We start from the raw sequence: 57,671 nt of genomic DNA, 5'->3' as shown, positions 1-57,671 counted from the left end.
AAACCACCGCGCCACGGTTGGGTCGCAGCAGCACCACGCCTTCATGGGCCAGACGCGACAGGGCACGACGGATGATGGTCCGACTGACTCCGAAAATCTCCCCCAGCGCCTCTTCGCTCAATTTGGTACCGGGCGCCAGGCGCTGCTCGAGGATGGCCTCAAAGATGTGCGCGTAGACAATATCGTCCTGGGTTCCGCTGCGACCGGCTTTGCCTGCTCGCGGTTGTTTCTTGAGAGGTTGCAACTGTTCGTTCATGGGCACTCGGGTCGGAAGGACTGCGGCGATTTCGGCGTGACTTTAATACGCCACGGTGGGTCGCTGGCAAGTATCGCGTTAAAACAGGGGCACATTGTACACAACCCATGGGGATCGCTAGCAAAAAGTGTTACGGACCCACCGCTTGCTCGGCGACTGTACGGCTATTTGTAGTCACGGCTGTATTGCAATGCAAAGTTACTTTTAAGTTTAGGCTTGAACCTTGAACCCCATGACTGGCCCATTGCTCGAAAGCGCTTCGATCAATGCGCCCGGGATGTGGTTTTTTGCGCACTTCAAGAACAAGGAACAGCAGTAATGTCCGACGCCACTCCCGCGCAGCTGCGCCCTCTGGCCGATACTTCACCGTCAGCCATAGTGGCCGGCTTCATCGCCATGATGACTGGCTACACCAGCTCCCTGGTGCTGATGTTCCAGGCCGGACAAGCCGCCGGCCTGACCAGCGGTCAGATTTCCTCGTGGATCTGGGCCATCTCCATCGGCATGGCGGTGTGCAGCATCGGCCTGTCGTTGCGCTATCGCACCCCCATTACCATCGCCTGGTCGACCCCCGGCGCTGCCTTGCTGATCACCAGCCTCTCCGGAGTCACCTACGGCGAAGCCATCGGCGCCTACATCACCTGTGCCGTGCTGGTCACCCTGTGCGGGCTGACCGGCAGCTTCGAGCGCCTGGTGAAAAAGATCCCCGCGTCCCTGGCAGCGGCCCTGCTGGCGGGGATCCTGTTCAAGATCGGCAGTGAAATCTTCGTCGCCGCCCAGCATCGCACCGGCCTGGTACTGGGCATGTTCTTCACCTACCTGGTGGTCAAGCGCCTGTCGCCGCGCTACGCGGTACTGGCCGCGCTGCTGATTGGCACGGCCCTGTCGGGCGCCATGGGCCTGCTGGACTTCAGCGGCTTTCACCTGGAAGTGGCGACACCGGTCTGGACCACGCCGCACTTCTCCCTGGCGGCCACCATCAGCATCGGCATTCCCCTGTTCGTGGTGGCCATGACTTCGCAGAACATGCCCGGGGTCGCCGTGCTGCGCGCCGATGGCTACAACGTTCCAGCCTCGCCGCTGATCACCGCCACCGGTTTTGCCTCGCTGCTGCTGGCGCCGTTCGGTTCCCACGGCATCAACCTCGCGGCCATCAGCGCCGCCATCTGCACCGGCCCGCACGCCCACGAAGATCACAGCAAGCGCTACACCGCGGCGGTGTGGTGCGGGATTTTCTACGGCATTGCCGGGGTCTTCGGCGCCACCCTGGCGGCGCTGTTCGCTGCCCTGCCCAAGGAACTGGTGCTGTCGATTGCCGCCCTGGCACTGTTCGGCTCGATCATCAACGGCCTGAGCATTGCCATGAGTGAAGTGAAGGAGCGTGAGGCCGCGTTGATCACCTTCATGGTCACGGCGTCGGGGCTGACGCTGTTTTCCATCGGCTCGGCGTTCTGGGGAATCGTCGCGGGGGTGGTGACCTTGATGATCCTGAACTGGCGCAATGCCTGAGGCGCTTCACTGGCAAGCCAGCGCCTTCGAATATCAGCGCCCACGACAGAACCCGGGGCGGGCCCGTGGCAGGTGCAAGGAGACAAGGGAAAGATCGAGACGTTGCCCTGGGGCAACAACGCATGAGCGGCCCGGACGGGCCGCTCATGCATGACATCACGCGACTGGGTTGATCGCGTTGTCCGGGTACCAGACGTCCAGCAGCGGGCTGACTTCAACGGTGGTCAGCTCGGTGCGCGCCTTGAGCCAGGCTTCAACGGTGGCACGTTGCTCTTCGCTGACGGAACCGCGCTTGCTCAGGCATACCAGACCGAAGTCGTCGCCGCCTACATAGCCCAGGCCGTTGGCTTCCATCGCTTCTTTGAGGAATGCGTCGAGGAAAGCATCGATAGCTTCGTCAGCCAGATCTTCTTTGAAATCCAGGTTCAGCTCAAAACCCAGCTCCTGAAATTCATCCACGCAGAGTTTTTTGCGCAGACGGCGGGAACGGTTAGTGGCCATGGAACAATCCTCATAAGTAATAACGGGCGGCACTTTACCAGTTTAGGCAAGCGATTGCCTGACTCTATGAGGACGCGGCCCTGCCATTGGTAAAAAAAATACCACCCCGGCAGCCCGTGGCACGGCACAAGCCGCTATACCTTGGGGCATAATGCCGACACTTTCATGACTACTGAGGGATTTTATCTGCATGCCCTCGCCTTTTTTCCCCCTCGACTGCAGGGTTCCATTTCATATGATCAAATCGTTGCGTCCTCTGTTGCTTGCCAGTGTTTTTCTACCCCTGGCATTCCCCGTTTCCGCGGCCCCGGTCAACACCACCCTGACCCCCAAGGTCCAGCAAGCCCTCAAAGCCAGCAAACTTCCGGATAACGCGCTGTCGCTGGTGATGATCCCCCTGAACGGCCCGGGCACCCCGACCATTTTCAACGCCGATGTATCGGTCAATCCGGCGTCCACCATGAAGCTGGTGACCACTTATGCAGCCCTGGAAATGCTCGGCCCAACCCACCAGTGGAAAACCGAGTTCTATACCGACGGCACCCTCAGCGGCGGCATCCTCAACGGCAACCTGTACCTCAAGGGCGGCGGCGACCCCAAGCTGAACATGGAGAAGCTCTGGCTGCTGATGCGCGACTTGCGGGCCAATGGCGTGCAGCAAGTCACCGGCGACCTGGTGCTGGATCGCAACTACTTCGTGCAACCGCAACTGCCGGAATTCAATGACGACGGCAACGACGAGAACAAGCCGTTCCTGGTCAAGCCCGACGCCCTGATGGTCAACCTCAAGGCCCTGCGCTTTGTTGCCCGCAATGATTCCGGGCGGGTGCTGGTGTCGGTGGAACCGCCGATCGCCAAGATTCGCATCGACAACCAGGTCAAGGCGGTCAACACCAAGCAGTGCACCGGTGACGTGCGCTACAACCCGGTCACCCAGGCCGATGGCAGCGTAATCGTCACCGTCGGCGGCCAGTTGGGCGATGGCTGCAGCTCCCAGACCTACCTGTCGCTGCTGGACCACGCCACCTATACCGCCGGCGCGGTGCGGGCGATCTGGAGCGAACTGGGCGGCAGCATCCAGGGCCAGGATCGCCTGGCGGTGGTGCCCAAGGATGCCAAGGTGCTGGCCCGGGCCTTCTCCCCGGACCTCGCGGAAATCATCCGCGACATCAACAAATACAGTAACAACACCATGGCCCAGCAGTTGTTCCTGAGCCTGGGCGCCAAGTACCGCAACGAGGCCGATGGCGATGACGCCAAGGCCGCCCAGCGCGTGGTGCGCCAATGGCTGGCGAAGAAGGGCATTACCTCGCCGCACCTGGTGATGGAGAACGGCTCCGGCCTGTCCCGTGCCGAGCGGGTCAGCGCCCGGGAAATGGCCGGCCTGCTGCAAGCCGCGTGGAAGAGCCCCTATGCGGCCGAGTTCATCAGCTCGATGCCGATCGCCGGCATGGACGGCACCATGCGCAAGCGCCTCAAGCGCACCGCCATGTCGGGTGAGGCGCACATCAAGACTGGCACCCTGAACACCGTCCGCGCCATCGCCGGCTACAGCCGCGATGACAACGGCAATACCTGGGCAGTGGTGGCGATCCTCAACGATCCACGGCCGTTCGGCGCCTCCTCGGTGCTGGATCAGGTGCTGCTGGACCTGTATCGCCAGCCGAAGCTGGCCACCAGCGCGTCGGTGCTGTAACCGACGACACGGGCGGCGCGCCTGGTGCGCCGCCCGCCTTCATGGCAACTCCGTCTGGACCCGATCCCGCCCCGCCTGCTTGGCGGCATAGACCCCGGAGTCGGCCCGAAGCAGCAACCCGTCCGCGCCCTCGCCTTCGCGCCAACTGGCGATACCGAAACTGGCCGTCACGACAGCCACTGGCCCGATCGGCGAACTGCGCACCCCGTGCCACAGTTCCTGCGCCAGAATCAGCGCCTGCTGGCCGGTGGTGTCCGGGCACAGGACGATGAACTCCTCGCCCCCCAGACGACAGAAGACGTCGACACGCCGCAGCCGCCGACCGATGCGTTCGCACAACCCGCGCAGCACCTGATCCCCTACGCCATGCCCATACTGGTCGTTGATCCGCTTGAAATGATCGACATCCAGCATGATCACCGCCATCTCGCCGCCGCCACGCTTGAGCCGATGCATTTCCGCCTGGAGCCGCTCCTGGAAGAAGCGCCGGTTGTGGATGCCGGTCAGCGAATCGGTGATCGACAGTGCCCGCAACTCTTCCTCGACCCGCTTGAGGTCGGAGATATCCGATATATAGCCGTGCCATAGCACACCGCCGCCACGCAGGCTTTCAGGTGTCGCCGCACCGCGCATCCAGCGCAAGCCGCGTTGCGGCAGGCGGACCCGGTATTCCTCGCGCCAGGGGCTGAGCTGCTGCGCCGAGACCCGGATCGACTCACGCACCCGCTCCAGGTCCTCGGGATGGATGCGCTCGAACACCGGCTCGGCATCCTGCTGCAGCAACTGCGGCTCTATTTCGTAAATCTCGCGGATACCGTCGCTGGCGTAGGTGAAACTCGCATGCCCGTCGGCGTCCAGCTTGAACTGATAGATCCCGCCTGGCACATGGGCGCTGAGCCGCTGCAACAAACGATCACGGGCGGCCAGGGCCTCATGCACGCGCTTGCGCTCGGTAATGTCGATGCAGATCGCCAGATGGCCAATCCACAACCCCTGGTCGTCGAGCACCGGGGTGGCCAGCATATTCACCTGCAAATGACTGCCGTCACGCCGAACCAGGGTCCACTCCCGAGTCTCATGCCCACCAGCCATGCCCTCTTCCACCAACATCGCCTGGGACACCGGGATGGCCTTGCCATAGCGCTGGCTGAGGCTTTGCGCCCAGCTTTCCAGTTCTTCGGGCAGGTGCAGGCTTTCCAGGGTCAGGTGCCCCACGGCCTCGGCGCTGCGGTAACCAAGCATCTGCTCGGCCCCGGCATTGAAGGTGCTGATCACCCCGCGCAGGTCCGTGGCGATGATCGCCACCTGCGTGGCGGCATTGAGCACGCAACGCAACTGGCTATGGGTGCCGCGCAGCTCCTGCTCACGGCTGCGCAGCTCTGCGGTGCGCTGCTCCACCAGCGCCAGGGCCCGTTGGCGCTGGCTCACCAGCACATAGAGCAAGGCACTGAGCAGCAGGCTGAGCATGCCGCCAAGAATGACCAGGCTGCTCAGGGAGGAATGGTTAGCGTGCAGGAAGGCCGCGCTGGGGCGGATGTCCACCTGGTAATCCCGATCCGCCAGGCGCAGCAGGCGGCTGGCGGTCAGATTGCTGGTGACAGGCGGGTTGTTCGACTCATAGAGCACCTCGTGCTGGCCCTCGGTGGACAGATCGAGAATCCGCACCGACAGGTTATCGCTGGCAGAAACCGGCAAGCCGTCCGCCACCAACTGCCGCAGACTGATGATCGCCAGCACAAAACCGTAGGGCCGGGCCTGAGGGCCGCTGCCCTCCTGCGCGCGCCTGACCGGAGCGGCCAGCAGCACCCCACGCGCATAAGCCGGGTCCACCGCCACCAGGTGCAAAGGCGGCGAGACCGCCAGGCCATTGAGCTCCCGAGCCCGCTCCAGGGTGGCCCGGCGCAGGGGCTGGGCCAACAGGTCGTACCCCAGGGGCGAGCCCAGCGGGCTCTGGGTCTGGCTGTACAACACCGGTGCATAGTCGTCGTGATCGCCGGCCGGCTCCATCTGGCCGCTGGCATTCAATTGCAGAATGGAAAACCCCGGCTGCCCCTGGTCCCGTACCGAGCGCTCGAACTCCGCGCGCTGGGCACGGCTCACCAAAGGCGCCCAGGCATAGGCCTGGGTCCGACGCAACAACGGTTTGGCGTAGCCTTCGAAATCCTGGCGGGTCACCAGGTCGGAGTTGACAAAGAATCGCCGCAAGCTGTCCAGGCGTTGTTCCTGGTCTTGAAAGCGCTCTTCGATGCGGCTGTAGCGTTCGCTGACGAGCAACTGGAAACGCTGTCGCAGCTGCTGCTTGTTCAGGCTGTAGGTGGACCAGGCGAGAAGCCCGGTGAGAATACCGCCGGCAAGCAATACCAACAGGGCCACCAGCCAGGCAGAAACCTCTTCACTTATGAAACCCAGGATTTTCGGGCGTACCACATGCAACGGCATAAGTAGAACTCATCACGCCAACGAATTTGGGTGTCATCCGGACTAGGTGTGAGTTATAGCTATTAGCCATTAATTTGACCAGCGCTAAACAGCCGCCGAAGCCTGAAAAAACAGGCCCCGGTGGCTTGTCCGGCCATCAGCGAGCGGTGATTTTCCAGGCTCTGTGGATTTTGCCGTTACGGGCGAAATCCGGATCGATGGTCTTCGCCGTGATCTCCTCGACCTGATACCGCGCGGCGAGGTTCTCATCCAGCTGGAACTTGCGGAAGTTGTTGGAGAAGTACAGCACGCCGCCCGGCGCCAGACGCGCCATGGCCAGGTCCAGCAACTGCACCTGGTCACGTTGCACGTCGAACACCCCTTCCATGCGCTTGGAGTTGGAGAAGGTTGGCGGGTCGATGAAGATCAGGTCGAACTCGTCACGGCAGCTGTCCAGCCAGGCCATCACGTCGCCCTGCTCCAGACGGTTCTTGTCAGAGAATCCGTTGAGCGAGAAGTTGCGACGCGCCCAATCCAGGTAGGTTTTCGACAAGTCGACGCTGGTAGTGCTGCGCGCACCGCCCTTGGCCGCGTGCACACTGGCGGTGGCGGTGTAGCAGAACAGGTTGAGGAAGCGCTTGCCGGCCGCCTCCTGCTGAATGCGCATGCGCATTGGCCGGTGATCGAGGAACAACCCGGTATCCAGGTAATCGGTCAGGTTCACCAGCAGCTTGATCCCGCCTTCGCGGACTTCGGTGAACTGGCCCTGGGCACTCTGGCGCTCGTATTGCTTGGTGCCGCTCTGACGCTCGCGGCGCTTGATCACCACCCGGCTCTTGTCGACGTTCAGCGCCTGGGGAATCGCCGCCAGCGCATCGAACAGACGGGCCTGGGCCTTCTCCGGGTCAACCGACTTGGGCGCGGCGTATTCCTGCACGTGCACCCAATCCTGGTACAGGTCGATGGCCAGGGAGTATTCCGGCATGTCGGCATCGTAGACGCGGTAGCACTCGATGCCCTCGCGCTTGGCCCACTTGCCCAGTTGCTTGAGGTTCTTCTGCAGGCGGTTGGCGAACATCTGCCCGCCTTCGCTCAAGCGTGCCTGCTCGACCACAGGCGCCGGAGCCGGCGCCGGCTTGATCGGGTTGCCATTCTTGTTGTACTGGCGCACAGGGGCTTCGTCTGCGGCGGCCTGGGCCTGCTCGCGCTCCACCTGACGCTGTTCGGCGGTACGCCGCTCGCCGGTGACGAACTGGTCCGGCAGCACCTTGATCAGCAACAGCTTGCAGGGCAAGGCGCCGTTCCAGAACGAGTACTGCTTATGGCTGCGGATGCCCATGCGCTTGCCCAGGTCCGGGGCGCCGGTGAACACCGCCGCCTCCCAGTTCAGGCAGGCCTGGCGCAGGCGCTCGCCGAGGTTCTGGTAGAGGTACAGCAGGCTGGCTTCGTCACCCAAGCGCTCGCCGTAAGGCGGGTTGCAGATCACCAGGCCTTTCTGGTTCTGGTCTGGGCGCGGTTCGAAGGTGCCCACTTCGCCCTGGTAGATCTTGATCCAATCGCTCAGGCCGGCGCGCTCGACGTTGTTGCGACCCGGCTGGATCAGCCGTGGATCGGCCTCGTAGCCGCGGATCCACAGTGGCGGCTTGGCCAAGCCGGCCTGGGCCCGGGCCAGCGCCTCGTCATGCAGCTTGCGCCACAGCGCCGGCACGTGGCCGAGCCAGGCGGTGAAGCCCCACTGCTCGCGCTTGAGGTTGGGCGCGATGTCGGCGGCGATCATCGCCGCTTCCACCAGGAAGGTCCCGACACCGCACATCGGGTCGGCCAGGGCGCCGCCTTCAGCGGCGATGCGTGGCCAGCCGGAACGGATCAGGATCGCTGCCGCCAGGTTTTCCTTGAGTGGCGCAGCGCCTTGCTGCAGGCGGTAGCCGCGCTGGTGCAGGCTGTGGCCGGAAAGGTCCAGGGAGAGGATCGCTTCGCCGCGGTCCAGGCGCAGGTGAATGCGCAGGTCCGGGTTGAGCTTGTCCACCGAAGGACGCTCGCCGGTCGGGGTGCGCAGTTTGTCGACGATGGCGTCCTTGACCTTCAAGGCGCCGAAGTGGGTGTTGTCGATGCCCGAGCCGTGGCCGCTGAACTCCACCGCCAGGGTACCGTCGGCCAGCATGTGGTCCTGCCAGTCGACATCCAGCACACCGTGGTAGAGGTCCTCGGCATCCTTCATCGGGAAGCGCTTGAGCACCAGCAGCACCCGGTTGGCCAGGCGCGACCACAGGCACAGGCGATAGGCCGTCTCCATGTCGGCCATGCCGCGCACGGCAGAAGTGTGCTCACGCGCTTGCTCAAGGCCAAGCCCGACGGCTTCCTCGATCAGCAGGCCTTCAAGGCCTTTGGGGCAGGTGAGGAAGATTTCGTAACGATCCGACATGGGAATACCAGGGCCTTTAGCAATAAGTGAACGGGCAACGCATCGCCCGCTCGGTTTTCAATCAAGCGCTTTTCTTCAAGAGCGCTCGTGTGGCGCGAAACTGCGCCGTGCCACCCCGGCTGGGCGGCTGTTTTGCAGGGCAAAAGAGCTTAGAGGCCGGGACAGATAAAAAGTCAGGGCAACAAAATGACATAAGTCGACCCTTCGTCGAATAGTAGTTGAGTGCAACCGTTCGACATTCTCACTAAAGCATTAACCTCATCATCTAGCGAGAGGCTCACCACAGCGGGCTTTGCGTGACAGGCACGATACAAAACCGCTCGCCGCTTATGGCCTGGACAGCATTATCGTTACGTCCTTATGACAAAACGATCATTCACTTGCTGTGACCTATTGGTTAGAACTCAACACAGGTTGGCGCCGCAACGGCGTCAACATCAAGGCTCGCGACGTCGGCAGCGAGCACCAACGGCAGAGACCCTCTGCCCGACCTCAACGAAGGTCGACGGGACATAAAGCAGTCAACAAGTGAGGGAAACACCCTATGAGAAGACTAAAGCGTGATCCGTTGGAAAGAGCGTTTTTACGCGGATATCAGTATGGCGTTAATGGCAAGTCCCGTGAGCTTTGCCCATTTACTCTACCGTCGGTACGCCAAGCCTGGATTAACGGCTGGCGCGAAGGACGCGGCGACAACTGGGACGGTATGACAGGCACTGCGGGCATCCACAGACTCAACGAACTTCGCGCTGTCGGCTGATCAGGGCACATTCCGACACCTAAAACTTGAATAGATAACGACTTAACCACGCACGCCCCATCCGGGCGGCGGGCTTCGGCCCAGGGGCTCCTTCGAGGAGCCCTTTTTTATCCGCGCGTTTTCTCCTGCCCCTCTCAGCCCATGGCCGCAATGGCATCCACCGACTCGCGAATCAGCGCCGGGCCCTTGTAGATGAAGCCCGAATACAGCTGCACCAGGCTGGCGCCCGCTGCGATCTTCTCTGCCGCGTGCTTGCCCTCGGTGATGCCGCCCACGGCAATGATCGGCAAACGGCCAGCCAGTTCAGCGGCCAGCACCTTGACCGTGTGGGTGCTCTTTTCCCGTACCGGCGCGCCGGACAGGCCGCCCGCCTCGGCACCGTGCTCCAGGCCCTCGACGCCTTCACGGCTCAAGGTGGTGTTGGTGGCGATCACCGCGTCCATGCCGGTTTCCAGCAAGGCACGGGCCACTTCCACGGTTTCCTCGTCGCTCATGTCCGGGGCGATCTTGATCGCCAGCGGCACGCGCTTGCCATGGATAGCGGTGAGTTCCTGCTGGCGCTGGCTCAAGGCCGACAGCAGCTGCTTGAGCGACTCGCCAAATTGCAGGCTACGCAGGCCCGGGGTATTGGGCGAACTGACGTTGACCGTGACATAGCTGGCATGGGCATAGACCTTGTCCAGGCAGATCAGGTAGTCGTCCACCGCCCGCTCCACCGGCGTGTCAAAGTTCTTGCCGATATTGATCCCCAGCACGCCCTTGTATTGCGCGGCCGCGACCCGCGCCAGCAGGTTGTCGACCCCCAGGTTGTTGAAACCCATGCGGTTGATGATGGCCTCGGCCTGGGGCAGGCGGAAAATCCGTGGCTTGGGATTGCCCGGTTGCGGGCGCGGGGTGACGGTGCCGATCTCGACGAAGCCGAACCCCAACTGGGCGAAGCCGTCGATGGCCGCGCCGTTCTTGTCCAGGCCGGCAGCCAGGCCCACCGGGTTCGGGAACTCCAGGCCCATGACCTTGACCGGCCTCTGCGCCGGCGCCTTGCACAACAGCCCGTTAAGGCCCAAACGCCCACCCGCGCCGATCAGGTCCAGGGACAGATCATGGGAGGTTTCCGGGGAGAGTTTGAACAACAGCTGGCGGGCCAGGGTATACATGGGCGGGATGAACTCGGTTGGCGGCGAAATAGGGCGCCGATTATAGCCGGGCCAGGGGCGTGCAGGCGAGGCGCAGAGTGAAATCCCCGGCCGGCTGGCATATGCCTTGCACCCTCTTGCACATGCAGACCTCGGCCAACGGCGGCCCGGGTCGAAGGACAATGGCGTCGTCACCCGCCCCGGCCCTCCCCGGCCAGCGGGAACGACGCTTTTTTATGCAAGGTGCCAAGCCATGACTGAACGCCCCAATACCCCGCTGGCCTGGGTCAACGGCAGCGACGCCCCGGAAAAGTCCGCGATCAACCTGGGCTTCATGGCCCTGACCGATTGTGCTTCGGTGGTGGTCGCCGCCACCCAGGGCTTTGCCCAGCCCTACGGCTTGACCCTGAACCTCAGGCGCCAGAGCTCGTGGGCCAACCTGCGCGACAAGCTGGTGAGCGGCGAACTGGATGCCGCCCACAGCCTCTATGGCCTGATCTACGCGGTGCACCTGGGCATCGGCGGGACCAGCCCCTGCGAGATGGCGGTGCTCATGGGCCTGAACCAGAACGGCCAGAGCATCAACCTGTCCCGCGAGCTGCAAGCCCTCAAGGTGACCAGCCCTGAAGCACTCGACCGCCACGTGCACCAAAGCCGGGCGCGCCTGACCTTCGCCCAGACCTTTCCCACCGGCACCCACGCCATGTGGTTGTACTACTGGCTGGCCAGCCAGGGCATTCATCCGTTGCTGGACGTCGACAGCGTGGTGGTGCCGCCGCCGCAGATGGTCGCCCACCTGCAGGCCGGGCGTATCGACGGCTTCTGCGTCGGCGAACCCTGGAGCGCCAGCGCGGTGCAGCAAGACCTGGGGTTCACCCTGGCCACCAGCCAGGCGATCTGGCCCGACCACCCGGAAAAGGTCCTTGGCTGCACCCATGCCTTCGTCGAGCAGTACCCCAACACCGCGCGCGCCCTGGTAATGGCGATCCTCGAAGCCAGCCGCTTCATCGAGCAGAGCCCGGAAAACCGCCGCGGCACCGCCCAGTTGCTGAGCGCCGCCGACTACCTGAACGCCCCGCTGGCCTGCATCGAGCCACGGCTGCTGGGGGACTACGCCGACGGCCTGGGCAACCGCTGGCAGGATCCCCACGCCCTGCGTTTCCACCAGCACGGCGCCGTCAACCTGCCCTACCTGTCCGACGGCATGTGGTTCATGACCCAGTTCCGTCGCTGGGGCCTGCTGCGCGAGGACCCGGACTACCTCGGCGTCGCCCGCCAGGTGCAGCAGCTGCAGCTCTACCGCGAAGCCGCCAGCGCGCTGGGCATCGCCGCCTGGGGCCAGGACATGCGCAGCAGCCAGCTGATCGACGGCAAGGTCTGGGACGGCTCGCAACCCGCCGCCTATGCCCGCAGCTTCCGCCTGCACGCCCTGAACGACAGCCCTCCCCTTGCCGCCCAGCGCTGACCGGAAGCCGCCACCATGCTGCGTATCCTGCTGATCAACGACACCGCAAAGAAAGTCGGCCGGCTCAAGGCCGCCCTGAGCGAAGCCGGCTTCGAAGTCATCGACGAATCCGGCCTGACCATCGACCTGCCCGGACGCGTCGAAACGGTGCGCCCGGACGTGATTCTGATCGATACCGAGTCACCCAGCCGCGACGTCATGGAGCAAGTGGTGCTGGTCAGCCGCGACCAGCCCCGGCCCATCGTCATGTTCACCGACGAACACGACCCCGGGGTGATGCGCCAGGCGATCAAATCCGGAGTCAGTGCCTATATCGTCGAAGGCATCCAAGTCCAGCGCCTGCAACCGATTCTCGACGTGGCCATGGCGCGCTTCGAAAGCGACCAGGCCCTGCGCGCGCAACTCCAGGCCCGCGACCAGCAACTGGCCGAACGCAAGCGCATCGAACTGGCCAAGGGCCTGCTGATGAAAATGAAGGACTGCGATGAAGAACAGGCCTACACCCTGATGCGCCGTCAGGCCATGGGCAAACAGCAGAAACTGATCCAGGTGGCGGAACAGATCATCGCCATGCAGGAACTCCTCGGCTGACCCTCGCCCCGAAGACACCAACCCAACCAACAGCCGGAGGTTGGCTCGGCTCTTGCTAAAAAATCCTTACCGGTAACCAACGGCGGTTGCCCCACCCACGACAAAGACGTCGCGCGCCCTGCTCGCCCACCGCGAGCCGGACGCCGACGTCTTTTCGTTTTGGCCCCACTGATCGGGGTCGGTGGCGCGGCCGTGGCGGCGCTCCACCTGCAAGCTCATGACGACTCCAACGACTCTTATCAGCTGAGGTGCGCGATGAATTCAAGCTTCTGGAAATCCGGCCACACCCCGACCCTGTTCGCGGCCTTCCTGTATTTCGACCTGAGCTTCATGGTCTGGTACCTGCTGGGCCCGCTGGCGGTGCAGATCGCGGCCGACCTGCACCTGAGCACCCAGCAACGCGGCCTGATGGTGGCCACGCCGATTCTGGCCGGCGCGGTATTGCGCTTCATCATGGGCCTGCTGGCCGATCGCCTGTCCCCCAAAACCGCCGGCCTGATCGGCCAGGTGATTGTCATCAGCGCCCTGTTCGTGGCCTGGAAACTGGGCATTCACAGCTATGAACAAGCATTGTTGCTGGGAGTGTTCCTCGGCATGGCCGGCGCCTCCTTCGCGGTGGCCCTGCCCCTGGCTTCGCAATGGTATCCGCCGCAACACCAGGGCAAGGCCATGGGCATCGCCGGCGCCGGCAACTCCGGCACCGTGTTCGCCGCGCTGATCGCCCCGCTGCTGGCGGCGGCCTATGGCTGGAGCAATGTCTTCGGCTTCGCCCTGATTCCGTTGCTGCTGACCCTGGCACTGTTCGCCTGGCTGGCGCAGAACGCCCCCGAACGCCCTCGCGCCAAGTCCATGAGCGACTACTTCAAGGCCCTGGGCGACCGCGACAGCTGGTGGTTCATGTTCTTCTACAGCGTGACCTTCGGCGGTTTCATCGGCCTGGCCAGCGCCTTGCCCGGCTACTTCAACGACCAGTACGGCCTGAGCCCGGTGACCGCCGGCTACTACACCGCCGCCTGCGTCTTCGGCGGCAGCCTGATGCGCCCCCTGGGCGGCGCCCTGGCCGACCGTTTCGGCGGCATCCGCACCTTGCTGGCGATGTACAGCGTGGCCGTGGTGTGCATCGCCGCCGTGGGCTTCAACCTGCCCAGCTCCTACGCCGCGCTGGCCTTGTTCGTCTGCACCATGCTGGGCCTGGGCGCGGGCAATGGCGCGGTGTTCCAACTGGTGCCGCAGCGCTTTCGCCGGGAAATCGGGGTCATGACCGGGCTGATCGGCATGGCCGGCGGCATCGGTGGTTTCGCCCTGGCCGCGGGCATGGGCGCCATCAAACAGAGCAGCGGCAGCTACCAACTGGCCCTGTGGCTGTTCGCCAGCCTCGGAGTCCTGGCCTGGTTCGGCCTGCACGGGGTCAAGCGCCGCTGGAGAACCACCTGGGGCTCCGCCGCCGTGACCGCGGCACGGGTCTAAGCACGCCATGGGCCTGCAACTGAGCCACGCCGAGGCCAGCGCCACCGGCCCGCGAGCAGAAAACCAGGACGCCCTGCGCCGGGTCACCCCGGCGCCGGAGCTGGCGGCGAGCAAGGGCCTGCTGTTCGCCATCGCCGACGGTGTCAGCCAGTGCGCCGACGGCGGCCTGGCGGCGCGTTCAAGCGTGCAAGCCCTGGCCCTGGATTACTACGCCACGCCGGAAACCTGGGCCGTGGCCGAGGCCCTGGAACGCCTGCTGATCGCCCAGAACCGCTGGTTGCAGGCCAATGGCGGTGGCCAACCCCTGCTCACCACCCTCAGCGCCCTGGTGCTGCGCGGGCGACGCTTCACCCTGGCGCATGTCGGCGACTGCCGGGTCTATCGCTGGCACCAGCAGCAGTTGCAACGCATCAGCGAGGACCACGTCTGGGAACAGCCGGGCATGCAACACGTGCTCAAGCGCGCCCTGGGCCTGGACCAGCATCTGGTGGTGGACTTTCTCGACGGCGAACTGCGCCAGGGCGAAAGCTTCCTGCTGCTCAGCGACGGGGTCTGGGCCACCCTGGGCGACAGCGCCATCGCCGCCATCCTGCGCGACCAACCGGACCTGGACAGCGCGGTCGCCACCCTGGTCGGCGCCGCGCACCTGGCCGGCAGCCAGGACAATGCCAGCGCACTGCTGGTACGGGTCGACGCGCTGGGGGAACGCAGCATCGGCGATGCCCTGCTGCACATGCGGCAATGGCCCCTGCCACCGCCGCTGAAACCGGGGCAGCAATTCGAGGGCTGGCAGGTCGAGGCGCTGCTCAATCACAGCCGGCAAGCACTGCTGTATCGGGTGCGTGACGAGCAACAACAGGCCTGGCTGCTGAAAACCCTGCCGGCAGCCCTGCACAACGACCTGGCGACCTGCCAGGGGCTGCTCTCCGAGGAGTGGCTGCTGCGCCGCGTGGCCGGGCGGCATTTTCCCCAGGTGCACGGCGGCGCGGCGCGCCAGCACCTGTATTACCTGATGCGCGAATACCCCGGGCGCACCCTGCAACAGCTGTTTCGCGACAGCGGCCCTTTGCCCCTGGACCAGTGGCAATCCCTGGCCGAGCGCCTGCTGCGGGCCGTTGGCCTGCTGCATAGACGGCAGATCCTGCACCGCGACATCAAGCCGGACAACCTGCTGCTGGGGAACGACGGCGAACTGCGGGTACTGGATTTCGGCCTGGCCTACTGCCCGGGCTTGTCGGCGGACCCGGCGCACCTGCTGCCCGGCACCCCGAGCTATATCGCCCCGGAAGCCTTTGCCGGCGAACCTCCCAGCCCGCAACAGGACCTCTACGCGGTGGGCGTCAGCCTGTATTACCTGCTGACCGGGCACTACCCCCATGGCGAGATCGAAGCCTTCCAGCGCCCGCGCTTCAGCGCTGCGGTGCCCCCCAGCCGCTACCGCCCGGACCTGCCGGAATGGCTGGCGCAAAGCCTGGAACGTGGGGTCTGCGCCGACCCGGCCCAGCGCTATGAAACCGCCGAAGAGTGGCTGCTGGTGCTGGAACAGGCAGAACGCCGCAGCCTGAGCCCCCGGCCACGGCCCTTGCTGGAACGGGAGCCGCTGAAGGTCTGGCGAGGCATCGCCCTGCTCGCCCTGCTGCTGAACCTGATGCTGTTGCTGGCACTGCTGCACCGCTGAAGCCATCGGGTGGCTGGCCTGGCCTTTCAATCTCCCGACCACCTCCAGCCTCCTCAGCGCCTCCTTTGGAGCCGTTCGCAGCCTGCGGCAGCCCCAAAGAACCGAAAGAGGGCGTGACGCCTCGATTCGGTGCAACAACCGAACTCGGCCAGGACAGAATCTTCACCAGAGCCCCATAAAACCGCGCCCTCGGCTACTTGGCACAAGCGCTGCATGACATCAGGCAACAGACATAAAGCCTGGCCTTCAACGACGAAGGCAGGCTTCCCGAGAGAACGGGATCGGACAAAGGCGTCCTCGTCAGGCCACTGACGGGACGCCTTTTTTTGTTTGCGCGCAGTTTGTCGAGCCAGGCCGCACTGAACCCGCCTGAGCTCCGGAGAAGCCCATGAAAAAACCCAAACTGGTGATGATCGGCAACGGCATGGCCGGGGTCCGCACCCTGGAAGAGTTGCTCAAGCTGAGCGACGAGCTGTATGACATCACCGTGTTCGGCGCCGAGCCCCATACCAACTACAACCGCATCCTGCTGTCGCCGGTGCTGGCCGGTGAGCAGACGTTCGAGGACATCGTCCTCAATGACCTGGACTGGTACCTGCAACACAACATCAAGCTGCTGCTCAATCGCAAGGTGGTCCAGATCGACCGGATCAAGCGCCGGGTGATCGCCGAGGATGGCAGCGAAGCCGAGTACGACCGCCTGCTGATCGCCACCGGTTCCACGCCCTTTATCCTGCCGATTCCCGGCAAGGACCTGCAGGGAGTGATCGGCTACCGCGATATCGCCGACACCCAGGCCATGATCGACACCGCCAGGACCCACAAGCACGCGGTGGTGATCGGCGGCGGCCTGCTGGGCCTGGAAGCCGCCAACGGCCTCAAGCTACGGGGCATGGACGTGACCGTGGTGCACCTGGGCGAATGGCTGCTGGAACGGCAACTGGACCAGACCAGCGGCCAGTTGCTGCAAAGCGCCCTGGAAAGCCGTGGCCTGAAGTTTCGCCTGTGCGAGCAGACCCAGGCGCTGATCGATGCCGGTAATGGCCGGGTCGGTTCGGTGCAGTTCAAGAATGGCGACATCATCCCCGCCGACCTGGTGGTGATGGCCGCCGGCATCCGCCCCAACACCGAGCTGGCGGAACGGGCCGGCCTGCCATGCAACCGCGGGATCCTGGTCAACGACACCCTGCAGACCTTCGACCCGCGCATCTACGCGATCGGCGAGTGCGCCAGCCACCGCGGCATCGCCTACGGCCTGGTGGCGCCGCTGTTCGAACAGGCCAAGGTCTGCGCCAACCACCTGGCCCAGCTGGGCTTCGCCCGCTACCAGGGCTCGGTGACCTCGACCAAGTTGAAGGTCACCGGCATCGATCTGTTTTCCGCCGGCGACTTCATGGGCGGCGACGGCACCGAAACCATCACCCTCGCCGATCCCATTGGCGGGGTGTACAAGAAGCTGGTGATCAAGGACGACGTGCTAGTCGGCGCCTGCCTGTATGGCGACACCGCGGACGGCGGCTGGTACTTCCGGCAGATCCGCGAGCAGCACGCCATCGGCGAAATCCGCGATCACCTGATGTTCGGCGAGCAGGCCCTGGGCGATGTCGGCCATCAGGGCCAGGACAAGGCCATGAGCATGGCCGACAGCGCCGAAGTCTGCGGCTGCAACGGGGTGTGCAAGGGCAGCATCGTCAAGGCGATTCAGGAGCACGGGCTGTTCAGCGTCGACGAGGTCAAGAAACACACCAAGGCCGCCAGCTCCTGTGGCTCCTGCACCGGCCTGGTGGAACAGATCCTGATCAATACCGTGGGCGGCGCGGCGGACGTCAAGCCGAAAAGCGAAAAAGCCATCTGCGCCTGCAGTGACCTGAACCACGGGCAGATCCGCCAGGCGATCCGCGAGCAGCACCTGCTGACCATCGCCGGCACCCTGAGCTACCTCAACTGGCGCACCGCCAACGGCTGCGCCACTTGCCGCCCGGCGCTGAATTACTACCTGATTTCCACCTGGCCAGGGGAAGCCAAGGACGATCCACAATCGCGGCTGATCAACGAACGGGCCCACGCCAATATCCAGAAGGACGGCACCTACTCGGTGGTGCCGCGGATGTGGGGCGGGGTGACCAATCCCTCCGAACTGCGGCGCATCGCCGACGTCGCCGACAAGTATCAGGTGCCCATGGTCAAGGTCACCGGTGGCCAGCGCATCGACCTGCTGGGCATTCGCAAGGAGGATTTGCCCGGGGTCTGGAAGGACCTGGACATGCCGTCCGGCCACGCCTACGGCAAATCCATCCGCACCGTGAAGACCTGCGTCGGCAGCGAGTTCTGCCGCTTCGGCACGCAGAACTCCACGCAGTTGGGCATCGAGCTGGAACACGACCTGTTCAACATGTGGTCGCCGCACAAGGTCAAGCTGGCGGTCTCCGGCTGCCCGCGCAACTGCTCGGAAGCCGGGATCAAGGATGTCGGGATCATTGGCGTCGATTCCGGCTGGGAGATGTACATCGGCGGCAACGGCGGGATCAAGACCGAAGTGGCGGAGTTCTTCGTCAAGCTCAAGACCGCCGAAGAAGTGCGCGAGTACAACGGCGCGTTCCTCCAGCTGTACCGCGAAGAAGCCTTCTACCTCGAACGCACCGTGCACTACCTGCAACGGGTCGGCATGGAACACGTGAAAAAGGCCGTGCTGGAAGACCCCGAGCGGCGCAAGGCGCTGAATGAACGCTTGCAGTTCGCCCTGTCCTTCGAGCAGGACCCGTGGCAACAGCGCCTGGCCGAGCCGCAGCTGAAAAAAGAGTACGAATCGATCCCCGTGAAACAACTGGAGGTGCCGGCATGAACTGGCTGGATATCTGCGCCCTGGAAGAAATCAACGCCCTGGGCTCGCGCATCATCAAGGGCCCCCAGGGCGATATCGCGATTTTTCGTACCAGCGACGATCAGGTCTTCGCCCTCGACGATCGCTGCCCGCACAAGGGGGGCCCGCTGTCCCAGGGGCTGATCTACGGCAAGCGCGTGGCCTGCCCCCTGCACAACTGGCAGATCGATCTGGAATCCGGCGAAGCCCAGGCGCCGGACGTCGGTTGCGCCCACCACCACCCGGCGCGGGTGGAACGTGGCCGAGTGCAGCTGGCCCTGCGGGATGCCGGGTGATGCAGCGCCAGAGCACGGCCTCGACCTGTTGCTACTGCGGGGTTGGCTGCGGGGTACTGATCGAGCATGACAGCCGGCAGATCCTCGGGGTCAGCGGTGACCCGGCGCATCCGGCCAACTTCGGCAGGCTGTGCAGCAAGGGCGCCAGCCTGCACTTGACCGGCGACCCCGGCGCCCGCGCCCTGTACCCGGAGTTGCGCCTGGGCAAGCAGCTAGCCCGCAGCCGCTGCGACTGGGACAGCGCCCTGGAACATGCCGCCGGGGTGTTTGCCCAGACCATTGCCGAGCATGGCCCGGACAGCGTGGCGTTCTACATCTCCGGGCAACTGCTGACCGAGGATTACTACGCCTTCAACAAGCTGGCCCGGGCCCTGGTGGGCACCAACAACATCGACAGCAATTCGCGGCTGTGCATGTCCTCGGCGGTGGTGGGCTACAAGCGCAGCCTGGGGGCCGATGCGCCGCCCTGCAGTTATGAGGACCTGGAGCAGAGCGATTGCGTGATGATCGTCGGCAGCAACATGGCCTACGCCCATCCGGTGCTGTTCCGACGCCTGGAACAGGCTAGAAGCCAGCGTCCGCAGATGAAAGTGCTGGTCATCGACCCGCGTCGTACCGACACCTGCGACCTGGCCGACCTGCACCTGGCGATTCTGCCGGGCACCGATGTGGCGCTGTTCCACGGCATCCTCCACCTGTTGCTGTGGGAGGATTGGGTCGATCGGGACTTCATCCGCGAACACACCGAGGGCCTGGCCGAGTTGAAGGCCCTGGTCCGCGACTACACCCCGCCGATGGTGGCGCAGTTGTGCGGGATCAGCGTCGAGCAGTTGCAGCAATGCGCACAATGGATCGGCAACGCGGAAAGCTTTCTGTCCCTGTGGTGCATGGGCCTGAACCAGTCCAGTGCCGGCAGCGCGAAAAACAGCGCGCTGATCAACCTGCACCTGGCCACCGGGCAGATCGGCCGCCCCGGCGCCGGCCCCTTCTCGCTCACCGGTCAGCCCAATGCCATGGGCGGGCGCGAAACCGGCAGCCTGAGCAACCTGCTCCCCGGGCACCGGGAGGCCGCCGACCCCGAGCACCGCGCGCAGGTCGCCGCCTACTGGGGAGTGGAACAATTGCCCGCCAGCCCCGGGCTGACGGCCATCGAGTTGTTTGAACAGTTGCGCAGTGGGCACATCAAGGCCTTGTGGATCGCCTGCACCAATCCGGCGCAGTCACTGCCGGACCAGAATACGGTGCGGGCGGCACTGCAAGCCTGTCCTTTCGTGGTCCTGCAGGAAGCCTTCGCCACCACGGAAACCGCGGCCTTTGCCGACCTGCTGCTGCCTGCCGCCAGTTGGGGGGAGAAAGACGGCACGGTGACCAACTCGGAACGCCGGGTTTCCCACGTGCGCCAGGCCGTGATCGCGCCCGGCGAAGCGCGGCCTGACTGGGCGATTACCGTGGACTTCGCCCAACGCCTGGAGCGCCGCCTGCGTCCTGGCCAGCCGAGCCTGTTTAGCTTCGATTCCGCCACCCAGCTGTTCGATGAGTACAAAGGCCTGACCCAGGGCCGCGACCTGGACTTGTCCGGCCTCAGCCATTCGCTGCTCGACCGCCTCGGCCCGCAGCAATGGCCCTTCCCCAGCGGTGCGAGCCAAGGCACACCGCGCTTGTATGGCGACGGAGTCTTTCCCACCACCACCGGCCGTGCGCGCTTTATCGCCGAGCCCTATGTGGCCGCCAAGGAACAGCGGGATGCGCGTTTTCCCCTGACCCTGATCACCGGCCGGCTGCGGGACCAGTGGCACGGCATGAGCCGCACCGGCACTGCAGCGCAGCTGTTCGGCCATGTCAGCGAGGCACTGTTGAGCCTGCACCCGGACGAGTTGCGCCGACAACGCTTGCGCGAGGGCGATCTGGTGAGCCTGAAAAGCCGGCGCGGCAGTGTGATTGTCGCCGTCGCCAGTGATGACAGCGTGCGCCCCGGCCAGGCTTTCCTGCCGATGCACTGGGGCGATCGCTTCCTCAAGGGCGGGGTCAACGCCGTCACCCAGCCGGCCTTCGATCCCCTGTCGAAACAGCCGGAGCTCAAGCACAGCGGCGTGCGCCTGGAGCCGGTGCAGTTGCCCTGGCAGTTGTTCGCCCTGATCGAAGGCGACGTACAGGCTCACTTCAGGGCTCTGCGCCCGCTATGTGAAAGCTTTGCCTATGTCAGCCTCAGCCTGAGCGGTCGCGAACGCCCGGCCCTGGTGATCCGTGCGGCTCACCAACAGGCACCGCAGCCGGCTCTGCTCACGCTTATCGATCAGCAATTGGGGCTCGACGCCGGGCCGGTGCTGGCCTATGACGACCCGCGCCGGGCCATCGGCAAGCGGGTGCGGATCGAACAAGGGCGGATTACCACGATCCGCCTGGCCGGAGAAACCCTGGCCCAGCACTGGTTGCAGCAATTGTGGCTCGAAGGCCGCGCCGACGAGCAACTGCGCCGCTGGCTGCTGGCGCCAATGAGCGCCCCGCCGGAGGCCAGCGGCCTGGGCGAGACGCGAGAACGGACCCTGTGTAACTGCAAGAACGTCAGCTATCGGGCGGTCTGTGCCGGTGTCGCTGAAGGCCTGAACCTTGAACAACTGAAACAGCAATTGGGTTGCGGTAGCCAATGTGGCTCCTGCGTGCCGGAGATCAAGCGCCTGCTGGCGGCTTCGGTGCACCCTGTCGCCGCCCCTGTGTGAGGAAACCCCATGAATGCAAAAGTCTGGCTGGTTGGCGCAGGCCCCGGAGACCCCGAGCTACTGACCCTCAAGGCCGTACGCGCCCTCGCTGAGGCCGATGTGGTGCTGATCGATGATCTGGTGAATCACGCGGTGCTGGCGCACTGCCCAAAGGCGCGGGTGATCGCGGTGGGCAAGCGCGGCGGTTGTCGCTCGACGCCTCAGGCGTTCATCCATCGCCTGATGCTGCGTTACGCCCGCCAGGGCCGCTGCGTGGTGCGCCTCAAGGGCGGCGATCCGTGCATCTTCGGGCGCGGTGGCGAGGAGGCCCAATGGCTCAAGGAACGGGGAATCGACGTGGAACTGGTCAACGGCATTACCGCCGGCCTGGCGGGGGCCACGCGTTGCGATATCCCACTGACCCTGCGCGGTGTTGCCCGGGGTGTGACCCTGGTGACCGCCCATACTCAGGACGACAGTCAGTTGAACTGGCAGGCGCTGGCGCAAAGCGGCACGACCCTGGTGATCTACATGGGAGTGGCAAAGCTGACGGAAATCGCCGAGCAGTTGCTCAATGGCGGATTGGCGGCGGACACGCCGGTGGCAATGATTGAAAACGCCTCGCTGCCCGAGCAGCGGGAATGTCGCAGTGTGCTGGCGGACATGGAACGGGATGCCGAGCATTTCGTGCTCAAGAGCCCCGCCATCCTGGTGATCGGTGCCGTGGCAGCAACCGCTTCGGCGGCGGCCCTCACCCCTGGGGCCCAAGCGCAACAGGCCTGAATCACGCCTTGGGGAAGGTAAATCGCAGGCAAAGAAAAACCCGGCCTAGGCCGGGTTTTTCCAAGCTACAAGGCTAATTACTTAGCTTGAGCTTCTACCGAGGCTTCTACGCGACGGTTGATAGCGCGACCGGCTTCAGTTGCGTTGTCGGCAACTGGGCGGGACTCACCGTAACCAACGGATTGAACGCGGTTAGCGCCAACGCCGTACTGGTTAACCAGGACTTGTTTAACGGCGTTTGCACGACGCTCAGACAGCTTCTGGTTGTAAGCGTCAGGACCGACGGAGTCAGTGTGACCTTCAACAACGGTGGTGGTCTGTGGGTACTGCTTCATGAAGTCAGCGAGGTTCTTGATGTCAGCGTAGCTGTTAGGCTTGACTACCGACTTGTCGAAGTCGAACTTCACGTCCAGCTCAACACGAACTACTTCAGCAACTGGAGCTTCTGGAGCTGGCTCTGGAGCTGGAGCTGGTGCTACTGGAGCTGGAGCAACTTTGCCGCCGCTGCCACCGAAGTTAACACCCAGGCCGATGGTCGGAGCGTAGTCCCACTTGCCGTTGTCCAGCTTGTAGTCAGCTTCAACGCCAGCACGGGCGAACAGGTTGTTGGTGATGTACCACTTAACACCAGCGCCTGCAGTCAGGAAAGTCGACTGGTCGCGACCGCTGTGGCCGTCGGCCTCAACGTTGGTCATGCTCTTGTGAGCAACACCGCCGGAAACGTATGGACGCAGAGCGTCACCCACGGTACCAAAGTGGTACTGAGCGTTCAGGCCGAAGTTGTCGCCTTTGATTTTCTGGTTACCAGTACCGTCGTTGGAACGGGTGTGGTTGGTCTTGTCGTAGGTGGCGTTCAACGACAGATCGTCGGTCAGGAAGTAACCGATCGATGCGCCTGGGTTGAAGCCGTCTTCAACGTGATTAACGCTGTCGTTGTACTGTTTTTTGTAAAACAGTTCACCCTCGACCGCGCCTTGGCCTTGCGCCAGAACGCCGAACGAAGTCACGGCAACAATAGAACCAATGGCAATGCCCAAGGTGTTTTTCAGTTTCATCCGTTAAATCCCCATCTGGTGATTGTAAAGCAGTCCCACATACCGGGGGACAACTCGGCGGTAAGTCTATCAGAACTCACCTAGACGTAAGAGATATTTGCGCCGAACTAAGTTTCAGCAATGCCTGCAAATTTCTCACGCAATTTATCAAGAGCACGTTTGTAACGCATCTTCGTAGCACTCAACCCCATATGCATGATGTCCGCGATCTCTTGGAACTCCAGCTCTGCGACAAATCGTAGCACCAGAATTTCCCGATCAATCGGATTCACATGCACCAACCAGCGGTCAAGTCCGCCCTTTTCCTCAGGTTTCGGCGCCTTCTCTTCAGAGGCCTCCTCGAGGGGGTCAAGACTTAAAGCGTCCATCAACCGACGCTTACGCCGCTCCTTGCGATACTGCGTGATGCATTCGTTGTACGTGATGCTATATAGCCATGTCTTGAACTTCGATTTACCCTCAAAGTTCTTAAGGCCATACAGCACCTTCAACATCACTTCCTGACAGACATCATCGGCATCCCGATCGTTCCCTAGATAACGTGCACAAACATTAAATAGGGTCCTCTGATAGCGCCGCATCAACTCTTCATAGGCGCGTGTTACGTGAAACAGCTCCGTATGTGAGCGCGCAACCAACTCCTCATCAGAGAGCTCACGGGGGTCATAGCGCGTGGATAGCGATTGGGTTTTATTCAAAACGAGTCGTGCCGACAGTCAGGTCAATGTCCGCCGCAACCCGGCTAGGGGCTTTTTTGCGGCGGCATACATTAGCAGGGTTTGCCGGGTTAGCGGCTACTTACATGCTGCTCCAGCAGGATCCGGTTGGAGAGAGAGACTAGCTCACCCTCCTCGGTCAGCAATGTAGTTTTAACCGTGCCAATCTCTTCGATCTGGCCTTCGACCTCACCAACACGTACTTGTTGCCCAACCTGGTACAACTCACGCACATAGATTCCCGCAAGAATCTGCCCGGCAATTTCCCGGCTTCCCAAGCCCATGGCCAGCGCAACGGCCAGACCAACGGTAATCAATACAATGACGATCACGTGGTTGAGCAGGTCGGTTTTGACCTCCAACTGACTGATCGCCACGGAAATACTGATGATGATCACCAGCCCCTGGGCAATTCGCCCCAGGCCACCGGCATAATCCAAGCCCACGCCTTCTGCCGCGCCGCGCACCAGGCCATTGGCCAATTGCGCCAATAGAACGCCCACCAACAGCACCAGCGCCGCGCCGAAAACCTTCGGTAAATACAGCGCAAGCATGTCGAGCGTAGCCGAAACGCGTTCAAGCCCCAGGGATTCAGCGGCAGAAACCAGGAAAATCAGCAGGACGAACCAGTAGACGATCTTGCCGATCAGGGTCGAGATCGGCACTTGCAGCCCTGCGCGCGACAGCAACTTGGTCAAGCCGGTACCGCCCATCAGGCGATCCAGGCCCAGCTTGGCCAGCAATTTCGACAGCAGGGTATCCAGCAGCTTGGCCACCACAAAGCCCAGCAACAGCACCACCAACGCGCCGAACAGGTTCGGAATGAAGTTCGCCACCTTGGTCCACAAGGCAGTCATCGCCGTGACGAGGCTCTGCGTCCAGAGATCAAGTTCCATATTCAATCAGCCTTATCAGCAGTGCGAGCAGTAGATTTACGACGAGAAACCGGCGCGATATGAGCCGATCCATTATTCAGGGCAATCATCAGCGCCGGCAGCCAGCGGCCCAGCAGGCTGAACAGGTCTCCCGCGCCTACCTGGCGGTTGGCGGTTTTCAGTACGCGGCCCAGGCAGGCATCGTCATCGCGGCTCGATGGCGAGGCTTTGAGCATGTCACGCAAAGACTGTTCAAATGGATCGTGCATACGCACCTCTGGTGATGTCTGAAAAAGACGCGATCAGATTTATTCGGGTCACATGAAGCCTCTTCACACCCAGCGCAAACGGCGGAATAACCACCATTGTCCCAGGGCCACCGACACCAGCAGCAGGCAGGCAATGATGAATCCGTAGGGGCTGGCGGAGAACGGAATCCCGCCGACGTTGATCCCCAGAAGGCCGGTAAGAAAACTCATCGGCAGGAAGATCCCGGTGATGATCCCGAAGCGGTACATGGTGCGATTCATGCGTACGCTCAGACGCCGGTCTTCGGCCTCCAGCACAAGCCCCACGCGCTCTCGGGTCAATTCCAGCTCTTCCAGGTAACGGGTCAGGCTGTTGTGCAACTCGTTCCAGTAATCACCATCATCAGCGGCGAACCAGGGCAGTTTTATCCGGCTCAACTGGGCGAAGATATCCCGCTGCGGAGCCAGGAAGCGCTTGAGCCCGGCAGCCCGGCGACGGATCTGCAAAATGCTCCCGTGCTCGGGTGTATACCGTTCGTCGGCATCCAGCTTTTCTTCTTCGGCATCGACCACTTCGCCGAGGTCGCTGACCAGATGCTGCACCTTGTGCGTCAGGTACTCGGCCATATAAAGGAGGAGTTCGGCAGCGGTTTTCGGCCCTTTGCCTTCTGTCAGTTGCTCCAGCAACTCATCAGTGGCCCGCAACGGCCGCAAACGCAGGGAAATCACTCGCTGGGAAGAGGCAAAGATACGCACCGAGACCATGTCTTCAGGCTCGGCCCCCGGATTGAGGTTGATGCCCCGCAGAAACAGCAACAACTCCGAGTCTGGCAAGGCCAGCAGGCGCGGACGGGTGTTTTCCTCCAGCAGCAGGTCGCAGCTGAACTCGCTCAACCCGCTGGAACGGCGCAGCCAGGTCTGGGTCTGCGGATGGCTGCGATCCCAGTGCAGCCACAGGCTTTCATGGGCCTGCAGCTGCAGTTCGTCGAGCTCAGTCCGGGCAATTGAACGCGCACCGCCTTCACCATCCAGCACCAGGGCATGCACCAGCCCCCATTGCGCGTTGTCTTCCTCGAACATCCTCATCCCTTGTCAGGTCGATTGCTTATTCAGGCATTTTCAATGGGCTTGGCGACACGATCACGCCATTGTTGTCGGCATAGACATACTCGCCCGGACGGAAAGTCACACCGGCAAAAGTCACCGCCACATTCAGGTCACCAATACCGCGCTTGTCGGTCTTCATCGGATGGCTGGCCAGCGCCTGGACGCCGAGGTCTGTCTGGGCGATGACATCCACATCACGGATGCAACCGTAGATCACCAACCCTTCCCAGCCGTTTTTCGCGGCTTTCTCGGCCAGCATGTCACCCAGCAGGGCGCGGCGCAGAGAACCGCCACCATCCACCACCAGCACCTTGCCGTGCCCGTTGAGCTCCACCTGCTCCTTGACCAGCGAGTTGTCTTCAAAGCACTTGATGGTGACGATTTCGCCGCCAAAGGAATCGCGACCACCGAAATTGCTGAACATCGGCTCTACCACCTGCACCAGGTCCGGATAGGCGTCGCACAGGTCGGGAGTGAGGTAATGGTTCATCGAGAAACTCCTGTAACAGAAAGAACACGATCGAAGGTGTGGGTAATTCCGGGAGCTGCCTATTTGATACGCGCCCAGATGGCAGATGTTTAACCTGCTGCACCTGATGAGCGAATCAGCCCGCCCCTCCATTTTCACAGCCATGCCAGCGGAACGGAAAGGCGGATCAATAACTGAATGTGACCAGAACAGCGCAATGCGTCATATCTTAGCCGCAAGCGCTATTCAGCGAAATGCCCTTGTCAGAGCCTTCGCCTCAAACCACGACCACAGGTTCGGCGGCAGAAACCAGCAACGGCGCCTGCGGATCCTTGAGCCAACGCGCGACCAGCGGCCAGACCTCAGTCTGCGCCAGTTTGCTCACCAACATCTCGACATGACCGAAATTGCCGCTGAATCCCTGTTCAGTGCCCAGGCAGACAAACTGTTTATGCTCGCTGCCCAATTGTTCGAACAATTTGCGACAGGCCCAGGTCGGGTCCTGATGATCACCTGCGGCGCTGACCGCCAGCGCTGGCACGGTCACTTCCGCCAGGCCAGCCCACCAATCCTTGTCGGCATCGCCAAAACGGCCAAACAGGCCGTGCCAACGCATGCTTTCCAGAGCCAGGCCAATCGGCTCGTCTTCCGGCCCACGCTTGAGCCGCGACCCGGACAGCTGGGCAAAGCGCTTGATCACCAGGCGCCCGCCCCACTCCACCATCGGAATCTTCAGGGGCCAGTAGGTGCGGCTGATCTGGGTACCGAAAAATGCCGCCGAGGCCACTCCCGCCTCCCCCAGGTACTGACCGCCCAAGGCCGCAGCCAAGGTCGTGCCGCCCAGGGAATGACCGATCCAGTGAGGAACCTGCGTACTTTGCTCGCGGACAAAGGCGGCAATCGCTGGCAAATCGTAACGCGCGTAGTCGGCCACGCGGTTCTTGCGGTAGTCGACGTTGCGGCGCGACAGGCCGTGACCACGCATTTCCGGAATCCACACATCGAAGCCGGCGCGGGCCAGATAAGCCCCCAGCCCGATCCCCTTGGGTGAATACCAGAAACGCCGATTGGAAAAACTGCCATGCAACAGGATCACGGGAATACCCCGGGCCTCTGGCTCATCGGCCAGCCCCAGACGGGTCACGGCCAACTCCACCGAAGAGTCGGGGCTGTTGCCGGGTTTCAAGCGATAGACATCTTCGCTGAGGTCGCCTCGACGCTCGGCACTGATCAAGGCGACGGGAAATAGGTTGCTGCTGCTTTGCATATTCTTCTTGCACAAAAAAGGGCGGCATCCAGAAGAAGCACGCCCTGCTTGAATCTTCAAGAGCCGGCCAGCCTTGCGACCGACCGGCTCTGCACTCACTGATTACGCCGCGCCCTGACCTTCAGCCAGGAAGAACCAGGTTTCCAGCACCGAGTCCGGGTTCAGCGAAACGCTTTCAATGCCCTGCTCCATCAGCCACTTGGCCAGGTCCGGGTGGTCCGAAGGCCCCTGGCCGCAGATGCCGATGTACTTGCCCGCCTTGTTACAGGCGGCAATGGCATTGGCCAGCAGCTTCTTGACCGCAGGATTACGCTCGTCGAACAGGTGGGCGATGATCCCCGAGTCACGGTCCAGGCCCAGGGTCAGCTGGGTCAGGTCGTTGGAACCGATGGAGAAACCATCGAAGTACTCGAGGAATTCCTCAGCCAGGATGGCGTTGGAAGGCAGTTCGCACATCATGATCACGCGCAGGCCATTTTCGCCGCGCTTGAGGCCATTTTCAGCCAGCAGATCAACCACCTGGCTGGCTTCGCCCAAGGTCCGCACGAACGGCACCATGATTTCGACGTTGGTCAGGCCCATCTCGTTGCGCACGCGTTTCAGCGCGCGGCATTCGAGTTCGAAGCAGTCACGGAAGGATTCGCTGATGTAGCGCGACGCGCCACGGAAGCCCAGCATCGGGTTCTCTTCTTCCGGCTCGTAGAGCTTGCCGCCGATCAGGTTGGCGTATTCGTTGGACTTGAAGTCCGACAGACGCACGATGACCTTCTTCGGAGTGAACGCCGCCGCCAGGGTGCTGATGCCTTCAACCAGCTTGTCGACGTAGAAATCCACAGGATCGTGGTAGCCGGCAATACGCTTGTCGACGCTGTCCTTGATCTCTTGTGGCAGCCCGGCGTAGTTCAGCAGCGCCTTGGGGTGCACGCCGATCATGCGGTTGATGATGAACTCCAGGCGGGCCAGGCCCACGCCAGCGTTCGGCAGTTGGGCGAAGTCGAAGGCCCGGTCCGGGTTGCCGACGTTCATCATGATCTTGAACGGCAGTTCCGGCATGGCGTCTACCGAGTTCTGCTTGATGTCGAAGCCCAGTTCGCCTTCGAAGATCAAGCCGGTGTCGCCTTCAGCGCAGGAAACGGTCACGCCCTGGCCGTCCTTGAGCAGCTCGGTGGCGTTGCCGCAACCCACTACCGCCGGAATCCCCAGTTCGCGAGCGATGATCGCCGCGTGGCAAGTACGACCGCCACGGTTGGTCACGATGGCGCTGGCGCGCTTCATCACCGGTTCCCAGTCCGGGTCGGTCATGTCGGAGACCAGCACGTCGCCCGCCTGGACCTTGTCCATCTCGGAAACGTCCTTGATGATCCGCACCTTGCCCGCGCCGATGCGCTGGCCGATGGCACGGCCTTCCACCAGCACAGTGCCGGTTTCCTTGAGCAGGTAGCGCTCCATCACGTTGGCCTGGGTACGGCTCTTCACGGTTTCCGGACGGGCCTGGACGATGTACAGCTTGCCGTCGTCGCCGTCCTTGGCCCATTCGATGTCCATCGGGCACTGGTAGTGCTTCTCGATGATCATCGCCTGCTTGGCCAGTTCGCTGACTTCGGCGTCGCTCAGGCAGAAACGTGCGCGATCGGCTGCGTCAACGTCCACGGTCTTCACCGAGCGACCGGCCTTGGCTTCATCGCCGTAGATCATCTTGATGGCCTTGCTGCCCAGGTTGCGGCGCAGGATGGCCGGGCGGCCGGCTTCAAGGGTGTTCTTGTGGACGTAGAATTCGTCCGGGTTGACCGCGCCCTGGACCACGGTTTCACCCAGGCCGTAGGCACCGGTAATGAAGACCACGTCACGGAAGCCCGATTCGGTGTCGAGGGTGAACATCACGCCGGCGGTGCCGGTTTCCGAACGCACCATGCGCTGCACGCCGGCAGACAGGGCCACCAGCTTGTGGTCGAAACCCTGGTGCACGCGATAGGAAATGGCGCGATCGTTGAACAGCGAGGCAAACACTTCCTTGGCCGCGCGAATCACGTTGTCCACGCCACGGATATTCAGGAAGGTTTCCTGCTGGCCGGCGAAGGAGGCGTCCGGCAGGTCTTCGGCGGTGGCCGAAGAACGCACGGCGACGGCCATCTCTGGGTTGCCCGCCGACAAGGCGGCGAAGGCGGTACGGATCTCGGTGTTGAGGCGCTCGGGGAACTCGGCCTCCATGATCCACTGACGGATCTGCGCGCCGGTCTTGGCCAGGGCATTCACGTCATCGACATCCAGCGCATCGAGCGCGGCATGGATCTGGTCGTTCAGACCACTCAACTCAAGAAAATCACGATAAGCCTGAGCTGTCGTGGCGAAGCCACCAGGGACCGATACGCCCGCACCTGCGAGGTTGCTGATCATCTCGCCCAGGGATGCGTTCTTGCCCCCCACATGCTCAACATCGTGTTTGCCGAGCTTATCGAGGGAAACTACGTACTCTACCAAGGTGATCTCTCCACTAACTGTGTTGGAAAAGCTCAGAAGCCGGCTGCTCTATGGAGCGTTTGCCCGCTATATGGCCTGGACCTGGAAAATAAGTGAGAATGCGGGCCATTCCCGGCCGACAAATCGCGCCTATCATATCCAAGAATCGTCACTAGCTTAAGGCCCAAGCCGCAAATGAAACGATCTGCTTTCTTTATCTCCGACGGTACCGGTATCACAGCGGAAACCCTCGGCCAGAGCCTGTTGGCGCAGTTCGAAAACGTTACCTTCAGCAAATTCACGCGGCCGTATATCGACAGCATGGAAAAAGCGCGGGCCATGGTACAACAAATCAATATAGCCGCCGAAAAAGACGGCCATCGCCCGATCATATTCGACACCATCGTCAATCAGGACATTCGTGAGATCCTCGCGACCTCCAATGGTTTCATGATCGACATCTTCTCGACCTTCCTCGCGCCCCTGGAACAGGAGCTCAGCGAGCATTCTTCCTACTCCGTCGGCAAATCCCATTCCATTGGCCACAACTCCAACTACATGGAGCGGATCGAGGCGGTGAACTTCGCCCTGGACAACGACGACGGCGCCCGCACCCACTACTACGACAAGGCCGACCTGATCCTGGTCGGCGTATCGCGCTGCGGCAAGACCCCAACCTGCCTGTACATGGCCATGCAATTCGGCATCCGCGCGGCCAACTACCCGCTGACCGAAGAAGACATGGAGCGCCTGCAGTTGCCCAATGCCCTGCGCGCCCACAAGCACAAACTGTTCGGCCTGACCATCGACCCCGATCGCCTTACCGCGATCCGCAACGAGCGCAAGCCCAACAGCCGCTATTCCAGCTACGCCCAGTGCGAGTTCGAAGTGCGCGAAGTAGAGAACCTGTTCCGCCGCGAGAACATTCCCCACATCAACTCCACGCATTTCTCGGTGGAAGAGATCTCGGCCAAGATCCTCGTCGAAAAAGGCGTGGAACGGCGTTTCAAGTAAGCCCTCCGCCGCCCCATGGCCAGGGCTTCGGCGCCCAGGCCATGGAACCTACCAGGACGCCAGCCCAGTGTCCTGGCGCAGGGCCGCAGCCAAGGCGGTGAAACCCTCCTGCAGCCTGCGGTCATCCGCGGTGGTATTGCAGACACTGGCTCGGATGAACTGCGGCACCGCAGCCTGGCCAACGGCAAAGGCTTCGGCCGTGGCCACCTGATAGCCCTGACGCTGCAGGTTCGCTTCGATTTCAGAGGCTCGCCACGGCTCGACCACCCTGATCCAGAAATGCGGGCAACCCTCCGGGCTGTGCCACTCCAGCCCCTGCAACAGCCCCGCCACCAGCGCCTTGCGCCGGGCAATCTCGGCCATCTGCTGCTGACGCAGGCGCTCGGCAACCCCCGTATCGATCCAGCCCGCCACCAGCTCCAGGGGCAGCGGCGTGGCCATCCAGCAGGTGGCGCGTACCGCTGCGGCCAATCGCCCCACCAGCGGTAATGGCGCATGCACGAAACCGACCCGCAGCCCTGAGGCCACGGCCTTGCTCAGGCTGCTGATCAGCACCGTGCGCTGCGCCGCGAAATGCGCCAGCGGCGCTGGGCGCCGATTCATCAGCACGGCATGGGTTTCATCCTCCAGAATCAGCAGGTTATGCCGGTGACAGACCTCAGCCACGGCTTCGCGCCGCGCCGCGGACTGCACCGCAGCCGTGGGGTTCTGCAGGGTGGGGGTGCAATACAGCGCCGAAATGCGGTGCTGCCGGCACGCTTCGTCCAGCGCCTCGGGCAACAACCCCTGCTCGTCCATCGGCAAGCCCAGGAGCTTGATGCCCAGCATTCGCGCCGTGCTGATCAGGCCCGGGTACGTCAGGTGCTCGGTGGCCAGGGTATCGCCAGGCTTGAGCAGCGCCAGCAAGGCGATATGCAGGCCGTGCTGGGCGCCGTTGACGCAAATGACCTGCTCGGGGTCCACCTGCAAGCCGTCCTGCGCCAGCCAGCGCGCGCCCGCCGCGCGATAACGCGCCAGGCCGGCCTCGGCGCTGTAGCGGCTGACTTGCAGCAACCCCTGCGGGTCCTCCGCCAGCGCCCGCAGGCCCTGGGCGATGAAGTGGCTCTCCTCCCCCGGAATATGGGTGTTGCGGCTCATGTCGAACAGCGCCTCCGGCGCCTCGGCAACGTTGCGAAAGCCACTGTCACGCTGGCGCTGCAGACCGTCCTGACGCACATAGGTGCCATCACCCACCCGCGCCACCACCTGCCCCAGGCGCTCCAGCTCGGCATAGGCGCGACTGATGGTGCCAATGGTCACGCCCAGCTGATCAGCCAACAGCCGATGAGGCGGCAACTTGCTGCCAGGGGCCAAGACACCGTCAACGATGGCCTTGTCCAAGGCCTCGGCCAGCCGCTTGTACTTGGCGCCGACGCCATCCTGCAACGCGGAACGCGTTATTGACACCGTGTCAATACTTGCTTTGACAGCCATCATTTTCCCCAATAGCGTTGTTTACGGGCTCAATAACCGCAAATGACTCGCCCAATATAGGGGTCAATTGCCCACCACGAAAGGAACGCCAGCGTGAGCACCACCACCATCACACCTGACACCCGAGCCCTGCCTCGCCATTGGCTCGCCACGCTGGTCACCTGCACCCTGTTCCTGATCGTCTGCCTGAGCTGGGGCACGACCTGGCTGGGCATCAAGATTGCCGTGGAAAGCGTGCCACCGCTGACCGCCGCCGGGTTGCGCTTTCTGATTGCCTTCCCGTTGTTCGCCTGCTTTGCCTGGCTGCGCCGCGAGCCGTTGATGTTCCCCAAGGGCAGCCGGGGGTTCCTGGTGTTTGTCACCCTGTGCTACTTCAGCCTGCCTTACACCTTGCTCAACTACGGCGAGGTGCACGTCTCCTCGGGTTTGACCGCGCTGCTGTTCAGTTGCATGCCGGTGTTCATCCTGATTTTTTCCGCCCTGCTGTTGCGGGAAAAGATTCATCTGGCGCAACTGCTGGGCATCGCCGTCGGCTTTGCCAGCCTGTTCCAGATCATCCGCGGCCAGGGCCTGCTCAGCGATCACAACGAACTCTCGGGGGTGCTGGCGATTCTCGGCGCGGCGCTGCTGCATGCGCTGTGCTACGTGGTCACCAAGAAACACGGCAGCGCCATCAGCGTCATCACCTACAACACCCTGCCGATCGGCATCGCCGGCCTGCTGCTGTGCCTGGCCGGGCTGGCCGTGGAAAGCCCGGATTTTGCCGCCATCAGCCCGCGTTCCTGGGGCGCCTTGCTGTACTTGGGGCTGGCCGCTTCGGTGGGTGGGTTCATCGTCTACTTCTTCCTGCTCAAGCGCCTGAACCCGGTGATCCTGTCCTTCGTCTTCATCATCTTCCCGGTGTTCGCGGTGATCATCGGCGCCTGGTACGAAGGCCAGAGCCTGTCCCGCGACCTGCTGCTGTACTCCTCGACCCTGCTCGGCGGCTTCGCCATCACCAAATTGCCGCTGGATAAATGGCTGTCCGGAAAGCCCACCCAACGCTAAGAAAATCCGTAGGAGCGAGCTTGCTCGCGATGCTTCTGAGGGCACCGCGTTCGCCCGGCGAGCCTGCGTCATCCTTGACGTTCTTCGCGAGCAAGCTCGCTCCTACAAGGGAGGGGACAGCCTCAAATCACCAGCAGGTCGACAAACCGGTGCACCGGCGTGCCCTCCAGCTGCGCCTGGTCCTTGCACAACTGGAAAATCTGCGTCGCGCGCTGGGCGGTGAAGCGTGTGGCCAGGTTGGCCTTGAACTTGTCTTCCAGCAGCGGGATGCCTTCGGCGCGGCGGCGCCGGTGGCCGATGGGGTATTCCACCGCCACCTGCTCGGTGCTGGAACCGTCCTTGAAGAACACCTGGATCGCGTTGGCGATCGAGCGCTTGTCGGCTTCCAGGTATTCACGGGTATAGCGAGGCTCCTCGACGATCTGCATTTTTTCGCGCAACTGATCGATGATCGGGTGCGCAGCGTGGAAGTCGTCCTCATAGTGCTCGGCCACCAGGGTGCCAAAGGCCAGCGGCACCGCGGTCATGTATTGCAGGCAGTGATCGCGGTCGGCGGCATTGGCCAGCGGCCCGACCTTGGAAATGATGCGGATCGCCGACTCATGGGTGGTGATCAGGATGCGGTCGATTTCGTGCAGGCGATTGCGCACGTTCGGGTGCAGAATCACCGCCGCCTCACACGCGGTCTGCGCATGAAACTCCGCCGGGAAGCTGATCTTGAACAGCACGTTTTCCATCACGTAGCTGGCGTATTTCTGCGCCAGTTTGAACTGTCGCTGGCCCTCGGGCTTGAGCGCCAGGTCCTTGTTGGTATGGCTGAACAGCACGTCATAGAAGCCCCACTGCGGCGCGCTCAGCACTCCGGGAATGCCCATCTCGCCACGCAGGGCGATATCCGCCAGGCGCACCCCACGGCTGGAGGCGTCACCCGCCGCCCAGGATTTGCGCGAGCCGGCATTCGGCGCGTGACGGTAGGTGCGCAGCGCCTGGCCATCGACGAAGGCCTGGGACAGCGCCGCCAGCAACTGCTCGCGACTGGCCCCCATCAGCTTGGCGCAGACCGCGGTGGAGGCGACTTTCACCAGCAGCACGTGATCGAGGCCGACGCGGTTGAAGGAGTTTTCCAGGGCAATCACGCCTTGGATCTCATGGGCCATGATCATCGCCTTGAGCACATCGCTCATGGTCAGCGGCGCCTCGCCATTGGCCACACGCTTTTGCGACAGGTGATCGGCCACCGCCAGAATCCCGCCGAGGTTGTCCGAAGGATGCCCCCACTCGGCCGCCAGCCAGGTGTCGTTGTAGTCCAGCCAGCGCACGATGCAGCCGATGTCCCAGGCCGCCTTTACCGGGTCGAGGCGGTAGCTGGTGCCGGGCACCCGCGCACCAAAGGGCACCACGGTGCCTTCGACGATGGGCCCCAGGTGCTTGGTGCATTCGGGAAAACGCAGGGCCAGCAGGCCGCAGCCCAGGGTGTCCATCAGGCAGTTGCGAGCGGTATCGAGGGCTTCTCGGGAGTCGATGGAATAGTTCAGGACATAGTCGGCGATGTCCTGCAGGACCTGGTCGTAATCGGGACGGTTGTTCAGGTCTACGTTGGCGCTCATGAGGGCTTCACTCCTGTTGCAAGGTTGTAGGTACGGTGCTTCCTCAGGTTCAGGTCAATAACGGCATCGCAGGTCTGCGCCTGCTCAGCGATTCAATAACAACATCACGATGGGCGGTGGTGGCGAGGGAGCCCCGCCACCACCGCCGGCACTACTCGGCTTAGAAACTGTCGCCGGGCACTCGCACCCAGCCTTCCATCAGCACCCGCGCGCTGCGGCTCATGATGGCCTTGACCACCGTCCAGTCACCTTCGTTCTGGGTGGCTTCGGCGCCGACGCGCAAGGTGCCCGAAGGGTGGCCAAAACGCACCGCGCTGCGCGCGCCACCACCGGCCGCCAGATTGACCAGAGTGCCGGGAATCGCCGCCGCGGTGCCAATGGCCACCGCGGCGGTGCCCATCATCGCGTGGTGCAACTTACCCATGGACAGGGCGCGCACCAGCAGGTCGACATCCCCGGCCTTGATCGCCTTGCCGCTGGAAGCCTGGTAATCCGCAGGCGGCGCGACAAAGGCCACTTTCGGCGTGTGCTGGCGCTGGGCGGCTTGGTCCAGGTGCTGAATCAGGCCCATGCGCAGGGCACCGTGGGCGCGAATAGTCTCGAACATCGCCAGGGCCTTGGGGTCGCCATTGATATCGCCCTGCAGTTCGGTGCCGCGATAACCGATGTCCGTAGCGTTGATGAAGATCGTTGGAATCCCGGCGTTGATCAGGGTCGCCTTGAAGGTGCCGACACCGGGCACTTCCAGGTCGTCCACCAGGTTGCCGGTGGGGAACATCGAACCGCCGGCGCCCTCTTCCTCGGCCGCCGGGTCGAGAAACTCCAGTTGCACTTCGGCCGCCGGGAAGGTCACGCCGTCCAGCTCGAAATCACCGGTTTCCTGAACCTCGCCGTTGGTGATCGGCACGTGGGCGATGATGCTCTTGCCGATATTGGCCTGCCAGATACGCACCACCGCCACGCCGTTCTGCGGAATGCGCGCCGGGTCCACCAGGCCGCTGCTGATGGCGAACGAACCGACCGCCGCCGAGAGGTTGCCGCAGTTGCCGCTCCAGTCGACGAAGGCCTTGTCGATGGCCACCTGACCGAACAGGTAGTCGACGTCGTGATCGGCCTTGATGCTCTTGGACAGGATCACCGTCTTGCTGGTGCTGGAGGTGGCGCCGCCCATGCCGTCGATCTGCTTGTCATAGGGATCGGGGCTGCCGATCACCCGCAACAGCAGGGCATCACGGGCCGCGCCCGGCAGCTGGGCCGCCTCGGGCAGGTCCTTGAGGTTGAAGAACACGCCCTTGCTGGTGCCGCCACGCATGTAGGTGGCGGGAATCTTGATCTGCGCTACAAATGCCATGAATTTCAGGTCCCGATAATGACCGGGGGCGGTGCCTTGCGGCCCGCCCCCGGTACGTTGCTTAGCTGGCTACTGCCGATTCCAGGAAGTCCTGGGCGAAGCGTTGCAGCACCCCGCCCGCCTCGTAGATCGACACCTCTTCGGCGGTGTCGAGGCGGCAGGTCACCGGCACCTCGATCCGCTCGCCGTTCTTGCGCTGGATCACCAGGGTCAGTTGCGCCCGAGGTGTACGCGCGCCGATCACGTCGTAGGTTTCAGTGCCGTCGATGCCCAGGGTCTTGCGGTCGGTGCCCGTGAGGAACTCCAGCGGCAGCACGCCCATGCCCACCAGGTTGGTGCGGTGGATGCGCTCGAAGCCTTCGGCGACGATCGCTTCCACACCCGCCAGGCGCACGCCCTTGGCCGCCCAGTCGCGGGAAGAACCCTGACCGTAGTCGGCGCCGGCAATGATGATCAGCGGCTGCTTGCGCTGCATGTAGGTTTCGATGGCTTCCCACATCCGCGTCACTTTGCCTTCCGGCTCGACCCGCGCCAGGGAGCCCTGCTTGACCTTGCCGTTTTCCTGGACCATTTCGTTGAACAGTTTCGGGTTGGCGAAGGTTGCGCGCTGGGCGGTCAAGTGGTCGCCACGATGGGTCGCGTAGGAGTTGAAGTCCTCTTCCGGCAGGCCCATTTTCGCCAGGTACTCGCCGGCCGCGCTGTCGAGCATGATGGCGTTGGACGGCGACAGGTGGTCGGTGGTGATGTTGTCCGGCAGCACTGCCAGCGGGCGCATGCCCTTGAGGCTGCGCTCGCCGGCCAGCGCCCCTTCCCAATAAGGCGGACGGCGGATGTAGGTGCTCTGTGGACGCCAGTCGTACAGCGGCTCGACTTTCGGACCGGTGTCTTCGTGGATGGCGAACATAGGGATGTAGACCTTGCGGAACTGCTCCGGCTTGACCGCCGCCTTGACCACGGCGTCGATCTCTTCGTCGCTCGGCCAGATGTCCTTGAGGCGGATTTCCCGGCCGCTGGCATCCAGGCCCAGCACGTCCTTCTCGATATCGAAGCGGATGGTGCCGGCAATCGCGTAGGCCACCACCAGCGGCGGCGAAGCCAGGAACGCCTGCTTGGCATAAGGGTGGATGCGCCCGTCGAAGTTGCGGTTGCCCGACAGCACGGCGGTGGCGTACAGGTCACGGTCGATGATTTCCTTCTGGATCACCGGGTCCAGGGCGCCGGACATGCCGTTGCAGGTGGTACAGGCAAAGGCCACCACGCCAAAGCCCAGCTGCTCCAGCTCATGGCCCAGGCCGGCTTCTTCCAGGTACATGGCCACGGTTTTCGAACCCGGGGCCAGGGACGACTTGACCCACGGCTTGCGGGTCAACCCCAGCTTGTTGGCGTTGCGCGCCAGCAGGCCGGCGGCGATCACGTTGCGCGGGTTGCTGGTGTTGGTGCAGCTGGTGATGGCGGCGATGATCACCGCGCCGTCGGGCATCTGCCCCGGCACTTCGGACCACTGCCCGGCAATGCCCTTGGCCGCCAGGTCGCGGGTGGCGACCCGGGCGTGCGGGTTGCTCGGCCCGGCCATGTTGCGCACCACCGACGACAGGTCGAACTGCAGACCGCGCTCGTAACGCGCGCTCTTCAGGCTGTCGGCCCACAGGCCGGTGTGCTTGGCGTAGCTCTCTACCAGGCGCACTTGTTCGTCTTCACGGCCGGTGAGCTTGAGGTAGTCGATGGTCTGCTGGTCGATGTAGAACATCGCCGCGGTGGCGCCGTATTCCGGGGCCATGTTGGAGATGGTGGCGCGGTCGCCCAGGGTCAGTGCCGCGGCGCCTGCGCCGAAGAACTCCAGCCAGGCCCCGACCACTTTCTGCTTACGCAGGAACTCGGTCAGCGCCAGCACCATGTCGGTGGCGGTGATCCCCGGTTGCAGCTTGCCGGTGAGCTCGACGCCGATGATTTCCGGCAGGCGCATCCACGAAGCGCGGCCGAGCATGACGTTCTCGGCTTCCAGGCCGCCGACGCCGATGGCGATCACGCCCAGGGCATCCACGTGGGGGGTGTGGCTGTCGGTGCCGACGCAGGTATCAGGGAAGGCCACCCCGTCGCGCACCTGGATCACCGGGGACATTTTCTCCAGGTTGATCTGGTGCATGATGCCGTTGCCCGGCGGGATCACGTCGACGTTCTTGAAGGCCTTCTTGGTCCAGTTGATGAAGTGGAAACGGTCTTCGTTGCGGCGGTCTTCGATGGCGCGGTTCTTGTCGAAGGCGTCCGGGTCGAAACCGCCGCATTCCACGGCCAGGGAGTGGTCGACGATCAGCTGGGTCGGCACCACCGGGTTGACCAGGGCCGGGTCACCGCCCTGATCGGCGATGGCGTCGCGCAGGCCGGCCAGGTCCACCAGCGCGGTCTGGCCGAGGATGTCGTGGCACACCACGCGGGCCGGAAACCACGGAAAGTCCAGGTCGTCACGGCGTTCGATCAGTTGCCCGAGGGAGGCGTTGAGGGTCGCCGGATCACAGCGACGCACCAGGTTTTCCGCCAGTACGCGGGAGGTGTAGGGCAGGCTGTCGTAGGCGCCGGGTTGCAGCGCATCGACCGCCGCACGGGCGTCGAAATAGTCCAGCTGGCTGCCGGGCAGCGTCTTGCGAAATTCAGTGTTCATGGTCAGGGAACTCGATCACGGTAGTTTCAAAGGAAGCGTCCGGCACGGGGCTGCATGGGCATCCATCCCTTGTGGGAGCGAGCTTGCTCGCGATGACGGACGCAGGTCCGACGTCGCTGTCGGCTGATTCATCGCGATCGCGAGCAAGCTCGCTCCTACAGGTGTGGAGCATTCAAGCCACAGTGCCGGCGCCCTCCCGGTCAGCGGCGTTCGATTGGCACGAACTTGCGCTGTTCAACGCCGATGTACTCGGCGCTTGGACGGATGATGCGGTTGTTGCCTCGCTGCTCGAACACGTGGGCGGCCCAGCCGGTCAGGCGCGAGCAGACGAAGATCGGGGTGAACAGCTTGGTCGGGATGCCCATGAAGTGGTACGCCGAGGCGTGGTAGAAGTCGGCGTTGGGGAACAGCTTCTTCTGCTCCCACATGGTCTTGTCGATGGCTTCGGACACCGGGAACAGCACCTTGTCACCGACTTCGTCAGCCAGCTGCTTCGACCAGCCCTTGATCACCTCGTTGCGCGGGTCGCTGTCTTTGTAGATCGCGTGGCCAAAACCCATGATCTTGTCCTTGCGCTCCAGCATCCGCAGCAATTCGGCGGTCGCCTCCTCGGGGCTCTGGAAGCGTTCGATCAGCTCCATGGCCGCCTCGTTGGCGCCACCGTGCAGCGGGCCACGCAGCGAACCGATGGCGGCGGTGATGCACGAATACAGGTCCGACAGGGTCGAGGCACAGACCCGGGCGGTGAAGGTGGAGGCGTTGAACTCGTGCTCGGCGTAGAGAATCAGCGACACGTTCATCACCTTGACGTGCAAGTCGCTGGGCTTCTTGCCGTGCAGCAGGTGCAGGAAGTGGCCACCGATGGTCTGCTCGTCGCTGACGCAGTTGATGCGCACGCCTTCATGGCTGAAGCGGTACCAGTAGCACATGATCGCCGGGAAGGCCGCCAGCAGGCGGTCGGTGACATCGTGCTGCTGGGAGAAGTCCTTCTCCGGCTCGATGTTGCCGAGGAACGAGCAACCGGTGCGCATCACGTCCATCGGATGGGCCTGGGCCGGAATCCGCTCCAGCACTTCCTTCAGGGCTTGTGGCAGGTCGCGCAGCTTGCTCAGCTTGGCGCTGTAGGCGGCCAGTTGTTCCTGGGTCGGCAGGTCGCCGTACAGCAACAGGTAGGCGACTTCCTCGAACTGCGCATCGGCCGCCAGTTCGCGCACGTCATAGCCGCGGTAGGTCAATCCGGCACCGGCCTGGCCCACGGTGGACAGCGCGGTTTGCCCGGCGACCTGGCCGCGCAGACCTGCGCCACTCAATACTTTTGCTTCGGCCATTGCTCTCTCCAATCTTGAATTTGTTAGGGACTTGGCAACTTCGTTGGTCGGGACTCACCCCGACACTGTAGGAGCCAGCTTGCTCGCGATCCAGGCCCGCGCGCCCCAGCGAATCAGGGGCTGCGCATTAGCGTTGACGGCCATCGCGAGCAAGCTCGCTCCCACAAAACCTCATTCAGCCTTTCTTCTGCGCGAACAGCGCGTCGAGCTTCTGTTCGAAGCTGTGGTAGTCGATGCGCTCGTAGAGCTCCATGCGGGTCTGCATGGTGTCGATCACGTTCTGCTGGGTGCCGTCGCGACGGATCGCGGTGTAGACGTTTTCCGCCGCCTTGTTCATGGCACGGAACGCCGACAGCGGGTACAGCACCAGGGAAACATCCACAGATTTCAACTGTTCGGTGGTGTACAGCGGGGTGGCGCCGAATTCGGTGATGTTGGCCAGGATCGGCGCCTTCACCCGGTCGGCGAAGATCTTGTACATCTCAAGCTCGGTGATGGCTTCCGGGAACACCATGTCGGCGCCGGCCTCGATGCACGCCGCGGCGCGTTCCAGGGCCGATTCCAGGCCTTCCACCGCCAGCGCATCGGTGCGCGCCATGATCACGAAGCTGTCGTCGGTGCGGGCATCCACCGCGGCCTTGATGCGGTCGACCATTTCCTGCTGGGACACGATCTCCTTGTTCGGGCGATGACCGCAGCGCTTGGCGCCGACCTGGTCTTCGATATGGATCGCCGCGGCGCCGAACTTGATCATCGACTTGACGGTGCGCGCCACGTTGAAGGCCGAGGAACCGAAGCCGGTGTCCACGTCCACCAGCAGCGGCAGGTCGCAGACGTCGGTGATGCGGCGCACGTCGGTGAGGACGTCGTCGAGGCCGGTGATGCCCAGGTCAGGCACGCCGAGGGAACCGGCGGCGACCCCGCCGCCCGACAGGTAGATCGCCTTGAAACCGGCGCGCTTGGCCAGCAGGGCGTGGTTGGCGTTGATCGCGCCGACCACTTGCAACGGCTGTTCGCTGGCGACCGCATCGCGGAAACGCTGGCCTGGAGTGCTCTTGTTGGAACTCATGACTCACCTCGTGGAGTGGCTGTCTGATGGGCGCTGTCCTGGTAGTGACGCGCAATATTGCGTTTCGAGGCGCCGATGTGGCGGCGCATCAACAACTCGGCCAGTTCGCCGTCGCGATCGGCAATGGCATCGAGAATCCGGTGGTGTTCGGCAAAGGCCTGGTGCGGGCGGTTGGGGGTCGCGGAAAACTGGATGCGATACATGCGCACCAGTTGATACAGCTCGCCGCAGAGCATTTGCGTGAGGGTGCGGTTACCAGCGCCCTGGATGATCCGATAGTGGAAGTCAAAATCCCCTTCCTGCTGGTAGTAGCCGACCCCGGCCTGGAAGGCGGCGTCGCACTCGTGGGTATCGAGCACCCGGCGCAGTTCATTGATGTCCTCGGTGGTCATGCGCTCCGCCGCCAGGCGACAGGCCATGCCTTCCAGGGATTCACGGATTTCGTAGAGTTCGATCAGCTCGGCGTGGCTCAGGGATACCACCCGGGCGCCGACGTGCGGCACCCGCACCAGCAGACGCTGGCCTTCCAGGCGGTGGATGGCTTCGCGCAGAGGACCGCGACTGATGCCGTAGGTGCGCGCCAACTCGGGCTCGGAGATCTTGCTGCCTGGGGCAATCTCACCCTTGACAATGGCCGCCTGGATCCGCCGGAAGACGTTTTCGGACAGGGTTTCAGAATCGTCCTGCGCCGGCATCGGGTGTTCGAGTTGCTCCAGCATATTGTCGACACCTTTAAAATCAATGAGGCAAAAACTAGCCAATACAGCGAATACAGTCAAAGGAAAAATAGAGATTGTCGACAATCGTCTAATAACCCTTTGCACCAGAACGAGACAAAAGGCCCCGCCCCGGCGCTGGCGCCATAAAACCAGCATGCTAGAATGCCGCCCGCATTGGCCTGTCATCTTTTAATGGCACGCATACGAAGGAGCTTGCGCAGCCGTGCCAGTCGCCTTGAACTGAAGAACCCATGCCCATCAGGATCTATGAGACTCAAGGCCCTTCCCCTATTGCTCTGCCTGCTTGCCCTGCCCGGCATCAGCGCCGCCGCTGGCAAGACCGTCTACGGTTTGAATGAATACGCACGACTGTCGGGCATCGACCTGGAAGTGGCGGCCAAGCTCGACACCGGGGCCAAGACCGCTTCCCTGAGCGCCCGCGATATCAAGCGCTTCAAGCGCAATGGCGAGTCCTGGGTACGCTTCTACCTGGCCATCGACGCCGCCCATTCCCACCCCATCGAACGGCCCCTGGCCCGGGTCAGCAAGATCAAGCGCCGCGCCGGCGACTACGACCCCGATGAGGACAAGAACTACACCGCCCGCCCGGTCATCGCCCTGGATGTGTGCATGGGCAGTGCCTTGCGCAGCATCGAAGTGAACTTGACCGACCGCAGCGCCTTCCAATACCCGCTGCTGATTGGCTCCGAAGCCTTGAAACGCTTCGATGCGCTGGTCGACCCCAGTCTTAAATACGCTGCTGGCAAACCCGCCTGCGCCACCGACGCTCATACCGCAGAGTAATTCCAATGCGCTCTCTTACCCTTCATCTGAAAGTCCTGATCGCCATCCTGGTGGTGCTGGGCATTTCGATCACGGCCTATCAGATTTTCGTGCTCGGCATTCCGGTGACCGAAGACGCTACCGACGATCTGTGGAACATCGATGCCAAGGTCGAATTCGTCGCCAACGGCAAGGACCCGATCAAGATCCAGATGTTCGTGCCGCCCCTGAGCCGGGACTACGTGAGCCTTAACGAAAGCTTCATTTCCAACAACTACGGGGTGGCGGTGAACCGCGTCGACGGCAACCGCAAGGTCACCTGGTCGGCGCGCCGGGCCAAGGGCAACCAGACCCTGTACTACCGCCTGGTGCTGACCAAGCGCTACAGCGCCGAGAAAGCCAAGGTCAAGGGCCCGACCTTCCGTGACAGCATGGCCGTGGAAGGCCCGGAAAAGATCGCTGCCGACGCCCTGCTGGCGCCGATCCGCCAGCACTCGGCGGACGTTGAGACCTTCATCAGCGAAGCCATCAAGCGCGTCAACAACGCCAATGACGACAACGCCAAGCTGCTGCTGGCTGGCGACTCGTCCAGCGCCAACAAGGCCAAGATCGTCGAGTTGCTGCTGTCCATCGCTCATGTGCCGATGGAGAAGGTCCACACCATCCGCCTGGTGGCCGACCAGCCACAGACCCCGGAGCTCTGGCTGCGCAGCTTCAACGGCACTGACTGGCTGTACTTCAACCCGGAAACCGGCGAACAGGGCATGCCCAGCGACCGCCTGCTGTGGTGGACCGGTGACGACAACCTGATCACCGTCGATGGCGGCAAGAAAGCCAACGTCACCTTCAGCCTCAACAACAGCGAAATGAACGCCATTCGCCTGGCCAAGCTGACCGACGAGAACACCGACGCCAACTTCCTCGAATACTCGCTGTACGGCCTGCCGCTGCAGACCCAGCAGACCTTCATGATCATGGTGATGATCCCCATCGGCGTGCTGGTGATCCTGGTATTGCGCAACCTGATCGGCCTGCAGACCCTGGGCACCTTCACCCCGGTGCTGATCGCCCTGGCGTTCCGCGAAACCCAGCTGGGCTTCGGCATCGCGCTGTTCACGGTGATCACCGCGCTGGGGCTGTCCCTGCGCTCCTACCTCGAACACCTGAAACTGCAGATGCTGCCGCGGCTGTCGGTGGTGCTGACCTTCGTCGTGGTGCTGATCGCCGCCATCAGCCTGTTCAGCCACAAGCTGGGCCTGGAACGCGGCCTGTCGGTGGCGCTGTTCCCGATGGTGATCCTGACCATGACCATCGAACGCCTGTCCATCACCTGGGAAGAGCGCGGCGGCGGCCACGCGATGAAAGTCGCCATCGGCACCCTGTTCGCCGCCTCCCTGGCGCACCTGATCATGAGCGTGCCGGAGCTGACCTACTTCGTCTTCACCTTCCCGGCGATGCTGCTGATCCTGGTGGGCTTCATGCTGGCGATGGGTCGCTATCGCGGCTACCGCCTGACGGAGCTCGTGCGTTTCAAAGCCTTCGTCAAGGCCGACTCCTGATGTTCGGCCTGTGGAAGACCTGGAAAGCCCTGGAAGCGCGGGGAATCATGGGCATCAACCGGCGTAACGCCGACTACGTGCTCAAGTACAACAAGCGCAGCCTGTACCCCATCGTCGATGACAAGATCATCACCAAGGAGCGGGCGATCAAGGCCGGCATCCATGTGCCGGAACTGTACGGGGTGATCTCCACCGAGAAGGAAATCGACAAGCTCGATGCGATCATCGGTGAACGCAACGACTTCGTGATCAAGCCGGCCCAGGGCGCTGGCGGTGACGGCATCATTGTGATCGCCGACCGCTTCGAGGGCCGTTATCGCACGGTGTCGGGCAAGATCATCAGCCACGAGGAAATCGAGCACCATATTTCCAGCATCCTCACCGGCCTGTATTCCCTGGGCGGCCACCGCGACCGGGCGCTGATCGAATACCGGGTGACCCCGGACCAGATCTTCAAGAGCATCAGCTACGAAGGCGTGCCGGACATCCGCATCATCGTGCTCATGGGCTACCCGGTGATGGCCATGCTGCGCCTGCCGACCCGCCAGTCCGGGGGCAAGGCCAACCTGCACCAGGGCGCCATCGGCGTCGGGGTCGACCTGGCCACCGGCCTGACCCTGCGCGGCACCTGGCTGAACAACATCATCGCCAAGCACCCGGACACCACCAACGCCGTGGACGGCGTGCAACTGCCCTACTGGGACGGCTTCATGAAGCTGGCGGCCGGCTGCTACGAGCTCTGCGGCCTGGGCTACATCGGCGTGGACATGGTCCTGGACCAGGACAAGGGCCCGCTGATTCTCGAACTCAACGCCCGTCCGGGGCTGAACATCCAGATCGCCAACGACTGTGGCCTGACCCAGCGCACCCACGCCATTGAAGCCCACCTTGAGGCACTCAAGGCCCGGGGCATCGTGGAAAGCGTCGAAGAGCGGGTGCGCTTCGCCCAGGACCTGTTCGGTCACATCCCCCCGATGGAAGGCTGATAGCCGCGGCTGCGGGCTGCGAACACAAGGTCCTGCGGACCTTTTCGCCGCCTGCGGCAGCGGCTACCGGTCGGTGAATGCGCCGTGAATCAGGCAATCACCGACATCCCCTCTAGGAGCAACTCCTGCACAGGCATACAATCGCCAACCGCGCTCCGATGGCTGATTTGCCCCGCATGTTGACCTGTTCCGTACACCCGCTCCCCTATCGCGCCAACCCCGCCGAATATTTCGCGGCAATCGAACACGCTCCCGGCGCCGTGCTGCTGGACAGCGGCCGGCCCAGCGCCGAGCGCGGCCGCTATGACCTGCTCAGCGCCTGGCCGCTGGCCGAACTGACGGTGGCCGCCGACGAAAGTGGCGGCGACTTCCTCCAGCGTCTGCGGCACAACCTGCAGCAGCTGGGCCCGGCCCAAGTCCCGGCGCCCTATGAGTTGCCCTTCGCCGGCGGCCTGATCGGCTACCTCAGCTACGACTTCGGCCGCCATCTGGAGCGCCTGCCGAGCCAGGCCCGGGATGACCTGCACCTGCCGGACGCGCGCTTCGGCCTGTACGCCTGGGCGCTGATCAATGACCACCGGGCGGGCACCAGCCAACTGCTGTTCCACCCCAGCCTGGAAGAGGCGGAGCGTCGGCGCCTGATCCAGCTGTTCAGCCAGCCACTGCCATCGCCAGGATCGACGTTCAAGCTGGCCAGCCCCCTGCAGCCCGACCTCGGCGCCGAGGACTATCGCCAGGCATTCCAGCGTATCCAGCACTACATCCAGGCCGGCGACTGCTATCAGGTGAACTTCGCCCAGCGCTTTCGCGGCCAGTACCAGGGCGATCCCTGGGCCGCCTACTGCGCCCTGCGCGCGGCCTGCCCCACTCCGTTCTCAGGCTTCCAGCGCCTGCCCGAGGGCGGCGCGGTGCTCAGCCTGTCGCCGGAGCGCTTCGTTCATGTCAGCCAGGGCCGGGTGGAAACCCGGCCGATCAAGGGCACCCGCCCGCGCGGCCGGGACGCGGCCGAAGACGCGGCCAACGCCGCCGAGCTGCTGGCCAGCCCCAAGGACCGCGCGGAAAACCTGATGATCGTCGACCTGCTGCGCAACGACCTGGGGCGCACTTGCCGTACCGGCTCGGTGCGAGTGCCGGAGCTGTTCAGCCTGGAAAGCTACCCCAACGTGCACCACCTGGTGAGCAGCGTCACCGGCGAACTGGCACCCGGCAAGGACGCCCTGGACCTGATTGCCGGCAGCTTCCCCGGCGGCTCGATCACCGGCGCGCCAAAGATCCGCTCGATGCAGATCATCGACGAGCTGGAACCGACGCGCCGCGCCCTGTACTGCGGCTCGCTGCTGTACCTGGACGTGCGCGGGGAAATGGACAGCTCGATCGCCATCCGCAGCCTGCTGGCCAAGGACGGGCAGATCTGTTGCTGGGGTGGCGGCGGGATAGTCGCGGATTCGGACTGGCAGGCGGAGTACCAGGAATCCATCACCAAGGTGCGGGTGTTGCTGGAGACGCTGCAGAAGCTCTGACCCCTGTAGCCGCTGCCGCAGGCTGCGACAAGCCCCGCAGGGGCTTCAGGACCTCAAGAGCGACGCCTCCTTCGGAGTCGATCGCAGCCTGCGGCAGCGGCTACAGGTGCGGTTTACAGGCTCAGGGCGCGGTTGGAAGCCTTGATGAATTCCTGCTTCAGCTCGGCGAAGCTGTGCACCGCGGGGAACTGCGGGAACTCGCGGATCACGTTGTCCGGGGCATGGAACAGGATGCCGGCATCGGCCTCGCCGAGCATCGTCGTGTCGTTGTAGGAATCCCCCGCCGCGATCACCCGGTAGTACAGGCTCTTGAAGGCCAGCACCGATTGGCGCTTGGGGTCCTTCTGACGCAGCTGGTAACCGGTGACCCGACCGCCGTCATCGGTGATCAGGCGGTGACACAGCAGCGTCGGGAAGCCCAGCTGGCGCATCAGCGGCTGGGAAAACTCATAGAAGGTGTCGGAGAGAATCACCACCTGGAAACGCTCGCGCAGCCAGTTGACGAACTCCACCGCGCCGTCCAGGGGCTTGAGGGTGGCGATCACTTCCTGGATGTCGGACAGCTTCAGGCCGTGCTCGTCGAGAATCCGCAGGCGCTGCTTCATCAATACGTCGTAGTCGGGAATATCCCGGGTGGTTGCCTTGAGGGATTCAATCCCGGTTTTTTCGGCAAAGGCGATCCAGATTTCCGGGACCAGTACACCTTCCAGATCGAGACAGGCAATTTCCACAAGACACTCCCATTGGTTCTGATTATTGAAGTTGAGCGAGCAAAAGGACTGCCGAACTCTAGCGACTCGCCTGCGCAGGTGCAACGCAGAGGAGCGCGCCAGGGCCGGGTGGATTTTGTTAAGATCGCCCCCCTATAGAGCGCACAGCGCCACCGACCTGTAGGAAACCGCCCTGATGACCCCATCGTTCGACGTCGCTGAACTCGCCGCGACCTATGCCAACAAATCCGCCCAGGACATTCTCAAGCTGGCCTTCTCCCAGTTCGGCGATGACCTGTGGATCTCCTTCAGCGGCGCCGAGGACGTGGTGCTGGTGGACATGGCCTGGAAGCTGAACAAGAACGTCAAGGTGTTCAGCCTCGACACCGGGCGCCTGCACCCGGAAACCTATCGCTTCATCGATCAGGTGCGCGAACACTACAAGATCGACATCGAACTGATCTCGCCGGACCACAGCAAGCTCGAACCCTTCGTCAAGGAAAAGGGCCTGTTCAGCTTCTACAAGGATGGCCATGGCGAATGCTGCGGCATCCGCAAGATCGAGCCGCTGCGACGCAAACTGTCCACGGTCAGTGCCTGGGCCACCGGCCAGCGCCGCGACCAGAGCCCAGGCACCCGCAGCCAGGTGGCGGTGCTGGAAATCGACAGCGCCTTCTCCACCCCGGAGCGCCCCCTGTACAAGTTCAACCCGCTGGCGCAGATGAGCAGCGAGGAGATCTGGGGTTACATCCGCATGCTCGAACTGCCGTACAACAGCCTGCATGAACGCGGTTTCATCAGCATCGGCTGCGAACCCTGCACACGCCCGGTACTGCCCAACCAGCACGAGCGCGAAGGCCGCTGGTGGTGGGAGGAAGCCACCCAAAAGGAATGTGGCCTGCACGCCGGCAACCTCATCAGCAAAGCCTGACCCCTTCCCTGCGGGCGCTCCTTACGGGCACCCGTACTAAAACGCCAACTCGCAACAAAACATGTACACAAAAATGTCACCATCAGTGCCATTTTTGTGTGCACATAAAACAGCACCCGCCCCAAAAGGTTACAGGCCTTTCTTCCGCCACTCTCCATGCGGTGCCCAGCCGTGCCCGACAAAAAATAAATACCTGTTCAAACGGTCAATTTTTAATCACATATTTTCAGATGGTTAGGAACAAACCATAACAAAACGAAATCAGCAGCCAATTTCATAGTCACGAAATTGGCACAGAAGTGGCTTTAGTCGACTTATGTTTTGTATACAAAAAAATCAAAACATACATACACTAACCGTCCGCACGCCTGATCCACGGCTCAAGCTGCAGATGCCCCGAACCCAGTGATTCCTCCCCTGCGACGAAGATTGTCGAGCCTTGCGCTCAAGCACAGTCATCCAGGGCCGGAATCAGGAGCATGCCGGAATGCGTACCAGCCCTTCCAACAACATCGCACTGGATCTGCCCTCCTCGCTGCATTCGCCCAACGCCCAGCACCCCGTCGCCGATCCCCACCCGCACCCTATTGTCCTCAGCCCGCGCCTGCATAACCGCGACCTGGCACCGACCAAGGTCGAGGGTCGGCGCTGGGGTGGCTACAGCATCTTTGCCCTGTGGACCAACGACGTGCACAACATCGCCAACTACTCCTTTGCCATCGGCCTCTACGCCCTGGGGCTGGGTGGCTGGCAGATCCTGCTGTCGCTGGGCATAGGCGCGGCACTGGTGTATTTCTTCATGAACCTGTCCGGTTACATGGGGCAGAAGACCGGCGTGCCGTTCCCGGTGATCAGCCGCATCAGCTTCGGCATCCATGGCGCGCAGATACCGGCGCTGATCCGCGCGGTGATCGCGATCGCCTGGTTCGGCATCCAGACCTACCTGGCCTCGGTGGTGTTTCGGGTGTTGCTCACGGCCATTCATCCGGGGTTCGCCGACTACGACCACAACTCGATCCTCGGCCTGTCGAGCCTGGGTTGGGCCTGTTTCGTGGTGATCTGGCTGGTGCAGCTGGTCATCCTCGCCTACGGCATGGAAATGATCCGCCGCTACGAAGCCTTCGCCGGGCCGATCATTCTGCTGACCGTGGCCTGCCTCGCCGGGTGGATGTACACCCAGGCCGACGGGCAGATTGCCTGGTCGATCCGCGAGCCGCTGAGCGGTGGCGAAATGTGGCGGCAGATCTTCGCCGGTGGCGCCCTGTGGCTGGCGATCTACGGCACGCTGATTCTCAACTTCTGCGATTTCGCCCGCTCCTCGCCGTGCCGCAAGACCATCAAGGTTGGCAACTTCTGGGGCCTGCCAGTGAACATCCTGGTGTTCGCGACCATCACCGTGCTGCTGTGCGGCGCACAGTTCCAGATCAACGGCCGGGTCATCGAGAGCCCCACCGAGATCATTGCCTCGATCCCCAACACGCTGTTCCTGGTGCTGGGCTGCCTGGCCTTCCTGATCGTCACCGTGGCGGTGAACATCATGGCCAACTTCGTCGCCCCGGCCTTCGTTCTCAGCAACCTGGCGCCCAAGTACCTGACCTTCCGCCGCGCCGGGCTGATCAGTGCGGCGCTGGCGGTGCTGATCCTGCCGTGGAACCTGTACAACAGCCCGCTGGTGATCGTGTATTTCCTCTCCGGCCTCGGCGCCCTGCTCGGCCCGCTGTACGGGGTGATCATGGTGGACTACTGGATCCTGCGCAAAGCCCAGGTCAACGTGCCGCAGCTCTACAGCGAAGACCCGCAAGGGGCTTATTTCTACAGCCGCGGGATCAATCTGCGGGCGCTGGCGGCCTTTATTCCCGCGGCGCTGATCGCCATCGTGCTGGCCCTGGTGCCGGGCTTTGCCAGCGTCTCGCCGTTTTCCTGGCTGATCGGCGCCGCTATCGCCGGCCTGCTGTACCTGATCATCGCCAAGCGCCAGCCCGGGTACGCCGACATCAGTGGCGAATCCATCGCCGTGGACAACGTCAGTCATTGAACCTGAACGGCCCGGCGTGCCGGGCCTGAACCGCCCAACCTGCAAGGAACCCTCATGCGAATTCTCGTGGTCAACGTCAACACCACCGACTCCATCACCCAGGCCATCGCCCGCCAGGCGCAAAGCGTGGCGGCGCCGGGCACCGAGATCGTCGGCCTGACCCCCTACTTCGGCGCCGAATCGGTGGAAGGCAACTTCGAAAGCTACCTGGCGGCCATCGCCGTGATGGATCGAGTGCTGGCCTACGACCAGCCCTATGACGCAGTGATCCAGGCCGGCTACGGCGAGCACGGCCGCGAAGGCCTGCAGGAGTTGCTGAATGTGCCGGTGGTGGACATCACCGACGCCGCCGCCAGCACCGCGATGTTCCTCGGCCACGCCTATTCGGTGGTCACCACCCTGGATCGCACCGTGCCGCTGATCGAAGACCGGCTCAAACTGTCCGGGCTCTACGAGCGCTGCGCCTCGGTGCGGGCCAGCGGCCTGGCGGTGCTGGAACTGGAGGAAGACCCGCTGCGGGCGGTGGAAGCCATCGTGCGCCAGGCCGAACGGGCGGTGACCGAGGACAAGGCCGAAGTGATCTGCCTGGGCTGTGGCGGCATGGCCGGGCTGGATGAACAGATTCGCCAGCGCACCGGGGTGCCGGTGGTGGATGGGGTGACGGCGGCGGTCACCGTCGCCGAATCCCTGGTGCGCCTGGGGCTGTCCACCTCGAAGGTGCGCACCTATGCCACGCCACGCCAGAAACAGGTGATCGGCTGGCCGCCCCGCTTCGGTCGCTGAGAAACCGCCGGACAGCGCCGCCTCAGGCGGCGCTGAAACGCCGCGCCAGGCCCTGCTCGGCAAACTGGTGAATGACGAAGTCGACGAAGGCCCGGGTCTTGCCCGGCAGCATCTTGTGCTCGGCGTAGTAGATCGAGGTGAAACCGTCATCCACGTACCAGTCCGGCAACACCCGCTGCAGGGCGCCGGAGTCCAGGTAGTTGATGGCAAACGGCATGCTCACCAAAGCCAGCCCCAGGCCCTGGGCCGCAGCGATGCAGGCGGCCTCGGAGTCGCTCATGGTCATACTGGCCTTGAGCTCCAAAGGGCACATCTGCCCTCCCCGGCCAGTCATCTGCCAGGTGCGGATACGCCCAGTCTGCGGTGAGCGGATAAGAATCCCCCGGCAATGCCGCAGGTCTTGCGGGCCATTGATCGGCGCACGCTCCTGCAGGTAATCCGCGCTCGCCACCAGCACCCGATGGGCCGGTGACAGGCGCCGAGCAACCACTCCCTGAGGCAGTTCAAAACCACCACCGATGGCGGCATCGAAACCCTGACCGATCAGGTCCACCTGGCGATTGTCGAAATGCCAGTCGGGATGGATGTCCGGGTAGCGCTGCAGAAAGGCCCCGAGCATCGGCACTATGTACAGCCCACCGAACACCGTGCCCATGCTGACCTTGAGCGTACCGGCCGGACGTCCCTGGGCGTCGGCCAGGGTGCTGACGGCGTTCTGGATGGTCTGCAGGCTGTCAGCGACTTCGGCAAGGAACAGCCGCCCCGCCTCGGTCAGGGTCAAGCGCCGGGTACTGCGCTGGAACAGGCGCACACCGACCCGGGCTTCCAGCTTGGCCACGCTCTTACCCACTGCCGCCGGGGTCAACCCGAGCCGCCGCGCAGCCTCGGCAAAACTGCCCACCTCAGCGCTGCGGACAAAACACTCGATACTGCTGAAGGCTTCCATAGCTGGCCACTCTAAACTTTTGGTTTACACAGAATAGAGGAATTACTGGCTACTCAGAGGCTAATCAGCGGCAGATACTCGCCCCAAGCACAAGGCAACCCGGCCTTGAATCTCTGGAGAAGCACATGAGCAAGCACAACCTCAGCGGCAAAGTGGCCCTGATCCAAGGCGGTTCCCGCGGTATCGGCGCGGCCATCGTCGAGCGCCTGGCCGCAGAAGGCGCCAGCGTCGCCTTTACCTACGTCAGTTCGGTGAGCAAGGCCCAGGCGCTGCAGGACAGCATCACTGCCAAAGGCGGCAAGGCCCTGGCGATCCAGGCCGACAGTGCCGACGCGCAAGCCATTCGTCGCGCGGTGAACAGCACCGTCCAGGCCTTTGGCCGCCTCGATATCCTGGTCAACAACGCCGGAGTACTGGCCGTGGCGCCACTGGAGGAGTTCAAGCTGGAAGACTTCGACCAGACCCTGGCGATCAATGTACGCAGCGTCTTTATCGCCACCCAGGAAGCCGCGCGACACATGGGCGAAGGCGGTCGCATCATCAATATCGGCAGCACCAATGCCGAGCGCATGCCCTTCCCCGGTGGCGGCCCTTATGCCATGAGCAAGGCTGCGCTGGTGGGCCTGACCAAGGGCCTGGCCCGGGATCTGGGCCCAAAGGGCATCACCATCAATAACGTGCAGCCAGGTCCAGTGGACACCGATATGAACCCCGCCGACAGCGACTTCGCCGCGAGCCTGATGGACCTGATGGCCATCCGCCGTTATGGCCACGCCGAGGAGGTCGCCGGTTTCGTGGCCTACCTGGCCAGCCCTGAAGCGGGCTACATCACTGGCGCCAGCTTGAGCATCGACGGTGGTTTCAGCGCCTGATATCAGGCAAAAAAAACGGGCCGCCGGTGACTGGCGACCCGTCTGTCATTGTCTTCCCAACAGCGCTTTGCTGTAGCTCAGCATCAGGACCAGTGCAGATGTGGCAAACCGCAGGCGGCCGGCTGAAAGCCCTTGAGCGAACGGATGATCCCGTGGGCGTGGGCAAACTTGCTATCGGCCATGGCCGGATCAGGAACCGCAATCACGCTCATGCCAGCAGCCCTGGCAGCGGTCACGCCAAACGGCGAATCCTCGAATACCAGGCACTCTTGCGGTGCCACGCCCAGGCGGCGGGCCGCGGTGAGGAAGATGTCCGGCGCCGGCTTGGCCGCCGTCACTTCCGGGTCATCGGCGGTGACGATGGTGTCGAACAGCGCGAACCAGTCGCCATGGCGGGTGGTTTTCTCGCCGAACGACATCTGCGACGAACTGGCACCGACCGCGATGGGGATCCTGTGCGCCTTCAAGTGCCGCACCAGTTGCTGGGCACCGGGCATGGCCTCGGCACGCGGAAAACGCTCGCGCATCAGCGGCTCGCGCATGACCAAAAACTCCTCGGCGGTGATCGGCAGGTCCAGGGCCTGGACCACATAGCGCGCGAGGTCGCCGGCGCCTCGACCGATGATGTTCTGCTTGATGGTCCAATCGTAGGTGCGGCCATAACGCTCGGCGATCAACTGGGTGATCTCGGTGTAGATGCCCTCGGTGTCCAGGAGCAAGCCGTCCATGTCGAAAATGACCGCCTTGATCGGCCCCATATCATTCAACTGTGCATTCATCGCATCTGATCCGTTAGCAAAAGTACATTCCAGGGAGCGGCTCAGGTACGGCCCGTTTTTTTGGCAGTTCATCAGTTAAAGGATTCAGCAGCATAGCGGCGGCCCTGGGTCGGGAGCAACCAAGGGGGCTGGAGGAGCGTGCAGAGGCTTCATTCAGCAGGCTTGCGCGGGGCTTCGGCGTCTTCCGGGGCCTCTTGCAGGGGCACTAGCGCATCGTCCAGCAAGGAGCCGGGATCTTCATTCCCGGGGTCGTTGATGACGTCCGGTTCCTCCGCCACAGGCTGAGCCTGGCCTGGCGTCTCACGAGGCATGACGGTCTCCTAGAAACTCGGGACTGAGTGCCTTGAGTATGGCGAAGCTTGGAGCACCCCACATGAAAAACCCGGCGCATGGCCGGGTTTTCCTGACATCAGGCCAGATCAATGACGCTTCTTGTGACCCATGCTGCTGCCCAGGGCTCCGCCGGCCGCGCCACCAATACCTGCGCCAACGGTAGAACCGGTGCTGCCACCCAGACGATTGCCGATCAGCGAACCACCGGCCGAGCCCAGACCACCGCCGATTGCCGCCTTGGTGCGGCTACCCTTGCGCGCGCCAGCCGCGCTACCGGCCGCCCCGGCAACCCCGGCACCAATCGCCGCGCCGGTGCTGCCGCCGAGCTTCTGCCCGACCACATTGCCCAACGCACCGCCGAGCCCGCCACCGATAGCGGCAGTCCCATCACCGGCCATTGCGCCTTGAGCCAGCAGAAGTCCCACAACCAGGGCAGGTAGAGTTAAACGCATGACTTGAACCTCGAAAAAGACTGTCGATCTGACAAAAAAGCCCAGCACCACGCCGCCCGATACGAGCTGTCGCGGCAGCACCCGGTTGCTCTCCGGTGGCTTGGACAGCTGATTTTAAAAGAGTTTTATCACCGAGCAAAAAAAAGCCCGCTGGGGGACGGGCTAGGGATGCTGCTTTTTAACGGATGTTTTGAGCCTACCCAGGCAGATGTGAAGATTATGTGAAAAGAGTCCGTCAATGGGAGCAACATCAACGGGCCCCGGGCTTCACCCATTCCAAGGCATCTTCAGCTCACCTTACTGAAAATGTTCAGAACGTATCGATGACTGGCAGCTCATTGGGACGCTGCGCCGGCATCGCTTCGGTATCCACCTAAGTCGCTCGATCGCAGCGATGTTCAACGAATGCTACGAATGCTGCCTTTATTGCCCTTGACGGTGACGGAGACTTTCTTGAAGACGAAGTAGTTTTCTTCGTTCACTTCATAACGCGGAGCAACGATCAGGTCGGCGCCCGAGGATTTGACGGCCTTGAAAGCCGCAGCGGATTTGACCGCGCTGACCGGGTCGAAGCCCAGGCCACCCAGCGCACCACCGCCGTCGCCACCGTAAGCTACGCCGTCGGCAAACTGGCTATCGCCACCAAACTTCAGGAAACCAAACAGGATGTTGACCGACGACTGACCCGAAATTGCTTCACCCACGGCCACGTCGGCCTTCAGATCAGTCTTGACCTGGCTGTCGATCGGCGCGGAGGGCTGGCTGATGTTGTAGCTGGTGCAGCCAGTGGCTGCGGCAACGAGAGCAGAGAGTGCGAGGAGTTTGAAAATGGCTTTCACGTTTATTTCCTTATCACGTTTCATATAAAGGCATCATCGCTGGATGCGCAGCCCCGCTTGAATCGGGATAAGGAACATATCGTTACTTATAACGAATTGAGATAAGAAAATTCCTAAAAGCATAGAAATCATTCTTAATGATTATCAAGAAAACCAAGAACGTTTTGATGCAGCTGCTCCAGCCCTCCTCCTCCAGGCAAGAAAAAGCCCCGCATGAAGCGGGGCCTGTCAGTACTCGGGATTACTTCCTCTTCGGCAGCGCCTTGGGGAAAAACATCGTATTACTGGCTACCGGCACCGTCGCAGTCTTTCTCTTGCTGACAACAACGCCAGTGGATTGAACGTCCACTTCAAATGCGGCCTGACCGCAACGCACCAAGTTGTTGATTGGGAACTCATCCCCGTTGTCTTCAATATAAGCAAGACTCCTCATACCCAGCTCCCTCCAACATCGGAACAGCACCGGCAAGCTCCTGATTGCCTGGAAAGTACCGTCCGTCACGGCATTTGAGACTAGACAGTCATTTGCCGACCCGCTGTTCAAGAGAGGAAAACGCCGACGAGTGGCGGCACACTGGGTGCGCGGCTTGATCCAAAGCAATTTTGCAGCCAAGGTCGCAAGCGGCCAGGAGAAATGGCGAGCCTTGGCGAGATGCGTCCTGAATGCAAAAAAACCCTGGCTTCTCTAGGAAACCAGGGGTTTTCTGTACATCGAATGTGGCGGTGAAGGAGAGATTCGAACTCTCGATACAGTTTCCTGTATACACACTTTCCAGGCGTGCTCCTTAAGCCACTCGGACACTTCACCGTATCTCTTCAAACCGATTCAGTCTGTCGAGGCGCGCTAATGTAGTCGATAGCTTTTCAGATGGCAAACTTTTTTTTCAGAATTTTCATGCGCTTAAGGAAGATCCCTGGCCAAGGGGAATGCCAGGCCGGTTCATCGCAAGGCAAACCAGCCATTCTCAAGCCTCGCCCGTAGCTATATAGAAGAAAGCATGCGTTATCCGCAGGGGCATGCAGGGCGATCGCCGGTGCAGGGCCTGACTCATCAGTCAGTCATGGCGCTTTACCGCAGCTTTCGTGGTGGGTAACTTCTGCTGCACTTCTAATACAAGGAATTGCGTCATGAGTGAGTTGATTTCCTACCATCT

At 62.9% G+C, this 57,671-nt stretch carries 49 protein-coding genes and 1 tRNA gene (2 of these 50 running past the window's edge); 23 read left to right on the top strand and 27 right to left on the bottom strand.

All coding sequences use genetic code 11. The features are described from left to right. Positions 1 to 256 carry the 5' end (the start) of a GntR family transcriptional regulator gene (locus tag LXM55_RS16525; RefSeq protein ID WP_233321355.1) on the bottom strand. It extends 509 nt beyond the left edge of the window, so 256 of the gene's 765 nt are visible here — the first part of the coding sequence; it begins with the start codon at positions 254 to 256; the stop codon falls past the left edge of the window. 318 nt (positions 257 to 574) lie between these two features. Here LXM55_RS16525 and LXM55_RS16520 point away from each other — a divergent pair, with 318 nt between their 5' ends. After that, positions 575 to 1,765 carry a benzoate/H(+) symporter BenE family transporter gene (locus LXM55_RS16520; protein WP_233321354.1) on the top strand — a complete coding sequence of 397 codons (1,191 nt, stop codon included), beginning with the start codon at positions 575 to 577 and terminating at the stop codon, positions 1,763 to 1,765. A 156-nt stretch (positions 1,766 to 1,921) separates the two neighbouring features. On the opposite strand, the gene LXM55_RS16515 is transcribed toward LXM55_RS16520, so the two are convergent. Then, the gene (locus tag LXM55_RS16515) at positions 1,922 to 2,266 is read right to left on the bottom strand and encodes a YggL family protein (protein ID WP_233321353.1); all 345 of its coding nucleotides are present in this window, start codon (positions 2,264 to 2,266) and stop codon (positions 1,922 to 1,924) included. Between the two features lie 235 nt (positions 2,267 to 2,501). Between LXM55_RS16515 and dacB the strand changes: the two genes are divergently transcribed. Continuing rightward, a complete protein-coding gene (gene dacB / locus LXM55_RS16510) occupies positions 2,502 to 3,962 on the top strand; it encodes a D-alanyl-D-alanine carboxypeptidase/D-alanyl-D-alanine endopeptidase (protein WP_233321352.1) in 1,461 nt (486 codons plus the stop codon). 39 nt (positions 3,963 to 4,001) lie between these two features. On the opposite strand, the gene LXM55_RS16505 is transcribed toward dacB, so the two are convergent. Both LXM55_RS16505 and rlmKL read right to left on the bottom strand, forming a co-directional pair. Continuing rightward, positions 4,002 to 6,401, bottom strand: coding sequence for a sensor domain-containing diguanylate cyclase (locus LXM55_RS16505; RefSeq protein WP_233321351.1), 2,400 nt, complete (start codon positions 6,399 to 6,401; stop codon positions 4,002 to 4,004). Between the two features lie 136 nt (positions 6,402 to 6,537). After that, entirely contained in the window at positions 6,538 to 8,802 is a 2,265-nt protein-coding gene (rlmKL, locus tag LXM55_RS16500; RefSeq protein WP_233321350.1) for a bifunctional 23S rRNA (guanine(2069)-N(7))-methyltransferase RlmK/23S rRNA (guanine(2445)-N(2))-methyltransferase RlmL, read from the bottom strand. Between the two features lie 544 nt (positions 8,803 to 9,346). Between rlmKL and rmf the strand changes: the two genes are divergently transcribed. Next, the gene (gene rmf / locus LXM55_RS16495; protein ID WP_016965693.1) at positions 9,347 to 9,562 is read left to right on the top strand and encodes a ribosome modulation factor; all 216 of its coding nucleotides are present in this window, start codon (positions 9,347 to 9,349) and stop codon (positions 9,560 to 9,562) included. A 134-nt stretch (positions 9,563 to 9,696) separates the two neighbouring features. Here rmf and LXM55_RS16490 read toward each other — a convergent pair whose 3' ends face one another. Next, positions 9,697 to 10,716 carry a quinone-dependent dihydroorotate dehydrogenase gene (locus LXM55_RS16490; protein WP_233321349.1) on the bottom strand — a complete coding sequence of 340 codons (1,020 nt, stop codon included), beginning with the start codon at positions 10,714 to 10,716 and terminating at the stop codon, positions 9,697 to 9,699. A 232-nt stretch (positions 10,717 to 10,948) separates the two neighbouring features. Between LXM55_RS16490 and LXM55_RS16485 the strand changes: the two genes are divergently transcribed. From LXM55_RS16485 to cobA, 8 genes are all read left to right on the top strand, one after another. Further along, entirely contained in the window at positions 10,949 to 12,160 is a 1,212-nt protein-coding gene (locus tag LXM55_RS16485; protein WP_233321348.1) for a CmpA/NrtA family ABC transporter substrate-binding protein, read from the top strand. Between the two features lie 15 nt (positions 12,161 to 12,175). After that, the gene (locus LXM55_RS16480) at positions 12,176 to 12,751 is read left to right on the top strand and encodes an ANTAR domain-containing response regulator (RefSeq protein WP_102863840.1); all 576 of its coding nucleotides are present in this window, start codon (positions 12,176 to 12,178) and stop codon (positions 12,749 to 12,751) included. 255 nt (positions 12,752 to 13,006) lie between these two features. After that, entirely contained in the window at positions 13,007 to 14,218 is a 1,212-nt protein-coding gene (locus tag LXM55_RS16475; protein WP_233321347.1) for a nitrate/nitrite transporter, read from the top strand. A gap of 7 nt (positions 14,219 to 14,225) precedes the next feature. Further along, complete coding sequence (locus tag LXM55_RS16470; protein ID WP_233321346.1) at positions 14,226 to 15,896, top strand: bifunctional protein-serine/threonine kinase/phosphatase; 1,671 nt, start codon at positions 14,226 to 14,228, stop codon at positions 15,894 to 15,896. A 388-nt stretch (positions 15,897 to 16,284) separates the two neighbouring features. Further along, positions 16,285 to 18,738 carry a nitrite reductase large subunit NirB gene (nirB, locus tag LXM55_RS16465; RefSeq protein WP_233321345.1) on the top strand — a complete coding sequence of 818 codons (2,454 nt, stop codon included), beginning with the start codon at positions 16,285 to 16,287 and terminating at the stop codon, positions 18,736 to 18,738. Next, positions 18,735 to 19,052 carry a nitrite reductase small subunit NirD gene (nirD, locus tag LXM55_RS16460; protein WP_233321344.1) on the top strand — a complete coding sequence of 106 codons (318 nt, stop codon included), beginning with the start codon at positions 18,735 to 18,737 and terminating at the stop codon, positions 19,050 to 19,052. Before nirB ends, nirD begins: the two co-directional genes overlap by 4 nt. Next, positions 19,052 to 21,769: a nitrate reductase gene (locus LXM55_RS16455; protein ID WP_233321343.1), complete on the top strand. Its 2,718-nt coding sequence runs from the start codon at positions 19,052 to 19,054 to the stop codon at positions 21,767 to 21,769. The genes nirD and LXM55_RS16455 overlap by 1 nt, the downstream gene beginning before the upstream one ends. 9 nt (positions 21,770 to 21,778) lie before the next feature. Next, positions 21,779 to 22,531, top strand: a complete 753-nt coding sequence (gene cobA / locus LXM55_RS16450) for a uroporphyrinogen-III C-methyltransferase (protein WP_233321342.1) — start codon at positions 21,779 to 21,781, stop codon at positions 22,529 to 22,531. A 77-nt stretch (positions 22,532 to 22,608) separates the two neighbouring features. Here the strand turns inward: cobA and LXM55_RS16445 are convergent, their stop codons facing one another. The 8 genes from LXM55_RS16445 to ppsA form a co-directional block, all read right to left on the bottom strand. Beyond that, positions 22,609 to 23,586: an OmpA family protein gene (locus LXM55_RS16445; RefSeq protein WP_233321341.1), complete on the bottom strand. Its 978-nt coding sequence runs from the start codon at positions 23,584 to 23,586 to the stop codon at positions 22,609 to 22,611. A 107-nt stretch (positions 23,587 to 23,693) separates the two neighbouring features. Continuing rightward, complete coding sequence (gene sigX / locus LXM55_RS16440) at positions 23,694 to 24,284, bottom strand: RNA polymerase sigma factor SigX (protein WP_011060195.1); 591 nt, start codon at positions 24,282 to 24,284, stop codon at positions 23,694 to 23,696. A gap of 89 nt (positions 24,285 to 24,373) precedes the next feature. After that, a complete protein-coding gene (locus tag LXM55_RS16435; protein WP_233321340.1) occupies positions 24,374 to 25,198 on the bottom strand; it encodes a mechanosensitive ion channel family protein in 825 nt (274 codons plus the stop codon). Positions 25,199 to 25,200: 2 nt separating this feature from the next. Beyond that, the gene (locus LXM55_RS16430) at positions 25,201 to 25,446 is read right to left on the bottom strand and encodes a CrfX protein (RefSeq protein ID WP_161753291.1); all 246 of its coding nucleotides are present in this window, start codon (positions 25,444 to 25,446) and stop codon (positions 25,201 to 25,203) included. A gap of 63 nt (positions 25,447 to 25,509) precedes the next feature. Further along, positions 25,510 to 26,505: a zinc transporter ZntB gene (locus tag LXM55_RS16425; RefSeq protein WP_233321339.1), complete on the bottom strand. Its 996-nt coding sequence runs from the start codon at positions 26,503 to 26,505 to the stop codon at positions 25,510 to 25,512. Between the two features lie 25 nt (positions 26,506 to 26,530). Continuing rightward, positions 26,531 to 27,022: a ribonuclease E activity regulator RraA gene (rraA, locus tag LXM55_RS16420; RefSeq protein ID WP_233321338.1), complete on the bottom strand. Its 492-nt coding sequence runs from the start codon at positions 27,020 to 27,022 to the stop codon at positions 26,531 to 26,533. A 256-nt stretch (positions 27,023 to 27,278) separates the two neighbouring features. Beyond that, a complete protein-coding gene (locus tag LXM55_RS16415) occupies positions 27,279 to 28,268 on the bottom strand; it encodes an alpha/beta fold hydrolase (protein ID WP_233321337.1) in 990 nt (329 codons plus the stop codon). Between the two features lie 102 nt (positions 28,269 to 28,370). Continuing rightward, positions 28,371 to 30,746 (bottom strand): phosphoenolpyruvate synthase, encoded by a 2,376-nt coding sequence (ppsA, locus tag LXM55_RS16410; protein ID WP_233321336.1) that lies wholly within the window; start codon positions 30,744 to 30,746, stop codon positions 28,371 to 28,373. Between the two features lie 174 nt (positions 30,747 to 30,920). Here ppsA and ppsR point away from each other — a divergent pair, with 174 nt between their 5' ends. After that, a complete protein-coding gene (ppsR, locus tag LXM55_RS16405) occupies positions 30,921 to 31,739 on the top strand; it encodes a posphoenolpyruvate synthetase regulatory kinase/phosphorylase PpsR (protein WP_011060188.1) in 819 nt (272 codons plus the stop codon). 48 nt (positions 31,740 to 31,787) lie between these two features. Here the strand turns inward: ppsR and LXM55_RS16400 are convergent, their stop codons facing one another. Next, positions 31,788 to 33,212: an aminotransferase-like domain-containing protein gene (locus LXM55_RS16400; protein ID WP_233321335.1), complete on the bottom strand. Its 1,425-nt coding sequence runs from the start codon at positions 33,210 to 33,212 to the stop codon at positions 31,788 to 31,790. A 93-nt stretch (positions 33,213 to 33,305) separates the two neighbouring features. On the opposite strand from LXM55_RS16400, the gene LXM55_RS16395 reads away from it, so the two are divergent. Beyond that, complete coding sequence (locus LXM55_RS16395) at positions 33,306 to 34,259, top strand: DMT family transporter (protein WP_233321334.1); 954 nt, start codon at positions 33,306 to 33,308, stop codon at positions 34,257 to 34,259. A gap of 122 nt (positions 34,260 to 34,381) precedes the next feature. Here the strand turns inward: LXM55_RS16395 and prpD are convergent, their stop codons facing one another. The 6 genes from prpD to LXM55_RS16365 all read right to left on the bottom strand — a co-directional run bounded on the left by prpD (position 34,382) and on the right by LXM55_RS16365 (position 42,989). Further along, positions 34,382 to 35,866 (bottom strand): 2-methylcitrate dehydratase, encoded by a 1,485-nt coding sequence (prpD, locus tag LXM55_RS16390; protein ID WP_233321333.1) that lies wholly within the window; start codon positions 35,864 to 35,866, stop codon positions 34,382 to 34,384. 160 nt (positions 35,867 to 36,026) lie between these two features. After that, a complete protein-coding gene (gene prpF, locus LXM55_RS16385; protein ID WP_233321332.1) occupies positions 36,027 to 37,217 on the bottom strand; it encodes a 2-methylaconitate cis-trans isomerase PrpF in 1,191 nt (396 codons plus the stop codon). 61 nt (positions 37,218 to 37,278) lie between these two features. Then, positions 37,279 to 39,873, bottom strand: coding sequence for a Fe/S-dependent 2-methylisocitrate dehydratase AcnD (gene acnD / locus LXM55_RS16380; RefSeq protein ID WP_233321331.1), 2,595 nt, complete (start codon positions 39,871 to 39,873; stop codon positions 37,279 to 37,281). Positions 39,874 to 40,073: 200 nt separating this feature from the next. After that, entirely contained in the window at positions 40,074 to 41,201 is a 1,128-nt protein-coding gene (gene prpC, locus LXM55_RS16375) for a bifunctional 2-methylcitrate synthase/citrate synthase (RefSeq protein WP_233321330.1), read from the bottom strand. A 175-nt stretch (positions 41,202 to 41,376) separates the two neighbouring features. After that, a complete protein-coding gene (gene prpB / locus LXM55_RS16370) occupies positions 41,377 to 42,270 on the bottom strand; it encodes a methylisocitrate lyase (protein ID WP_011060181.1) in 894 nt (297 codons plus the stop codon). Then, entirely contained in the window at positions 42,267 to 42,989 is a 723-nt protein-coding gene (locus tag LXM55_RS16365) for a GntR family transcriptional regulator (protein WP_233321329.1), read from the bottom strand. Before LXM55_RS16365 ends, prpB begins: the two co-directional genes overlap by 4 nt. Before the next feature lie 267 nt (positions 42,990 to 43,256). Between LXM55_RS16365 and rloA the strand changes: the two genes are divergently transcribed. The 4 genes from rloA to pabB all read left to right on the top strand — a co-directional run bounded on the left by rloA (position 43,257) and on the right by pabB (position 47,837). Further along, on the top strand, positions 43,257 to 43,793 hold the full coding sequence (rloA, locus tag LXM55_RS16360; protein ID WP_011060179.1) for a retropepsin-like aspartic peptidase RloA: 537 nt from the start codon (positions 43,257 to 43,259) through the stop codon (positions 43,791 to 43,793). A 5-nt stretch (positions 43,794 to 43,798) separates the two neighbouring features. After that, positions 43,799 to 45,331, top strand: a complete 1,533-nt coding sequence (rloB, locus tag LXM55_RS16355) for an osmotic stress tolerance membrane protein RloB (RefSeq protein WP_233321328.1) — start codon at positions 43,799 to 43,801, stop codon at positions 45,329 to 45,331. Beyond that, the gene (locus LXM55_RS16350) at positions 45,331 to 46,317 is read left to right on the top strand and encodes an alpha-L-glutamate ligase-like protein (protein ID WP_233321327.1); all 987 of its coding nucleotides are present in this window, start codon (positions 45,331 to 45,333) and stop codon (positions 46,315 to 46,317) included. The genes rloB and LXM55_RS16350 overlap by 1 nt, the downstream gene beginning before the upstream one ends. Before the next feature lie 176 nt (positions 46,318 to 46,493). Further along, positions 46,494 to 47,837, top strand: a complete 1,344-nt coding sequence (gene pabB / locus LXM55_RS16345) for an aminodeoxychorismate synthase component I (protein ID WP_233321326.1) — start codon at positions 46,494 to 46,496, stop codon at positions 47,835 to 47,837. Between the two features lie 113 nt (positions 47,838 to 47,950). Here the strand turns inward: pabB and thrH are convergent, their stop codons facing one another. Then, entirely contained in the window at positions 47,951 to 48,568 is a 618-nt protein-coding gene (gene thrH, locus LXM55_RS16340) for a bifunctional phosphoserine phosphatase/homoserine phosphotransferase ThrH (RefSeq protein WP_233321325.1), read from the bottom strand. A gap of 175 nt (positions 48,569 to 48,743) precedes the next feature. Here thrH and LXM55_RS16335 point away from each other — a divergent pair, with 175 nt between their 5' ends. The 3 genes from LXM55_RS16335 to LXM55_RS16325 all read left to right on the top strand — a co-directional run bounded on the left by LXM55_RS16335 (position 48,744) and on the right by LXM55_RS16325 (position 52,296). Further along, positions 48,744 to 49,478 (top strand): phosphoadenylyl-sulfate reductase, encoded by a 735-nt coding sequence (locus tag LXM55_RS16335; protein ID WP_233321324.1) that lies wholly within the window; start codon positions 48,744 to 48,746, stop codon positions 49,476 to 49,478. A gap of 487 nt (positions 49,479 to 49,965) precedes the next feature. Next, positions 49,966 to 51,513, top strand: a complete 1,548-nt coding sequence (locus tag LXM55_RS16330) for an NCS1 family nucleobase:cation symporter-1 (protein WP_233321323.1) — start codon at positions 49,966 to 49,968, stop codon at positions 51,511 to 51,513. A gap of 54 nt (positions 51,514 to 51,567) precedes the next feature. Continuing rightward, positions 51,568 to 52,296: an aspartate/glutamate racemase family protein gene (locus LXM55_RS16325; RefSeq protein ID WP_233321322.1), complete on the top strand. Its 729-nt coding sequence runs from the start codon at positions 51,568 to 51,570 to the stop codon at positions 52,294 to 52,296. Positions 52,297 to 52,318: 22 nt separating this feature from the next. On the opposite strand, the gene LXM55_RS16320 is transcribed toward LXM55_RS16325, so the two are convergent. Next, the gene (locus LXM55_RS16320) at positions 52,319 to 53,242 is read right to left on the bottom strand and encodes a LysR family transcriptional regulator (RefSeq protein WP_233321321.1); all 924 of its coding nucleotides are present in this window, start codon (positions 53,240 to 53,242) and stop codon (positions 52,319 to 52,321) included. A gap of 125 nt (positions 53,243 to 53,367) precedes the next feature. On the opposite strand from LXM55_RS16320, the gene LXM55_RS16315 reads away from it, so the two are divergent. After that, positions 53,368 to 54,114: a 3-oxoacyl-ACP reductase family protein gene (locus LXM55_RS16315; RefSeq protein WP_233321320.1), complete on the top strand. Its 747-nt coding sequence runs from the start codon at positions 53,368 to 53,370 to the stop codon at positions 54,112 to 54,114. An 83-nt stretch (positions 54,115 to 54,197) separates the two neighbouring features. On the opposite strand, the gene LXM55_RS16310 is transcribed toward LXM55_RS16315, so the two are convergent. From LXM55_RS16310 to LXM55_RS16295, 4 genes are all read right to left on the bottom strand, one after another. Beyond that, the gene (locus LXM55_RS16310) at positions 54,198 to 54,893 is read right to left on the bottom strand and encodes an HAD-IA family hydrolase (RefSeq protein WP_233321319.1); all 696 of its coding nucleotides are present in this window, start codon (positions 54,891 to 54,893) and stop codon (positions 54,198 to 54,200) included. A 149-nt stretch (positions 54,894 to 55,042) separates the two neighbouring features. Beyond that, a complete protein-coding gene (locus tag LXM55_RS16305) occupies positions 55,043 to 55,204 on the bottom strand; it encodes a hypothetical protein (protein ID WP_233321318.1) in 162 nt (53 codons plus the stop codon). A 108-nt stretch (positions 55,205 to 55,312) separates the two neighbouring features. Next, positions 55,313 to 55,678, bottom strand: coding sequence for a glycine zipper domain-containing protein (locus tag LXM55_RS16300; protein ID WP_233321317.1), 366 nt, complete (start codon positions 55,676 to 55,678; stop codon positions 55,313 to 55,315). 398 nt (positions 55,679 to 56,076) lie between these two features. Then, positions 56,077 to 56,517, bottom strand: coding sequence for a hypothetical protein (locus LXM55_RS16295; RefSeq protein WP_233321316.1), 441 nt, complete (start codon positions 56,515 to 56,517; stop codon positions 56,077 to 56,079). Between the two features lie 137 nt (positions 56,518 to 56,654). Between LXM55_RS16295 and LXM55_RS16290 the strand changes: the two genes are divergently transcribed. Continuing rightward, positions 56,655 to 56,858, top strand: a complete 204-nt coding sequence (locus LXM55_RS16290; protein ID WP_233321315.1) for a hypothetical protein — start codon at positions 56,655 to 56,657, stop codon at positions 56,856 to 56,858. 377 nt (positions 56,859 to 57,235) lie between these two features. Here LXM55_RS16290 and LXM55_RS16285 read toward each other — a convergent pair. Further along, positions 57,236 to 57,325 (bottom strand) — tRNA-Ser (locus tag LXM55_RS16285). Between the two features lie 320 nt (positions 57,326 to 57,645). Between LXM55_RS16285 and LXM55_RS16280 the strand changes: the two genes are divergently transcribed. Continuing rightward, positions 57,646 to 57,671: the beginning of a crotonase/enoyl-CoA hydratase family protein gene (locus LXM55_RS16280; RefSeq protein ID WP_233321314.1), read on the top strand. Its footprint extends 664 nt past the window's final position; only the first 26 of its 690 coding nucleotides appear in the window; its start codon is at positions 57,646 to 57,648; the stop codon falls past the right edge of the window.

The sequence above is a fragment of the Pseudomonas sp. Au-Pse12 genome, from assembly GCF_021341665.1.
Classification (GTDB): domain Bacteria; phylum Pseudomonadota; class Gammaproteobacteria; order Pseudomonadales; family Pseudomonadaceae; genus Aquipseudomonas.
Note: the sequence above shows the minus strand (reverse complement) of the source record. Positions and strands in the feature narration are given on the sequence as shown.

Coding starts and splice junctions, on each gene's coding strand:
- LXM55_RS16520 (WP_233321354.1), top strand. CDS start 575: ATGTCCGACGCCACTCCCGCGCAGCTGCGCCCTCTGGCCGATACTTCA.
- LXM55_RS16515 (WP_233321353.1), bottom strand. CDS start 2,266: ATGGCCACTAACCGTTCCCGCCGTCTGCGCAAAAAACTCTGCGTGGAT.
- dacB (WP_233321352.1), top strand. CDS start 2,502: ATGATCAAATCGTTGCGTCCTCTGTTGCTTGCCAGTGTTTTTCTACCC.
- LXM55_RS16505 (WP_233321351.1), bottom strand. CDS start 6,401: ATGCCGTTGCATGTGGTACGCCCGAAAATCCTGGGTTTCATAAGTGAA.
- rlmKL (WP_233321350.1), bottom strand. CDS start 8,802: ATGTCGGATCGTTACGAAATCTTCCTCACCTGCCCCAAAGGCCTTGAA.
- rmf (WP_016965693.1), top strand. CDS start 9,347: ATGAGAAGACTAAAGCGTGATCCGTTGGAAAGAGCGTTTTTACGCGGA.
- LXM55_RS16490 (WP_233321349.1), bottom strand. CDS start 10,716: ATGTATACCCTGGCCCGCCAGCTGTTGTTCAAACTCTCCCCGGAAACC.
- LXM55_RS16485 (WP_233321348.1), top strand. CDS start 10,949: ATGACTGAACGCCCCAATACCCCGCTGGCCTGGGTCAACGGCAGCGAC.
- LXM55_RS16480 (WP_102863840.1), top strand. CDS start 12,176: ATGCTGCGTATCCTGCTGATCAACGACACCGCAAAGAAAGTCGGCCGG.
- LXM55_RS16475 (WP_233321347.1), top strand. CDS start 13,007: ATGAATTCAAGCTTCTGGAAATCCGGCCACACCCCGACCCTGTTCGCG.
- LXM55_RS16470 (WP_233321346.1), top strand. CDS start 14,226: ATGGGCCTGCAACTGAGCCACGCCGAGGCCAGCGCCACCGGCCCGCGA.
- nirB (WP_233321345.1), top strand. CDS start 16,285: ATGAAAAAACCCAAACTGGTGATGATCGGCAACGGCATGGCCGGGGTC.
- nirD (WP_233321344.1), top strand. CDS start 18,735: ATGAACTGGCTGGATATCTGCGCCCTGGAAGAAATCAACGCCCTGGGC.
- LXM55_RS16455 (WP_233321343.1), top strand. CDS start 19,052: ATGCAGCGCCAGAGCACGGCCTCGACCTGTTGCTACTGCGGGGTTGGC.
- cobA (WP_233321342.1), top strand. CDS start 21,779: ATGAATGCAAAAGTCTGGCTGGTTGGCGCAGGCCCCGGAGACCCCGAG.
- LXM55_RS16445 (WP_233321341.1), bottom strand. CDS start 23,586: ATGAAACTGAAAAACACCTTGGGCATTGCCATTGGTTCTATTGTTGCC.
- LXM55_RS16435 (WP_233321340.1), bottom strand. CDS start 25,198: ATGGAACTTGATCTCTGGACGCAGAGCCTCGTCACGGCGATGACTGCC.
- LXM55_RS16430 (WP_161753291.1), bottom strand. CDS start 25,446: ATGCACGATCCATTTGAACAGTCTTTGCGTGACATGCTCAAAGCCTCG.
- LXM55_RS16425 (WP_233321339.1), bottom strand. CDS start 26,505: ATGTTCGAGGAAGACAACGCGCAATGGGGGCTGGTGCATGCCCTGGTG.
- rraA (WP_233321338.1), bottom strand. CDS start 27,022: ATGAACCATTACCTCACTCCCGACCTGTGCGACGCCTATCCGGACCTG.
- LXM55_RS16415 (WP_233321337.1), bottom strand. CDS start 28,268: ATGCAAAGCAGCAGCAACCTATTTCCCGTCGCCTTGATCAGTGCCGAG.
- ppsR (WP_011060188.1), top strand. CDS start 30,921: ATGAAACGATCTGCTTTCTTTATCTCCGACGGTACCGGTATCACAGCG.
- LXM55_RS16400 (WP_233321335.1), bottom strand. CDS start 33,212: ATGGCTGTCAAAGCAAGTATTGACACGGTGTCAATAACGCGTTCCGCG.
- prpD (WP_233321333.1), bottom strand. CDS start 35,866: ATGAGCGCCAACGTAGACCTGAACAACCGTCCCGATTACGACCAGGTC.
- prpF (WP_233321332.1), bottom strand. CDS start 37,217: ATGGCATTTGTAGCGCAGATCAAGATTCCCGCCACCTACATGCGTGGC.
- acnD (WP_233321331.1), bottom strand. CDS start 39,873: ATGAACACTGAATTTCGCAAGACGCTGCCCGGCAGCCAGCTGGACTAT.
- prpC (WP_233321330.1), bottom strand. CDS start 41,201: ATGGCCGAAGCAAAAGTATTGAGTGGCGCAGGTCTGCGCGGCCAGGTC.
- prpB (WP_011060181.1), bottom strand. CDS start 42,270: ATGAGTTCCAACAAGAGCACTCCAGGCCAGCGTTTCCGCGATGCGGTC.
- LXM55_RS16365 (WP_233321329.1), bottom strand. CDS start 42,989: ATGCTGGAGCAACTCGAACACCCGATGCCGGCGCAGGACGATTCTGAA.
- rloA (WP_011060179.1), top strand. CDS start 43,257: ATGAGACTCAAGGCCCTTCCCCTATTGCTCTGCCTGCTTGCCCTGCCC.
- rloB (WP_233321328.1), top strand. CDS start 43,799: ATGCGCTCTCTTACCCTTCATCTGAAAGTCCTGATCGCCATCCTGGTG.
- LXM55_RS16350 (WP_233321327.1), top strand. CDS start 45,331: ATGTTCGGCCTGTGGAAGACCTGGAAAGCCCTGGAAGCGCGGGGAATC.
- pabB (WP_233321326.1), top strand. CDS start 46,494: ATGTTGACCTGTTCCGTACACCCGCTCCCCTATCGCGCCAACCCCGCC.
- LXM55_RS16335 (WP_233321324.1), top strand. CDS start 48,744: ATGACCCCATCGTTCGACGTCGCTGAACTCGCCGCGACCTATGCCAAC.
- LXM55_RS16330 (WP_233321323.1), top strand. CDS start 49,966: ATGCGTACCAGCCCTTCCAACAACATCGCACTGGATCTGCCCTCCTCG.
- LXM55_RS16325 (WP_233321322.1), top strand. CDS start 51,568: ATGCGAATTCTCGTGGTCAACGTCAACACCACCGACTCCATCACCCAG.
- LXM55_RS16320 (WP_233321321.1), bottom strand. CDS start 53,242: ATGGAAGCCTTCAGCAGTATCGAGTGTTTTGTCCGCAGCGCTGAGGTG.
- LXM55_RS16315 (WP_233321320.1), top strand. CDS start 53,368: ATGAGCAAGCACAACCTCAGCGGCAAAGTGGCCCTGATCCAAGGCGGT.
- LXM55_RS16310 (WP_233321319.1), bottom strand. CDS start 54,893: ATGAATGCACAGTTGAATGATATGGGGCCGATCAAGGCGGTCATTTTC.
- LXM55_RS16305 (WP_233321318.1), bottom strand. CDS start 55,204: ATGCCTCGTGAGACGCCAGGCCAGGCTCAGCCTGTGGCGGAGGAACCG.
- LXM55_RS16300 (WP_233321317.1), bottom strand. CDS start 55,678: ATGCGTTTAACTCTACCTGCCCTGGTTGTGGGACTTCTGCTGGCTCAA.
- LXM55_RS16290 (WP_233321315.1), top strand. CDS start 56,655: ATGATTATCAAGAAAACCAAGAACGTTTTGATGCAGCTGCTCCAGCCC.